Genomic DNA, 57,671 nt, shown 5'->3' with positions numbered 1-57,671 from the left:
TGGCGGTTGATAATTTCTTTGGCTTGTTTATCAACGCTTGTTCTGCCAGCGGGGGTTACCACTGCTTGTTTGGTTTTACAGCTCACCAATAGCAAGACTGTAAGGATTAAGATGATTTTTTTCATAATGTCTTAATAAGATTTTTAACTTTGCCAAAGGTGCGAGCCACACAGGCAAGAACTTTGGCAAAGTTTGAGATGGTGTTTAGCTTCTATCCATTTACTAAGGCTAAGGCGCGCTGTTTCTTTGTTTTTGAAGTACTTCGCTCCCTCACTTTGCGAGCTTGTTCCCTTGCTTCCTCTAAGGTAACGGGTGGCTGCTTGGATAGTATCTCCATAGCTAACTTTGCCCGTTCCGCAAATGATAGTTTGTAACTCATATTTCAATTCGTAATTTGTCATTTATAATCTGCTAATTACCTCCGGTGCTTCCGAAGCCTCCAGCACCTCTTTCAGTTTGTGAAAGCTCGGTTACAGTTTCAAAAGTGGCTTTCTCATACTTGGCAAATACCATTTGGGCAATACGGTCGCTGTGGGCAATGGTAAAGGGTTCATTGGATAGGTTTACGATAGGAACTTTTACCTCGCCACGATAATCACAATCGATAGTACCTGGGCTATTGATTACTGTAATGCCGTGCTTGATTGCCATACCGCTACGCGGACGCACTTGTGCTTCATAACCTTCGGGTATTTCTAAGAATAAGCCGGTAGGCACGAGGGTGCGCTCTAAGGGTTGTAAGGTGATGTTACTGTTAGGCAAATTAGCTCTTAGGTCTACGCCTGCAGCTCCTTCGGTTTGATATGAAGGGAGCTCGTTATTTGATAGGTTTTTTATTTTTACTGTCATTTTTTAGTGGGTTTCAACTTTGGCAAAGTTTGCGGTGTTTATTACTAATTACTTGTTGCGCCACAATTCTTGCGGTGTATTCATTCTTGATGTTTTCTTTTATTATTGGGTGCAAAGATACGACGTAATTAGCAAATTAGCAAGTCGTAGTAGGATAAGGGTTAAAAATTAGGAGCGAGGCCTTAGGCCATAGGCCATAGGCACTAGGAGTTGCGACGTAAAAGCGACAGGCAGAGAAAATGAGTAAATTAGGAAATTAGAAAATGAGAAAATGAGAAAATGGAGTGTGAGGTTGTATTAGAGGAATGAGGCTGTGCCTCAGAAATCAAACAAAATTTAAACAAAATCAAGGCTACGCCTTGTAAACCAGCGGAGGGATTGTTAGTTTATTCAACTTTACCAAAGGTGCGAGCCGCACAGGCGGGGAAAAATTAGGAAATGAGAAAATTAGGAAATGAGAAAAAGCGACGTGTTGAGACTATTAGGTGTGTTCGGAAGGAAACGGAAAAGTTCGGAAGAAAGGAAGTGGGATTTTTGATGAAAAAAGGGTGTGAGAAGGGTGGAGGTAGCTTATAGAGAGCTTATAGGAAGCTTATACGAATCTTGGACGATTGGTATAGAAAGGGTATATAAGTAGTTGATTCATAATATGATACAATGGGTGTAAAAATGGTAAAAACGGGGTTTCGAGGCGAAAGAAAAGGGAATAGGCACTAGGCCTTAGGCCATAGGCAATAGGGGGAGTATGATGGAAAAGGGAAGATAATGACGAATGACGAGAGACGAATGACGAAGGAAATGTGATGAAAATCTCTTGCTGGCTACCTTCAAAGGGGGAATTAGAGACGGGGAAAGTTGTTTGACGGGGCGGATAGGGGAGGGGGATATTTATGGAATGGACTTTTTGTTATCGGGGGAAAGATAGTGCTTAGGGGAGGGTTGCTTGCTGATTATTGAAAAGAATAAGATGTTTAACTTGCAGAAAGACAACAAACCGGCGGAGAAAAGTTACTTTTGTAACTTAATTGTAATAGTAGTTTCTTGTTAGTTCAGAAATAATTATTACTTTTGTCACTTGTAATTTGTTATACAGGATATGCCATTAGCTTTATTCAATTCTATTACTTCGTGGTTTTTAAAACGCCGTATTGACCAAATACAAGAGTTCGTAGAGCACCCACATAAGGTGCAAGAACGTGTGCTTTTGGAGCTTCTCGATGCTGCCAAAGACACTGAACTCGGCAAACTATATAACTTTGCTGAGGTGAAAAACTATGAGCAATTCAGTAGAAATACACCATTAGTTTCTTATGAAGCCTTTGAGCCTTACGTAGAAAGGGCAAGACGAGGGGAGCGGAATGTGTTTTGGCATACGCCGATAAAATGGTTTGCCAAGAGCAGTGGGACTACTAACGCTAAAAGCAAGTTTATTCCGGTAAGTGAGGAGGCACTGCAACTGTGCCATTACAAATCAGGGAAGGATATGCTGTGCTTATACCTAAATAACAACGAGGATTCGAATCTGTTTAAGGGCAAGAGTTTGCGACTGGGAGGGAGCAAGCAACTGTATGAACAAAACGGTACTTATTTTGGGGATTTATCGGCGATTTTGATTGAAAACCTGCCTTTTTGGGCAGAATGGAGTTGTACCCCCAGCAACAAAGTATCGCTGATGAGTGAATGGGAGAGTAAGTTACAAGCGATTGTCAAAGAGGCGAAAACAGAGAATGTGACTAGTATTGCGGGGGTTCCTTCGTGGATGTTAGTGCTTTTAAATCGGATTTTAGAAGAAACCCAAAAGGAACATCTTTTGGAGTTGTGGACAAACTTAGAAGTATACTTTCACGGGGGGGTGAGCTTTATACCGTATCGCGAACAGTATAAGCATATTATTCCTTCGAATAGTTTTCGTTATTACGAAATATACAACGCCTCCGAAGGGTTCTTTGCCATTCAAGACCGAAACAATTCGGACGAGATGTTGCTAATGCTCGACTACGGGATTTTCTATGAGTTTATACCGATGGAGACTTTTGGTACTGCGGAACAAAAGGCAATTCCGCTGAGTGAGGTGGAAATAGGGAAGAACTATGCGATGGTGATTACTACCAATGCCGGTTTGTGGCGCTATATGATAGGAGATACGGTAAGGTTTACTTCGGTAGTGCCTTATCGGATTAAGATTACGGGTCGTACCAAGCACTTTATTAATGTATTTGGGGAAGAGCTCATCGTAGAGAATGCTGAACGCGCCTTAGAAAAGGCTTGTGAGCAGACTAATAGCCACTTGATAGACTACACGGTTGCGCCTATATTTATGCAAGACAAGCTGAAAGGAGGGCACGAATGGGTAATAGAGTTTGATGCACCTCCTGAGAGTTTGGAGAAATTTACCGAGATATTAGACCGCGAACTGCAAAAACTTAACTCGGATTACGAAGCTAAACGCTACAACAATATGACGCTGAATATGCCCAAAGTGCACAAGGCTCGTACGGGGCTTTTTCACGACTGGCTCAAACACAAGGATAAGCTTGGTGGACAGAACAAAGTACCCCGACTCTCGAACAGCAGGGAGTACGTGGAGGAGTTATTAAATTTATAATGAAATTAAAAGTAGAAAGGCTACCCAATTGGGTAGCCTTTCTTATTTGCTATAACTTTAAATTATCTTCTTCTTTTGCGAATAAAGATGATGAGACCGACGAAAGCGAGGAGCACTATTCCGCCTATCCAAAGGGCACTGAGTGATACTTTTTCTTGAGGACTTCCGGCAGTGGTTTCTTCTTTTTTGAGGACTTTTGCATCTTGGGTATTGGCTTGTACCTGACTGCCTTGGTGCGCTTGAGCGAGCTGTTGCTGATACGCTTGGGCATTGGCAGGTGAAGCCTTTTTGCTGATATAATCCTGCAACTTCTTATTTTCGGAAGAGAAATGAGAAGAGCTTACACCGAATTGCCTAGTAAGGTCGGTATGGATATCGGCAAGTTTGCTGATTTGGGCATCGGAGGCTTTCCACATACCTTTGCGGGTAGCTTCGAGCATTACAGCAGTTACCTCTTGCAAGGCTGCTACGTTCTCTTTTTTTATAAAATCGGTGATGCCCAGGTGGTGTTTATCTTCTATATAAGTGTTATATACCTCATTCCACATAGCATCGTCGATGAGTTCGGGGCGAGTAGCTTCCCAACCGTGCATATTAGTAACGATTTCGGCTATTTGCCCGGCACTTGAAGCCTTACCCTTCATCATTTCTTTGATGTATTTAGGATTGAATATTGTACTGCGTGCTTCGACCCCTACGGCTTCTTTGAGTTCTTGCACGTGCATATTCTTATGGTTGCGATAATCAGCGAGGTAGGCATCGGGGTCTTTGCCGTTTACTTCTTTGATAGCAGCATTCATACCCCCCATAAACTCGTAGACGTGGTCGAGGCTAAGTGCTCCCCAAGTGTTGTTTTGGCGAGGCTGAATGAGCACATCGGCGTTCTTGATAGCGGCGCGGAACATACCTTCTTGGAACTTGCTCCAATTGTCTTTACTGCCGTAGAAAGCGCCCATATTATGCATATAAACCTCAGCGATATCCTTTTGAGTTTCCCACTTATCTCCGGAATTAATCAACTCCTTAGTGCCTGTATCATAACGACCTTGCAAGCCACCAAAGATACGTTCGGTAGAAAGTTCGCGGGCTTCTTTGGGCGATACTCCGGCTTCTACCAATTGTTTTTCGATATCTACACTACCTGCGCTCACTTCATTGGCATATGCTTCCTCAGGAAGAGCTGATACCATTTGAATGGCTTTGGTAAGCAAGAACAAACGAGAAGCTGCTAAATCGCGGAACTGACCTGAGGTTTGAATCACTACATCGATACGAGGGCGACCCAACTCTTCAGAAGGAATGACGCGCACATCGCCTACACGACCAAAGCTATCCCATACGGGTTCAACACCTAACATATACAAGGCTTGGGCGATAGATACACCTTCGGTTTCTATAAATTCAGAACTCCAAAAAGTATAGGCTATCTTCTTGGGATATTCGTGGTGTTTGGTTTGGTATTCACTAATTACATTTTGGGCTAAAGCCACGCCTCTATCCCACGCGAGTTTAGATGGTGTACTTTCGGCATTCACCCCATAGAGGTTATGACCGGTAGGTACGCCTTTAGGATTGGCTACTGCATCACCTCCTGAGGAAGGAGGGGTGTAACCACCATTTAGAGCATTGAAGAAAGCCTTTTCTTCTAAACGCGGACTGTTTTGCAAGGCGTCTTTATAGAGCGCTACATTGGTAATGGTTCTTTCGATATCTACCAAGGCACGTGCATAATCTATCTTAGCTTTTTGAGCGTTGAGTGCAGCCAGCTCTTCCTTAGTAAGAGGCTTGCGGTTTTCTTTTTTGGCTGGAGCTTTGATTTTGGTAGGACGACCTACGGCATCAGGTTTCTTAGCAGTAGCCGAAGCTGTGGCTGTTGTGTGAGTAGCAGTAGTGGTTGCTGAAGCCGTAGCTTCTTTTTTCATCTGCTGTTGTAAGAAATAAGGCATACCACTTCCTTCTTCTTTAGCCATCGTAGCTTTGGCTTTTTGCAAATCGTCAGCAGAGATATGAGCATAGTTGCAAATCAGTTCAGTAGTAACTGGTTTGCCTGCGAGTATTTGGTTTACTAAGCTCTTAGCAGGGTTTAGATAATGGGTTGTGAAAAAGGCTTTGTGTTTAAGGTCGGCTTCGGTAACTTTACCGTGGTATTTATCTAAGGTAGCCAAACTGTACGCAATAGGGTCGGCACTCATAGCCAAGACGGTAGAATTAATTTTATCAGGAGTATAAGGGACTCCCATTACGTAGTATTCGCCATTAATCTTTTCGGTGGCAATCTCTTCGGCGAAGTTAGCAAGGCGGTCGATTTCGGCTTCGGTATAGGGTTTGGAGAGGATACTATCCAAACGCAAATCACGATGTAAGCCCATTGTTACGGCTAACTTTTTGATGTGTAACCCAATGGTTTGTTTATCGATAGGGTTCTTTGCTTTCTGATAAGAAAGAATGGTGTTCTCTAAATTATTGAAGGTATTGCGCATATCGCTTTCGGTGAAAGCAGGGGTAAGATAAGACACAATACTGCCGTACGAACGGCGTTTTGCTATCATCGCTTCGCCTATATTTCCGATAGTATAATAGTAGAAATGTGGTACGGTACCCACACAGATATCTGCCCAATCGTAATCGGAGAGGGCTACTTGTTTATTAGGGGTGAACTCCAATGAGCCGTGCGTACCGAAGTGAATGAGCGCATCGGCTTTTAAGCCGTTTTGTATCCAAAGATATGCCCCCATATAGGCATAAGGAGGGATTTCTTTTACGCCGTGCAACACTTTAAAATCATCATCAGTACTAATGGCGGCAGGAGGTTGAGGGAGAATGGTGATATTACCGAAAGTGAGTTGGGCTACTGCCAGATAATTTTTACCGTCCTTAGAAGTATTGAGGTAAGAGCCCGGTACAGCGCCGTTCTTTTCGATTACTTGTTTATAGAGTTTTTCGGGTAAAGTTTTTTTGAGCCAAGCATCTAATTCGTGAGCTTCTACCAAAGCAGGTGCACCTGTACTGATGAACTTTTCGATATCGCCTTTGGCATTGGCTCTATAAGTATTGGCGTGTGTGAGCAGTAGCTGGTTGAATTCGGCTTGTGTAGCGGGGAGCGTTCCTACGTTATAACCTTCTTTTTTAAGTTGATGTAAAAAGCGAAATAGTGAAGGTTCGACCTCCAACCCTTGAGCGGCAGCAGGTGTAAGCCCCACACCTTTGAAGTAAACAATCGCCAACTTCTTGTCGGCATTAGGTTTACGTTTTAAATCGGTGAAGTTATGAATGATTTTGGCGAACTTACGGGCGCGGTTCTCGATAGTGTTGAGGAAGTAATAACCTTGTTTGTTTTGTTCTTGGGCAATCACTACATAAGGATAGAGCGCCCCGTCTAACTCGGGCATTACAATGGTTTGCCCCATAAAGCCGCCCGACATACCCATAGGGTCTTTTTCCCAATCGTCTTTCATTGCTAAGACCGATAATCCCGTGAAGAGGGGTACGTTGTGCTCCTTAGCCCAATTGATAAACAGTTCGGGTTGCCCCATCATCATTTGTCCGTGAGGAAAATAGACAATAGCATCAGGATTGATTTCGGTAAGGAAGTCGATGCGTTTTTCTTGAGCGGTGAAAGGATAGACGTTCATACCCTCGTTCTGCAAGGCGTTTATTACCCCATTGAGGTGTTCTTTATTTCCGCCAAAAGGCTCGTGTAATCCTGCTACTATGGCGATGCGAGGAGCACCTTCTTTATAGAAATTATTCTTCTGAATATACTCTTGATATTCTTTAAGGGAGCTGAAAGAGCGCTCGTCGTCTAAATGAAAATAGACGTTTTCTTTGCGTTCGATAGGTGGTGCGGGTTCGGTAGCAAACCACTTCTTGTCGATATATTTGCGGACATAACGAACGAGGTTTTGGTAGTTTGCTTTATTGCCACTCATCAGATAGTCGCCTACGTGTTTGAGTTCGGTTTCGTTGAGGCTACTGATATCGTTATCGGGATTGGTAACGGCGAAACTGTGAAAAGGCACGCGGTTAGCAGCATCGATGAGCTGATTGCGCTGTTCGTCGCTAATTTTGAGTCCCATTGCCCATACGAGGACGAAGTCGTAGTTTTTGAGTTTATCGAGTTGGTCGAGGGGGACTTCTTCGATTTTGATGAACTTATCGGAATTAGAAAGGGCGATATTGGACGCCTGATAGCTGATGAAGTTCACCAGTGCGATACGGGTGGGGGCGATGTATTTTCGCCATACGAAATAACCTGCTATTACTATAAGGAGCAGGGCAATGATGGATAGAATCTTTTTTTTCATCTTATTTGTTGTAGGTCGTAGCACGACAACAGGTTGTTTTATAAATTAGACAAAAAGGTTTTATGTGAACGGGTGAGGCTGTGCCTCAGAAATTAAGCAAAATCAAGGTAATGCTTTGTAAAATGTTTGTTTTTAACGTGAGTTCGATGTAAGAAAAGTGTAGCTTACGCTACAGAAATCTTACAAATCTTTAAAAAAATCGAGCAAATGAACAGCTTCGCTGTTTTTAAGTCTCGCACAGAATACACGGATAGTCTTTCAATTGACAATTGTGATGTGCACCGATGGGCAACTTAATTAATAGATTTGTGGATTGCCTTTGTATTGGGTTAACATTAATGTAATGAAAACTTGGGTGCAAAGATAAGAAAATTATTTTGAATAATAATAAATAATAAAAAAGGTATTAGGCCATAGGCCTTAGGCACTAGGAATAGCGACGCAAAAGTGATGAGTGGAAAATTAGAGAATTAGGAAATGAGGAAATTAGAAAATGAGAGAATTAGAGAATTAGAGAATGAGAAAATGAGGAAATGGGGTGCGAGGTTGTGTTAGGGGAATGAGCCTGTGCCTCAGAAATCAAACAAAATTTAAACAAAATCAAGGCTGCGCCTTGTAAAGTAGCGGAAGAGATTAACTTTGTCAAAGGTACGAGCTACAAGCTCGCACCAGCGGAGGGAGGTATTGTCAGTTTATTCAACTTTGGCAAAGGTCGTAGCACGACAGGCGATTAACTTTGCCAAAGTGTGCACCTCAAAAACGATAGGTTGGGGTTATTAGGAAGATTCGGAAGATATCGGAGAAGAACGGAAGAGAGGTAAGAGGGATTTTGGTGAAAAAAGACTGTAAGGAGGGTGGGGTTAGCTTATAGAGAGCTTATAGGAAGCTTATACGAATCTTGGACGATTGGTATAGGAAGGGTATATAAACAATTGACGCATAGTATAATACAACGATGCAAAAAACGGTAAAAACAGAGTTTCGAGGCGAAAGAAAAGGGAATAGGTGATAGGCCTTAGGGCATAGGCACTAGGAGGGAGTGTGACGGAAAAGCGGAGGAAACCTCCCCCTAGCTTCTCGGAGAGGGGGAATTGTGACGAGTCTTTTATTCGGTAAGCCCCCGAACCCCCGAAGGGGGACAAGCTGGGAAAGGTGACAAACCTCCCCCTTTACACATACCCAGCTGTCGCTGGCTACCTTCAAAAGGAAAATGTTGGGACGGAAAAAGGGGAATGTGGTGAGTAATAGGGGGTTGTAAAAGGTTTTGGAGGGGTTGGGAGGAACCAAATGGGCACGAGCTACAAGCTCGCGCCAGCGATAGGACAGCGAAAAAAAGGGTGGTGTGTGGTGATGGGAAATATAGTTAAACCGAAGTTGGGGTATAATAAAAAAGCACTTACAAATATTTGTAAGTGCTTTTGTTTTGAGGGTGGTCCCAGTTGGGCTCGAACCAACGACCCTCTGATTATGAGTCAGATGCTCTAACCAGCTGAGCTATGAGACCTGTCTGTTTTTAATTAAGACGGTGCAAAAGTAGTATTTAAAAATGAATTGACCAAATTTATAGGGAATTTTTTCGAGAAAAAGGGTAAAAATAAGTGATGAAGGCTTTGGCTATTTGAAGAGAATGTTTTATTTTTGCGCTGTAAAAACAATTCATTACATTGGTAAAACTGAATTATGAAAAGAGTTATTACTTCGCTATTCGTAGCTTTTATTACGCTTTCGGCGTTAGCTCAAGACCGTAAACTGACGGTTGCCGAAGCGGTTTTTCACGCGGTACAAGACCCTTCTTCTGAAATGGGATACCGCTTGCTCTCTCCTGAAACTTTGGATAATTTGCAGTGGATTGAGGGCACTGACCTGTATCTGTACAGCAAAGGTGATACGTATGAGATTTTCAACCCCAAAGGTGAAAAAGTGGGCGCTATTGGCAGTGAGCTCACAATGGGGTTTGAGTGGTTGCAAAGCTACTTGCGAAACAGCGGTTCGTTACCTCCTATCACCTATATCGGTAAAGAGGAAATGGTTTTAAAAGTGGATAATACTTATTACCGTTACAATTACGAGCGCAAGAATGTGCTCAGTAGTATCACACTACCCAAAGGGGCTGAAAACGCTGAATACAATCCTCTTACAAAATCAGTAGCATATACCTTAGATAATAATTTGTATTTGGCTACTGAAAAGAATGAAAAACAAGCGGTTACTGCTTTTACTGATGCGAATATTGTAGCCGGTAAATCGATTCACCGCAACGAATTTGGCATTAATAAAGGTATATTCTTTTCGCCTAAGGGCAATTATTTAGCTTTCTATCAGAAAGACGAAAGCAAGGTGGCTGATTACCCTTTGGTGGATATTACCACCACTCCTGCTACCTTAAAAGCGATTAAATACCCGATGGCAGGTCAGCCGAGCGAGCAGGCAGCAGTAGGGATTTACGATTTCCAAAGCGGGAAGGTTTCTTATTTAGACATCAACACTACCGATGAGCACTTTCTCACGAATTTGGCTTGGAGCCCTGATGAGCGATATATCCTTTTGGCGGAAGTAAACAGAGCGCAGAACCACTTTGCCTTAAACCGTTACGACGCACGTACGGGTAAAAAGGTAAATACAATTTTTGAAGAGCGCAACGCTAAATGGGTAGAGCCCGAAAAGCCTGCTGTGTTCTTGCCGAACAACGCAAATGAGTTTTTATGGCTAAGCGAGCGCGATGGTTTTACAAATGTATACCATTACAATGTGAATGGCAAACTCATTAAGCAAGTTAGTAATTTCCGTTGGGTAGTGCAAGATATTTTAGGTTTCGACGCACAAGGGAAATACGTATTTATCACCGGTACAGGTGCTGACCCACGTGAGCAACATTGCTTTAAGATAGAGCTTAAAAACCCTAAAAAGGTGAGTGCTCTTACTCCCGAAGCAGGAACTCATAACGTACAGCTGAGCAGTGACGGGAAATATCTTTTGGATAGCTATAGCAGTATCAGCGTTCCACAAAATATAGACCTTGTAAATACAGATAAAGGCAGTAGACAGCGTTTGCTTACGGCTAAGAATCCGCTGGAAGGTATTGCGGTAGGCACCACTGAGTTTGTAACGCTGAAAGCCGAAGACGGTACGCCTCTTTACGGTAAATTGCACAAACCTAAGACTTTTGACCCTAACAAAAAGTACCCTGTGCTGATTTATGTATATGGAGGACCACACGCCCAACAGGTGAAAAACGAATGGTTGGCAGATACTTACTTGTGGTTACACGCTTTTGTAGAAAACGAACAGTATATTGTGTTTACCTTAGACAACCGCGGTAGTGAAAACAGAGGTTTTGCTTTTGAGAGCGTAATCCATCGTCGTTTGGGAGAAATAGAGGTAAAAGACCAGCTTAAAGGGGTGGATTATTTGAAGAGTCTGCCTTATGTAGATAGCAATAGGATAGCAGTACACGGCTGGAGTTTTGGAGGATTTATGGCTTCGAGCTTGCTCACTCGTCACCCTGAAATATTTAGAACTGCTGTGGCAGGAGGTGCTGTAACCGATTGGAAGTATTACGAAGTGATGTATGGCGAGCGCTATATGGATACCCCACAAGAAAACCCAGAGGGTTACGAGAATAGCCGAGTGGGCAAATACCTCACGAATTTGAAGCGCCCACTACTATTTATTCACGGCAGTGTAGACGATGTAGTAGTGCCTCAACACCTGATGAGTATTACACGTGAGTCTATCAAGAAAAACGACTTTATAGAGTTATTTATCTACCCGATGCACGCACACGGTGTACGGGGTACTGACCATATCAATCTTACAGAAAGAATTATTGATTATGTGAAGAAACACAATCAGTAGTTATCAGAGAATAAGCGAAGGGCTGTCGGCAATGCCGACAGCCCTTCGTTGTTTTTTAATGCTCTTTAAGAGTTAGCTATAAGTCTTTCTAAAGCCATTCCTCTTGAACCTTTGATGAGTATTAGGGTGTCTTGAAAAGAAAGCTTCTTAAAGACCTCTTGAAAATCCTCAAAGGTTTCATACTGCGGATAAGGTGCTTTAGTTTGTTTAAAATTCTTTCCGATGAGGTAGACCCCTGCCCATTGGTGCTCTTTGAGTTTATCGACAATGCTTTGATGCTCCTGAGTAGCGTAATCGCCAAGCTCAAACATATCGCCGAGAATAAGCACTTTATTAGAGGAGCTGTTCATAGAAAGAAGATTGTCGATAGCAGCAGTCATACTGCTAGGATTGGCATTATAGGCGTCGAGCAAAACAGTATTACTACCCCATTGCAATAGCTGACTGCGATTGTTTTGAGGAATATAGCTCTCTATGCCCTTCTGAATAGCCTTTGTAGAGAGTTTGAAGTAACGCCCAAAAGCTACCGAAGCAGCAATATTAGTGAAGTTATAGCTTCCTACCAGATGAGAAGTTGCGACAGTGGGAGTATCACTAAAGCCCTCTATATTGGCTGGGAATCCTTCTGTGGTGGTTTGTAGAGACGAGTCAGCAAACTGTATTTTCACGGGTTGAGTGCTGAGACATCGCACAGAGACGTTTACCCCTTCGCCTACTCCAAAACTGTACACATTGTTATAGTTTTCCAAAAGCGCTTCGGTGATAGGATTATCGGCATTGGCAATAATGGTTTTATGGTGTGTTTTGAGGTAATCATAGAGCTCGCCTTTGGTTTTTATCACGCCTTCAAAAGAACCAAAGCCTTCTAAATGCGCTTTACCAATACTGGTAATATAGCCGTAGTCGGGTTCAGCAATAGAACATAGGAAGGCAATTTCACCTGGGTGATTGGCACCCATCTCCACAATAGCAATATCCGTTTCTGGTTTAATTGTAAGCAAAGTGAGAGGTACTCCTATATTGTTGTTTAGGTTGCCTTGTGTAGCTACTATATTCAGTTGTTGTGATAATACCGACTTGATAAGCTCCTTTGTGGTGGTTTTCCCATTGCTACCGGTAATACCAATAACAAGTGTTTTTAGCTTCCTGCGGTGATAAGTAGCGAGCTGTTGGAGTGTAGTGAGGACATCGTCTACCAAAAGTGTTTTATCGGCGATGTAATAAGCAGGGTCATCAATTACTGCATAGCAGGCTCCTTTGGCAAGAGCTTCTTGAGTAAAGGTGTTACCGTTAAACGAAGCTCCTTTCAAGGCAAAGTAAATACTATTAGGTGTTATATTGCGGGTATCAGTACTTACGCCCGCTGAAGTTTTATATCTTTGATAAAGCTCTTCTATCATAAACTATTAGTTCTTTTATAATGCAAAACTACAGCGTTTTTTTGAGTTAAACAAATTGTTTCTCTTACTTTCTGTAAAAAAAGAAAAGAGCCCTCTTGAAAAGTTCAAGAAGACTCTTTGCCTATGAAATATTTTATGGTTTTTATCCTTTAGGAGTTTTATGGTTCTTTTTGGCTTTTGAACCTACACGGCTCATAGCGTTGCGGAATCCTATATAATCAGTAGCGATGTACTGAGGTAAGAAACGACGTTGTGCTGGGTCAAGCCAATAAGCACGGTCTCTCCAAGAACCTCCTTTGTATACGCGTACTTCGTCGTCGATAAGTGAAGTACGGTCGTTAGAAGTATCATAGCCCTTACCGCTGATATCGCTACCTGGTCTTTTAGGACGAGGAGCATTGTACATTGAGTTTGTATACTCTGAACCTTCTGCCATCAAGTCATTTTGGTTGCGATAGTTGCGTGTAGATGATTTATCACCATCGTGATAACTGCGGTTATCAGAGTGTGTAAAGTTATAACGCAAATAGGTTTCGTTTGAGTCGATAGGAACAGTAGCAAGATTTCCTGGCAAATTACGAGCGATAATTTTACCGTTCATCAAAGTATCATACTTCACATTCTCAGGAGTTACTACTATTTGTTTTCCGTCTTCACCAATAGCGTGTTTCATATACACGTTACCGCGGTAATAGTTGAAATCTGTTATTTCATCATCAACAATAGGACGATAAACATCGGCTACCCACTCGGCTACGTTACCTGCCATATCATACAAACCAAAGTCATTAGGTGGGTAAGTTTTAACTGCTACAGTAATATCACCTTTATCATCTGACCAACCTGCCAATCCGCCGTAGTCACCTTTACCTTGTTTAAAGTTAGCTAAGAGGTCTCCACGAGTTCTACGTTTGGTAGAACGAGTGTATTGGCTATCCCAAGGGTATTTCTTTCTACCTTGCAATGAGTTATATTCACGAATACCACCCAAAGATTTGGCAGCATATTCCCACTCTACTTCAGTAGGCAAACGATACTCAGGCAATAAAATACCGCTAGTTTGTTTAGCATAAGTTGCTTCTCCCTCTTTATTAGTTTTCTTACCTCCCATTTCACCAGCTATCTTACCTCCGTAAGTTTGTGATGGGGCGTTTAGGTAAGTATCAGTACTAAATGTGCTAGTAGCATCTACTTGGTAACGAGCATCTTTTGCAAGATAACCATCGCGTTCCAAGATTGCCTCGTTCACACGGTCAGTACGCCAAGAACTAAACTGTACTGCTTGCACCCAGTTTACCCCTACTACAGGATACTCAGCATAAGCAGGGTGACGCAAGTAATTGCTAACCATTGCTTCATTAGCACTTAGAGGGCTTCTCCATACTAAGGTATCAGGAAGGGCACCTATATATATATTTCTATATTGCTCTTCATCTGGTGGGAACACACGTTTTAACCAATCGAGGTATTCCATATACATCTTGTTGGTTACCTCTGTTTCGTCCATATAAAAAGACTGTACGTGTTGTTGGGTAGGTGTGTTATTCCAGTCGTGCATTATGTCGTCTTCCACCTGACCCATAGTGAAGGTACCTCCCTCAATGAGCACAAGACCAGGACCTGTCTCTTGGTCTTTAAAATCTGTATTGTATTGAAAACCACCTTCTTTCGCGTTGATTTTCCAACCTGTCGCACTCGATGTGTTCTTATCAGTCTTCTTGCCACAACCTGCGAGCAACAATCCTGCTAAGGCCATATAAACAGGTACTTTTAATAAATTTCTTTTCATAGTAAAAACACTTGTTAGCATAAAAATTCGGGCGCAAGATACTACTTTTTTTTAATGTAGTATCATCTTTTCTCAATTTTAACTATATATTAATATTCTATTTTTTGTGTATTTTTTATATATGTTTGATTTATAGTTTTATACACTCTATTCTCTCCTTCTCTTGTTTCTCATTTTTCCTCTTCTCCCACCCTATTTTTAACAATTCTTTAAGTATTTTGTTTATAACATTTGGTTCTTATCAGCTAAAAAAACCAATAACAACGACAAAAAGAACGCTATAATAGGCGCTATCATCCACATAGCAAAGAATCGCTTTACTTGAGTCTTGCGAAAAATATTCTTGTGCCCCATCTTCGCTACGCCTATTCCTAAGATAGCTGCTACATTCACTTGTACCAATGAGGTGGGTATTCCTTTTACAACCGAAGCTAGTAACAACAAGCTCCCCGATATAAAGGCGATAATCACCGCTTCAAACTTCCCAAAAAGTATTATTTCCTTCCCTGTATTCTTCAGTATCTTATGTCCAAAAAGCGAAGCTCCAATGCCAAAACACGGTGCTACCACCAAGGTAGCCAACATCAAGATAACAATATGGTCGCTCTCGCGAATGTGTAGCTCGTTAATCGTCATTGTATACAAAGGTCCCGTCGCATTAGCTACGTTGTTAGAGCCTATCGCAAACGATACATACAAAGCCATTATCACCAACGCTACATCCCAAATATGCTTCTTGTTCTCATTCTGCGCCCGCTGTATCGTCAGTCCTCGCCTGCGCATCGGCTGGTAAATGTATTTCCCCGCAAAATAACTCAAAAAATAAGCAATCACAGGCAATATAAACCACGCAGGTATAATCTCCATAAATAGCCTATTCGTGTCTAACTTCTCAAAATACAACGCTGGTGCCGCTAAGGCTAATACTGCTGCCTGACTGGTGGACTGCGGTATCCCGGAAATGTTCGAAATAAGCATCGTTACCGCTATCGAAAATAAGGCTATTGATACCACCGTAAAATCCAAATACTCCGAGGGTAATATGCCACTCCCCATTGTACCTGCCGTTTTCTTCCCTGCCAAAAACGCCCCTACAAACACCATTATCCCAAATAACCCCGGGATAACAGTCTTTCTAATCACATTAGCACCATAGCTTGCCGAGAATGCAGGAGCCGTACCACTACCTCCCATCGTAATGGCTACTGCCATTGCAATGAGAAACGGAATAAGTAATTGGCTGTATATGGGTGTCATTCTCTATATCAGTTTTTCTCCGCAAAAGTATAAAATCTTTTTTAAATAACAATACTTTTTCTGCAAAAAAAAAGCCCGATATTACTATCGGACTTTTCCATTAACCAACCAAAACTTTAAATTATGAAAACTATTATTTGAAGTTTTACAATGAGCTACCACCCTCATTGCGTCGGCAAAGGTACGGCGTTTTTTTTAACTACCAAAATAATTCCAGAGTTTAACAAAACTTTAACGCACCTATAATGTCTTTATTACTGATTATCAGTGTTTAGTATCTTTCTTTTATTTCTTCTCCAATTTATTTATCTCCGCAAGTTCTGCCTCTGTAAGTTTCTTAAATGTATACTCATACGTTCCTTGATTATCGTCATCATCTTTATCTATAAATGAAATAACAAGCCTATTTCCTCTTACAAAAAAGTTCTCAGGAGTATCGTCTTTTTTAGTAATCGTACCATTAGAAGCAGTATAAGGCACCGCTCTGCCTTTTTCAAACTCGCAACGATTAGTATTACTATTGAAGCCAAAGTCATAATTAGTTACTGTATTGGCGGTATAAATATCTACTTGTTTATCTTCACAGGGTTCTTTTTCGATAGGTTGTCCATTAAAGGTAGCTTTTTCTATCTGCCACGCCCCTATGAGTGCTTTGGGGTCGGTAGTTTTTTCAGGAGCTTTATACTCCATCGCTCTAAGGGCTGTCAATTCTTTTTCGCTGATTTTCTTATAGGTATATGAAAAAGAACGCTTTTTCCCTTGTTCATCTAATCCAGTTCCGTTTATCTCAAATTTAGTTTCAGTCACAGTAAAAGTAACTGTCTTACCTTCACGTGTAATAGTTGTCCCCGATATAGTATAGGGTTTTATTTCTTGTTTTTTATAGGTACAATTATATTCGTCATACTTTCTAAAGATAAGCTCTTCTACTGTGCTTTCAGTAAAAATAACAGCATCTTTTAAAGAGCACTCCGAAAGCTCTAACTTCTCACCATCAAGAGTTGCCGATTCCATTTGCCACGCCCCTATCAGTTGTTTTTTGTAATCAGGAGCTTTATACTCCATCGCTCTAAGAGCTGTCAATTCTTTTTCGGTAATTCTTTTATAGGTAGTGGTAGAAGGCTTTTTGTTTCCTTGTACATCTGTATAGACTCCCTCTATCACAAGTTTACCCTCAGTAATGGTAAAAGTGGTAGTACCATCTTTGGTTGTAAAGGTGTTCCCCAAAAGAGTGTAAGTCAAAAGGTCTTGTTTCTCATAGGAGCAATTACCATCTCTTTTCTTAAACGAAAGACGTTCCATTGTCTTTTCAGTAAAAACAATCGTTTCTTTTAGTGTACATTCTGAAACCGCCTTCGGTTTTCCGTCTATGGTAGACGATTCCATTTGCCACGCTCCTATCAGTTCGACAGTTTTCTGTGGAGGCTTAGGTGTTTTATCATCTTTGCTTCCGCAAGACGAAATCATTGTGGCAAGGGCAACAAATGCCCCAAATAAAAATTTCTTCATATGTGTTAGTATTTTTAGTTTGAGGGCGCAAAACTATAAAATTAATTTTTCTTCACCAAAAAATCGTCATAATACCCCACCTCCGAGCCCCTCCCAACCTCTCTAAAACCTTTTACAACCCCCTATTGGTCACCACATTCCCCCTTTGAACAGAAGTCCGCGAAAGCGGAGTATGTGAGAAGGGAGAGGTTTGTCACCTTTCTCAGCTTGTCCCCCTTCGGGGGTTCGGGGGCTTACCAAATAAATGACTCGTCACAATTCCCCCTCTCCGAGGGGCTAGGGGGATGTTATCTCCTATTGCCTATGGCCTAAGGCCTATCACCTCTTCCTCTTTCTTTCGCCTCGAAACCCCGTTTTTACCATTTTTAGCACTGTTATATCGTGTTATAAGTCAACCACTTATATACCCTTCCTATACCAATCGTCCAAGATTCGTATAAGCTTCCTATAAGCTCTCTATAAGCTACCCCCACCCTCCTTACACCCTTTTTTCACCAAAATTCCTCTCACCTCTCTTCCGTTCTTCTCCGATATCTTCCGAATCTTCCTAATAACCCCAACCTATCGTTTTTGAGGTGCACACTTTGGCAAAGTTAATCGCCTGTCGTGCTACGACCTTTGCCAAAGTTGAATAAACTGACAATACCTCCGCTACTTCACAAGGCGTAGCCTTGATTTTGTTTAAATTTTGTTTAATTTCTGAGGCACAGCCTCATTCCCTTAACATAACCTCGCACCCCATTTACCAATTCCCTCATTTTCTAATTCTCTCATTTCCTAATTTTCTAATTTCTCACCCGTCTGTGTAGCTCACACAAAATTCTCTTTAAAGAATTAAATTTATGCATCTTCAGATAAAGAAAAATATTGTTCATAAGCAGCTTTGTGGTAGCAGGCGACTTCATTGGCTAAAGATTGAGGAGCAAGTACCTTCACCGAATTGCTAAACGAACAGAGTTTCATCACCAAATCGTAGGGCGCTTCACCATTAGGGAAAGCAAGAGTGAGCTCTACACGCACTTCTTCTTCGTTGTCTAAAATAACAACTTGCGAGGGGTGTAGTTTGAGTGTTTTTATATATTTGCCTTGCTCATAGTTGAAAGAAAGAAGCACCTTTTGCAGAGATTCATTTTCAGCAATGGCAACCCCATAGAAATGATCAAAAAACGACTCCATATCCACTTTTTTGCGTCTCACCTGAATGTCGGTTACCTCTAAATTACTGATACGGTCGAGAGCAAAAGATTTGAATTTAATAGGTTGTTTGTTGTCGGTTGCGATGAGGTACCAGCGACCTTGGTATTCTTTCACTGCGTAAGGTAAGACTTGATATGCTTTAGTAGTCTCCCAGCCAAAAGAATAATGGGTAAAGGTAATCAACACATTTTGAGGAATAGCTGTAAGGATAGGGTCGAGCATTTCCAATCCTTTTTCAGGTTGCGGTTCTAACAGGAGGCTTCCCGTGCTTTTTGCCTTACGATAGGCATCTACTAACAATAGGTGGTCTAAGATGGTTGGATTATCGGCAATGCTATCGGGTTCGATTGCCCATACTTTTTCCTTTGTATTGAGGGTGATATCAATACCAAAAGCGATGTGTATATCGTCGAAATCCCTGCGGATAGTACGGTTACTAAAAGCGTATTCATCGCCTTCATCAGCCAAACGTTTGGCAATTTCCTGAGCCGAAAGACCTTTCTTATAGGTAGTAAGTAGTCTAATAATGCGCACCAAGCGAGCTATTTGTATAGGTTTTGCCATAAATTAGGTAAGAGATAAGAGTTAATTTGGGTACATATAGTAATTAAATTTGCTTTAAACAGTGCTTAAAACTATTTTTGTTGTTCTTTAAAATTATTCAGCAACCTTTCTATATTCTCCTTACCCACAGGGTTTTGGCTATGCACCGCAAAATCAGGTAAAGGTAGCTGGTGGTCTAAACAGTAGTCCACCAAATATTTAGCACAGTCGTAGCCTGAAAACTCTTCACCTAAATCGTGGTCAAACGAGATAAAATCAGGCAACCCTTTGTGCTCAAGGTAAGCTACAAACTCAGTATAAGAATATACCCGCTCAAAACCCTCGGGAGTAGAACGAAGATCATCTAAGTAAAGCATATAATAACCTTAAAAAATATATGGCAAAGATACAATACTAAATGGACAAACTATGACCAATGACGGTATTTTTTCAAAAAATACTTCACTTTTTTAGGAGAGGGAATGTTTGTTTCTTACTCTTTAGGGTCTGCATTTATTGTTTTAAAAAGTTCTACTACTTTGGGACTATTCGTATATTTGGTAATTACTTCTTTTATCCGTTTTACTAATTGAGCATTGTTATGAAATTGCCAAGGTAAATCAATCTCATCAAATTCAAAACAATCACCTTTTAGAAACATAGCATAATCACTATTAGGTTCTTCTATCCATTGGAAATCTTCATTAAAGATTTCTTCAAATTTAGTTTTATAATTTTCTCTTACTTTATAAAAATTCTTTCCCCAGATAGAAAAACCATAGTTAGAAGGATAAAAGATAAAACATAAGTCATTCCAACCACTATTTTGAACTCCCCAACGAAAATCATAGGGGAATCCCTTACTATATTTTGCTCCCCAAAAGTTATCAGGATTTTCAGCTTTTATTTCTTTCTCAAAGTCTGCTATCCATTGAGATTTTAAATTTTGAACTTGATTTATAACCTCATTGAGGTTTTTCCAGTCTTCAACAGTTTCTAAATGCTTTTTTAAAGTTTCCATATATTGTTTGTCTTTTAATTTTATTTTACTCCAATAAGTTATATAACTATTGATAAAGTGTTTGATAATATTACTCTCGCTTATGCTGTTAGCACATTCTGTTAGCCACTCTTTTATTTCTTTTGTGTATGTCCAAGTAGTGATGATATTTTCATTAAGTTTTTCAGGATACTCATCAGCAGGAAGATATTTAGGACGTTCTTTAGTTTGTTCTGTTGGTTTGCGATCATACCACCATCCATCAGGTAAATATAGTATTCTCGAGAAGTTTTTATCATTAGCTTTTTGAAGGTTTTTATGATGAAATTGGTAAATGGCACTATCCCAATAGCGATACAACTGATTGTTTTGGTTTTCAGCTCCGTTAGATTTATTTTCAATTACAATACTAATAGTTTTACATTGTAAAAGAATATCAATATTATTTCTTTCTACATATACTCTCCACTCTTTTTGATTAAAATTAGTTGTATCAATTTCTAATTTGTCGAGAAAAAGTTTTAAGAACGTTCCCCCTTGTCCGTGAGTTTCTTCTGGATTTAAGAAGAAAGCTAAAATACGACTATGTTTAGTTTCAGTGATTTTCCAAAACTTATCTTCTATAAATTGAAAGAAGTTGAAACTATTACCTTTTGTTTGGTACTGTTTTTGGATTTTGTAGAAATCATTTAACAATTTTTGTATTTCCATATTATTTTAATATTTATTCTCGTCTTTAAAAACACCAAGCACAGACTTCCCTTGTGCTATTGAAAAAATTGGTCGTAAACAGAAAAATCAAAGCAAAATGCTATATCATTATATTTGTTTGTATGCCTATCTCAAATACTGATATTGTTTTTTAACATTTTGCGACAAATGTACAAAACTTTTAGAATATATATTCCTCTTAATTTGTCGAAAAATTTTGGTGGCAAAGATAAAACTCCTACCGGTCAAACTGTGTCCACTTACTAATTTTTCTCATACTCTCTATATATTTTTCTCAGTTAAACCCTACCTGTTCTCTTTCAAGATAGAGTTAGTAAAAACTCACAGCTGAGTAGGTACACTACAATAGCGGAGTAAGTGAATAGGGGGGGAGGCTCATCATTTTTCCTATCATTACATTTCCTTTTTTTGTGTTCAATCTTTTCACAAGGCGCAGCCTCATTCCCCTAACATAACCCCACACCCCATTTACCAATTTTCTCATTCTCTAATTCCCTCATTTACTAATTCCCTCATTTCCTCATTCTCTAATTTTCCGCTCATCGCTTTTGCGTCGCCATTCCTAGTGCCTATGGCCTATGCCCTAAGGCCTATGTCCTAAAGCCTCACATCTAAAAACCTAAAATAATTTTGTCAATTCAATAAAAGTTTGTAATTTTGCTTGTCTAAAAATATATTTTGATAATACAAACGCTTATATGACCATTACCTTAGCCTCACTGAAAATAGGACAAACCGCTGTCATTACCGGATTTATCCCTGAATGCCGACAAGAAGTAAGGCAACGCTTGCTCGACTTAGGTTTCGTACGCGGGTCAAAAATCAAGATAGAAAACGTCAGTCCCCTATCCGACCCCGTTGCGTATAGCATTCACAACACCCAAATCGCCCTCCGCAAAACCGATGCCCTCTGTGTGCTGATTCAGGTGGCAGGAGATAGAGGTTAGGTGTCAGATGTGCTACACTTTGCCAAAGTTTTTGCCTGTGTGGCTCGCACCTTTGGCAAAGTTGATAATCCTTGTAAATAAGAAAAAATAAATATAAACAAATCAAACAAGCGTTCGGCTTGTTATACAACTATGAAAAACACTTGCGATATTTGTGCCCTCAACCCCTCCGCTTCCCTAAAACCCTTAGGTGAAGAGGCAGGCACTTATAACTATACCATTGCCCTCGCAGGGAATCCTAATACCGGCAAAAGCACCGTCTTCAACGCTCTTACCGGCTTGCGCCAACACACCGGCAACTGGCCTGGTAAAACCGTAACACGTGCCGAAGGCAGTTTCTCATTCCATAGGGAACGATACCGCATCATCGACCTACCTGGCACCTACTCTCTGCTTTCTACTTCCGAAGACGAAGAAGTAGCACGCGACTTTATTCTCTTTGGCAAACCCGATGTAACAGTCATCGTAGTAGATGCAAGTCGTTTAGAACGCAACCTCAGTTTGGCACTTCAAATACTCGAAATCACCGATAAAGCAGTGCTTTGTCTCAACCTGATGGACGAGGCGCGCCGGCATCACATCAATATCGATACGCGCACCCTTTCACGCGATTTGGGCATTCCCGTAGTGGCAACATCTGCACGTACCAAAGAAGGTATCGCCGATTTGCTCTTTGCTATCGAAGAAGTGGTAAGTGGTAAATTCCAAACGAAAAAACAAACCTTTATCGACCTTCCTAAGCAAAATGCCGAAGCCATTGCTGAGTTACAGTTGGCACTTTCTGAACTAAATCCCGATTTACCGAATACACGTTGGCTCTCAATGCGACTCATCGAAGGCGATGAGAGCGTGCAAAAAGGTATAGAAGAAGGAGCTTTTTCGGCTGAAAATAATCCCGAAAGGCAGGCGCGTATCTCGCGTATTGCCGAAAAATATCACCATCTCTTAGGCGATACGTACCGCAACGATTTGGTAGAAGCAATCTACGCCCAAGCTACTGCCCTTACCAATGCCTCCGTCAGTACCGATTTTACTGCGCGCTCTTTCCGCATCGACCGCGCGATAGATAAAGTCGTAACACATAAAATTTGGGGTTTCCCTATTATGTTTCTGCTCTTGGCAGGTGTGCTGTGGATTACCATTATCGGGGCTAATTACCCTTCGCAATGGCTCTCCGATTTATTTGTAGGGTGGCTCTATCCGCTCCTGAAAAATGGAGCGAATGTCTTGCATTTCCCTTGGTGGCTTAGCGGTTTCCTTATCGATGGAGTGTACTTGGCTACGGTATGGGTCATTTCAGTGATGTTACCCCCAATGGCTATATTCTTCCCGCTCTTCACCCTCCTCGAAGACTTTGGCTACCTACCTCGTGTGGCTTTTAATCTCGATAAGCTCTTTCGCACAGCAGGCGCTCACGGCAAGCAAGCCCTCACAATGAGTATGGGCTTTGGTTGTAATGCCGCAGGAGTGGTAGCAACGCGTATTATCAACAGTCCGCGTGAAAAACTCATTGCCATTATCACCAATAACTTTTCGCTCTGCAACGGTCGTTGGCCTACTCAAATACTCATTGCTACATTGTTCATCGGGGCTTTAGTGCCTAAGCAGTGGAGCGACACAGTAGCAATGCTTGCTGTCATAGGCATAGCCGTGTTGGGGATTGTCTTTTCATTCTTCACATCGTGGTTATTGAGCAAGACACTTCTCAAAGGCGAATCGTCGTTCTTTGTATTGGAGTTGCCTCCTTATCGTCCACCGCGCTTCTTCCAAACGCTCTACACATCGCTTATCGATAGAACCCTTATTGTACTTTGGCGCGCTGTTGTATTTGCTGCGCCTGCGGGAGCAGTAATATGGCTGATATGCAATCTCCAAATAGCTCACCAGCCCATTGCTCTCTGGCTCATTCAAGGGTTAAACCCCATAGGCGTGTTTATAGGCTTAAATGGCGTAATCCTGCTTGCCTATATCGTTGCCATTCCAGCCAACGAAATCGTCATTCCCACCGTGCTGATGCTCACCACTATGGTCTTAGGGCAAACAGCAGTAGGCGAGGGGGCAGGCGTACTGATGGAAGCCTCAACCTCTCAAGTAGGTACCTTGCTACACGCTGGGGGTTGGACACTCCTCACCGCCATAAACCTAATGCTCTTCAGCTTGTTACATAATCCTTGTAGTACTACTATCTACACGATATACAAAGAAACCCATAGCAAGAAATGGACGCTCATTGCTACACTCTTGCCCGTACTATATGGCATAGTAGTGTGTTTTTTGGTGGCAAAACTGTGGTAATAACCTAAAAACATTTGCTTTTTTAGTTAAAACAGGCTATCTTTGCACAGATATTTTAATAAGCAATGATATGAAACGCTTTCTTTTGCTCTTTACACTCCTAACTGCTACAACTTATGCGCAACTCTCTTCTTACACCTATAAGCAAGAACTGAAAGGTGTAAAGGGGAACGCTTGGCATAAACTCATTTTACCCGACCATACCTTTGCACAATTTCAAAGTTATGGCGCAGACCTCCGTATTTATGGCGTATCGGCTACTGATACCATCGAAGTCCCTTATACAGTAATCGACACTAATAACATCGTAAAACACAAGGTCAATTTCTCAGTAATAAACAGTAAAGAAACCAAATGCAGTTACATAAACTTCAGTCTGCCTCAGGCTCTTCGCATCTGTAAGATACGCGTTGTCCCTCAAGCCTCTTATGATTATTACAGGAAGCTAAATCTCGCTACTTCTGTTACCGAATCGTATGCGCAAAAGCGTTGTGATAGTTATTGTTCTTACGATTTAAGAGAAGCGCCTCTTAGTTCTAAAACCAATAATACCTTCTCCTTTGATGATATTCTTGTGAAATACGGACAAATAATAATAGAAAACGGAGATAACGAGCCTCTTCCTATTAGCGAAGTCGTAGTATATGCAATACGTTATACCTTAGCGGCTCGTTTTTTAGACCCTAATCGCACCTATTATTTAGCTTATGGCAAAGAAGATGATTATACCCCCGAATATGATATAGAGCACTTCATAACCGATATCCCAAAACAACTCACCGAATTACAATATGGCGAAGTGCTCAAACAACCCAAAACAGAAAGCTCTTCTATAAAAGCATCTTCCACTCCTGCCGAAAAATCTCATCAGCAACTCCTTTGGTGGGTAATGGGAGTGATTGTACTACTTATTTTTATATTTTCAGCAAAGATGATGAAGAAATAATCAGAACTCCAAGCAAAAAAAAGAATACAAAATGCGTATAACACTAAGTAATTCGTTTTTGATAACTACTTTAGTAAGTTTAGTTACTTTTGACTGCTATCAAAATAGTACTTTCGCTTCTAAAACAATAGTTTTTACAATTCTCTCTGTAGGATTCATTTTTTACTTCATTTGGCAAATAATCTTGTCAAAAAAGAATTTATTTGTCTCATCAATAGATCTTGTTGTATTTGCACTGCTGGTTCATATCATTTCTAATGCCCTTATAAAAGGTACAATCAACTCATTGCGTTATTACGACCTTATCAGCTGTTATGCTTATTATTTGTTCTTGAGGAATGTCATAAGAGCAGAAAAGACAATATTAGCTATTGTATTAGGTGTCAGTTTAGCTATTTTTGTCAATACATTATACGGGTGTGGACAATATTTTTATGTATTTGAGTCTTTCCATTCCAACTATGCACTTACAGGTAGCTTTTTCAATCCTGCTCCTTTCGCTGGACTTATTGCGGTAGGTAGTATGTTTAGTGTATTTCTAATATTGTACAGAAAGAGTCTTTATAGATATATTACCAATATAAAAGCACGAAAAACAATTGTAAAATTCCTGTATTATCTTACTGTTTTAAACATTTTATTGAGCATAGGTGTACTCATTATCCTGCAGTCAAGAGCTTCGTGGTTAGCTTTTATTATAGGGACGTCTTATATGGTTTACACAAAGGTAACTCAAAAGATAAAATTCTCTATCAAGCGATATGGATATATTGCAACAACATTTGTGCTTATAGCCGTATGTACTTTCTTTTTCTACACTATGCGAAAAGACTCTGCCGATGGACGCGTATTAGTATGGAAAATAAGTACTGAAATGCTCAAAGATTTTTCTTTCACAGGTACAGGTCTTGATGGTTATAAAGCTCATTATATGGATTATCAAGCGCAGTATTTTGCTAAAAACAAAGCTTCTAAACAAGAAATAGCTTTGTCTGACAACGTAGTATATGCCTTTAATGATTTTCTTCAGTTTTTTATAGAAGAAGGCATTCTAGGATTTTTGTTGCTCGTAACACTTATATGGTTCATATTCAAACAGCCTAAAAGTATAGTTCGTAACATAAGTACTTGCCTTATACTTGTTTTATCAGCATTTGCGTGTTTTTCATATCCTTTACAGATTCTCCCCCTTAAACTGATAGCTTTCACCGCAATAGCATTTATTGCTTTTTCAGCAAAAAACAAACAAGAATTCAAACTGCCTTATGCTTTTATGCGTTGGCAAATCCTTTCAATAACCATTGCTTGGATAGGGTTACAACTCTATAATGCTTACAGTTTGCATACGGGTTATAGTATTTGGAAGAAAGCATTCGATGCTTATCAAGAAATGAATTTTAAAGAAAGTATTTCATTATATAAAAATTCTTACAAATATTTAAAAACAAATGGTGAGTTTTTAATGCACTACGGGAAGGCTTTAAGCTTAGCAGAACGACCTCAATGCTCCAATCTTGTGCTTCACCAAGCAGAGCAATATTTAAACAATACGGTTGTTCAAACCTCTTTAGGCGATAATTACACGGCTTTGGAAGGCTATCCACAAGCTATACAACACTATCAAAAAGCCTGTGATATGATACCTAACCGTCTCTATCCTCACTACTTATTAGCAAAGATGTATGAGAAACAAGAAAACTTTACCAAAGCAAAGCAAGAAGCTACTATCATATTGCAAATGCCTGTAAAAATACCTTCTATCGCCACTTATCAAATACGAGAAGAGATGAAAGAACTATTAAGGATGAATGATAAACCAGATACAAAATGACCATTTGTTGTTAATTTAATAACATAATAAATAATTAATATTTGAAAGGAATAAGAATTATACTTAAAAATATTTTATAATTTATTTGGAAGTTATTATTTTTTGTAGTATGTTTGTGCCGTAAAAACCAATAAATATTATACCGCAAACATTCACATTAGCTAAACAAGGATTTATATTTGTCTTTTAAGAAGAGAAATAAATAACTAAGCTACGAGTTATTTCCTTATACGAAAAACAGTGCAGAAATAAAACTAAGTAATTAATCAAATAAACTAAAGATGAAAAAAAATGTTTTTAAAATTGTAATTGCCTCATTAATTATTATAGGAGGTTTAGTATTCTATTCTTGTCAAAAAACAGAGGAAGACACTTCTCTTATTGAACAAGACTATTCAAAAGAAATCGCTGTAGCAGGAGAAAACTTCGCTAAACAACTACGAAAAATTATTACTGAAAAACAATTTCGTCGTGAATCTTTAGATTTTAATAGGAAGATATCAAAATCATTGGAGATTAAAAACAGTTCTATCGAAAAATTTAGCACAAAGCAACTTACAATACTATCAAAAATTGCATTGGCTAAACAGGAAAGCAAATCATATATTACTTTTTCCAATGAGTTATCAGAAATTAATAAGGAAATATTGAATCTACCCAAGACAGAGCAGACAGATTTACTATATATCACTTCTATTCTTTATTACGGATTAAGAGAAATTAATGAAATGGCAAAAGAAGGTCTAATCACAGGAGCACCAGAAGGAAAGAACAACTCTCTTACTTTAGCTCGTTTGAAAAGAGGATTAATAGCAGCTAATTTTGAAAATCCAGAGAATGGAGATAATAATAGTTGGTGGGATAATAATAGTTGGCTTGGTGCTGTATGGGGTGTTGCATTAATTGAACCGACTCCTATTGGAGAAGCAGTAGCAGGAGCTATAACAGGAGTAGTTGCTAGCTATTATGTATTGACTCGTGCAGAATGTATTGCTAAATATGTAGATTGTAGGAATTATGACAGTTATAAAAAACCTTGTAGTGATTGCCTTCATTATTGTATTGTACAAGGAAATTGGAATTGCCAATGATAGGATTTGAAGTTATCATTAATAAAAAATCTCTTGTAGGAGGAATTCAAGAAGGGATCACTTCTGTCATTGTAGACAGATTACTTTTAGACGCTCGTAATGAATTAACCATAAGCTTTGGAGGATATGATACTAAAACTAATAACTCTATTCATTGGTTAAAAAAGGAACTATTTATAGGAGATAGAATAACCATAAAAGTTATAGAAGTTATGGACAATATTTCTATTCCTTTTGAAATTGAGAGTTATAGAGAAACAAATTCTAAGCTTACTTCAAATATAAGTCTTTGGTTATTTGTCAAAGGAGAGGTTATACATGCTAATATAGCCAAAGGGAGTATCCACTTGATTGCAACAGTTCTAAATGAAAAAAATAAATCTGAAATAGAATTAGATTTTATAATAGTTGAGTACATAGATAATGAGGATACACCTAAAAAACATTGCTATAAAAATACTTTAGTATTAGGTGATGCACTTACCATTGAAGTAAAAGAATAATAAAAGATTATATTTAATTTATTATATTATGGAACCATTTTTAACTACAACTTTTTTAATTCTGCTTTTCCTTTTAATACTTTGGGGACTGTTAGATATTTTCTATCGTCATTATAAGAAAGACCCGAGCGTAGAAATGTATTGGATATTTATTATCTTATTATTTCCTTTTTTAGGTGCGCTCTTATATTTTCATAGAAAACACAGCCAGAGACGGAAAAACTGTCTTTTCTCACAGCGTATTTAATAAACCTTTAAAACAAGCCCTTGCCTTAAAGTAGGGGCTTTTGTACCTTTTTATGAAATATCTTATATTCGTTACTCTGTTTTTTCTTTTATTTTCTTGCTCCACCAAAAACGAGGCTTTAGAACTTGCTTTACAACAGGCGGGGACTAACCGCCCCGAGTTAGAAAAGGTATTAGCTCACTACCAAAACGACAGCTTAAAATATCAAGCAGCTGTGTTCCTTATAAAAAATATGCCTTATTATGAGTATCAGGTGAGCCCTGAGATAGATAGTATAAAAACGCTCTTAACACATATCTTAAAAAAAGGAGACTTAACTGAAGCGGAACGCCAAAAAGGAATAAACTGGCAAGAGGAGACCTCTAATGTTACTTATAAACAAGATATCAAAGAAGTAAAAGCCTCTATGCTTATTGAAAATATTGACTATGCGTTTAAAGTTTGGAAGGAAAAACCTTGGAATAAAAATCTCTCTTTTGAAGATTTTTGTGAACTCATATTGCCTTACCGTATTGCTCAAGAACCATTAACCAATTGGCGAAAACAATATTATCAAAAATATAACTATATCTTAGACTCTCTCTATCAAGGTACAGATGTAGTAGAAGCTTGCAATATATTGTGCCGTTATTTGAGAGAAGAAAAATATTTTTACTACTTTGATGATTTAAAAACTCCTAGGCAAGATGCTATTTTTCAATTAAATAATAGAATAGGCACTTGCCGTGAATCTTGTGATGTTGCTACTTATGTAATGCGTGCAGTAGGAATCCCCGTTACTACTGATATCTATCTTTATTCTCCTGAATTTCAACATAATCATCAATGGAATGTAGTTCGTGATACCACAGGTAAATATCTGTCTTTTTGGTATGAAAATTTTGATGCCACACGCGATTCCTCTTTTACTGATGAACGTAAAAAAGCAAAGGTTTTTAGAATGACCTATGGAATCCAACGCCCCTTTGAAGAGTTATCTCAACTACCTCCCTCATTGCAAAATCCTTTCTTAAAAGATGTTTCCCAAGAATACTTTGGTAAAAACAGAGCTATTATTTCGCTACAAAGCGAAGCTAAAAATGCTTTTATTGGGGTCTTTACCGCTCGTATGGGGTGGTTAGTCGTAGGACAAGGTAAAGTAACAAATAATACAGCCACGTTTGAAAATATAGAACCTTTTGTGATTTACCAGCCTCTGAGCTATGAAAACGGCGAACTCACGCCTATAGCCTACCCTTTTATGCTTCAAAAAGATAAGGTACACAGTCTTATTCCTCAAGAAAAGCAAGAAATAGTGTTAACCCGTAAATATCCTCTTAGAAAAGGGCATTCAGCTAATTACAAACAATGGTTACTCCTTTCTCGACTCAAAGCAAGTAATAATGTTAGTTTTTCTCCTTTTGAAACCTTGCATATAATGAAGTCTTTGCCTGCTCAAAATGTAATAGAAGTACCTATTCACTCTCAAAAAGCCTATCGTTATTTTCAATATGAAGTGCCCAAAGATTCCGTTCTTTCTATTGCTGAAATTCATTTCTTCGGGAAAGATAACAAAGAAGTTATCTTCGATACTATCTATAGCAATGGCAAACCTTGGAAAAATATTGCACTTTTTCAACTTAAAAATTGTTATGATAACGACCCAATTTCATTTTTTTGCGCAAAAGAAAAAGGCACAAGTCTATTCTTTAAATCCAGTACACCACAAAGCATTACAAAAGTAATACTCATTCCCCGTAATGATGATAATTTCATCAGAGAAGGTGATGTATATGAACTCTTCTATAACAAGGGTATTAAAGGGTGGGTGTCATTAGGCGAACAAAAAGGGACTAAAACAGAAAAACTATACTATCAAGCACCTAAAAATGCGGTACTATGGCTTAAAAATAAAACCAGAGGCAAGGAAGAACAAATCTTCTTATATCAAAACAACCGACAGATATTCCCTATTTTTGAAGAAGAAAAAAACGTATCTCAAAATCTAAATTAAATAACTTTCTCACTATTCCTCATTCGTCATTCGTAATTATTTATTACCTTTGCCCCCTAAACAAATAATAGGTAACACGTAATTAGGTAACAAATGCCGTTACCTCTTACCTCTTACCTCTTACCTAAATCAAATGGATCAAAGAAAAAAAGAAGAGGCACTACATTATCACGAGTTTCCACAACCTGGTAAAATCGCTATTGTGCCTACCAAGAAACATTCTACACAACACGACCTCGCGTTGGCTTACTCTCCTGGAGTAGCCGAACCTTGCTTGGCAATTGCCGAAGATAAAAGCAACGCCTATAAGTATACTGCCAAGAGCAATCTCGTAGCCGTAATTTCCAACGGTACTGCCGTGCTCGGTTTAGGCGATATAGGTGCTGATGCCTCTAAACCTGTAATGGAAGGAAAGGGTTTGCTCTTCAAAATATTTGCAGGTATCGATGTGTTCGACATCGAAGTAGATGCCACCGATGTCGATAAGTTCGTAGAAACCGTAAAAGCTATTGCTCCTACCTTCGGGGGTATCAACCTCGAAGACATCAAAGCGCCTGAGGCTTTCGAGATTGAACGTCGCCTAAAAGAGGAATTGGATATCCCTGTAATGCACGACGACCAGCACGGTACAGCTATCATCTCGGCAGCAGCCCTTGTCAATGCTTTAGAAATTGTAGGTAAGGACATTGCCAAAGCGCAGATAGTAGTAAACGGCGCAGGAGCCGCCGCTATCTCTTGTACACGCTTGTACGTGGCTTTGGGTGCCAACCCTAAGAACATCGTAATGTGCGATAGTAAGGGTGTGATTCGTAAAGACGCTCCCAACCTCACCGAACAAAAAGCCGAATTTGCTACCGACCGCAATCTCCGTACTCTCGAAGAAGCAGTAAAAGGTTCTGATGTGTTCATCGGTCTTTCTAAGGGAGATGTACTCACCCCCGAGATGTTGCTCTCTATGAATAAGGACGCTATTGTATTTGCAATGGCAAACCCTATTCCTGAAATCGATTACGATTTGGCGGTGAAAACCCGCAAAGATATCATTATGGCTACAGGTCGTTCCGACTTCCCTAACCAAGTGAACAACGTGCTCGGTTTTCCTTATATCTTCCGCGGAGCGTTGGACGTTCGCGCTACTAAAATCAACGAAGAAATGAAACTCGCTGCGGTACGTGCTATCGCCGATCTTGCCAAGAAAACTGTACCTCAGCAAGTAAGTTTGGTATACGGAGGTGAAAATCTCACCTTTGGTCGCAACTATATTATTCCTAAGCCGTTCGACCCTCGCTTGATATACGAAGTACCGCCCGCTATTGCCAAAGCCGCTATGGAATCAGGGGTAGCACAAAAGCCTATTACCAACTGGGAAGCCTACAAAGGCGAACTAATGGACAGAATTGGTGTAGGTAGCAAAGAAATACGCCTATTGCAAGACCGTGCCAAACGAAATCCTAAACGCGTAGTATTTGCTGAAGCCGACCAATTGGAAGTGCTTAAAGCTGCTCAACGCATTTATGAAGATGGTATCGGTATTCCTGTGCTTTTGGGTAATAAAGAAGTGATAAAAGCGCTCAAATACGAAATAGGTTTCACCGGTCGTGTAGATGTAATCGACCCTAAAAGTGATGCCGAAAAAACACGTCGTGAGAAGTTTGTAAAGCATTATTGGAAACTGCGCGAACGTCGTGGTATCACCTACGAAGTAGCCGAACGCCTAATGCGCGAGCGCAATTATTTTGGTACGATGCTCGTAGAAACCGGTCAAGCCGATGCAATGATTACTGGTTACTCCCACGCTTATCCTAATGCTATTCGCCCTGTATTGGAGATTATTAAAAAAGACGAGGGCGTAGAGCGTATTGCTGCCACCAGCATTATGCTCACCAAGCAGGGTCCTTTATTCCTTTCAGATGCTACTATCAATATCGACCCTACTGCCGAAGAGTTGGCTAACATCGCCTTGCTTACAGCACGTGCCGTGAAGTTCTTCGGCTTAAAACCTTCGGTAGCGATGTTGTCGTATTCTAACTTTGGTTCGGCAGTATCCGAAAGTAGCCTGAAAGTACGTGAGGCAGTAGCTTACCTCCACAAGCACCACCCCGATTTAGTAGTCGATGGTGAAATCCAAGCCGATTTTGCTCTCAATCCTGAGAAGATTGCCAAGAACTATCCGTTCTCTAAGCTCAACAAGGGCAAAGGGGCTAATGTACTCATCTTCCCTAACCTCGAAGCGGCAAATATCAGTTACAAGCTCCTCAAGGAAACCCAACACTTAGACACCATAGGCCCTGTGATTTTAGGTCTTTCTAAACCTATTCACATCACCACTATCGGTTCTACTGTCGACGAAATGGTAAATCTCGCTACCCTTGCAGTAATTGATGCTCAACAAAAATAGTACGAGTCGCACAAACAATTAGTGCAAAGTTATATAAACAATAAAAAAATGTTGTTTTCATATTATAAAAAAGGCTGTTCAATATGTATTGAACAGCCTTTTTTTATTACTTAGTAATCATATTGCTACCTTTAATATTTTACTTACTTGGGGCAATAAACCACCTTTCCTTCACTATCTCTCACATATCCCACCCCAAGCATTTTTCCTCCAGCTTACGTTACTTATTTTATGGTTCGACAATTCTAACCTATAAAACGACTGATATGAGCAGATAGCAACACCATAAGCTCAATTAATGTTCGATTATAATTTTATTAACCATCGTTGTAGACCCACTGTAGACCCACTGTAGACCCACTGTAGACCCACTGTAGAGCCACTGTAGAGCCACTGTAGACCCACTGAAAACCCACTGTAGTTCCGTTTAAAGTTTATTTAAAGTCCGTCAGAGGTCTCACAGAGCAACTGCGCAAAATTATCAACTATATCTCAGTTCGATATGTACAAAGCGAATTAAGAGTTGAAGAAAAATAGTATATTGTTTTATTAAGAGTTATGTTCTTCGTGTATGATAAGCATCGCTACTTCCCCCTTTGAAGGGCGGTAGGGAGAAATGTTTATAATCGGCTAACATAGATGTAACCGCACACAAGGTGTATTTCGCAAAACGTAAACAACCACCGTTGATTTTCAGCCTTTAATGTTCTCTCTTTAATTATTTTTAGATTTATGTAAAAATAATTTTTAATTTATTTTCGTAGTATCTAAAAATATACTACCTTTGCCCCAAAATAATGATATTAGTAATATATGAAAACTTTTTTATTAGCTATCTCTTTAGCTTTTAGTATTTTGAGTTTCTCTCAGGAAGGTACTATCAAAGGTATTATCACGGCAGAAGGTCAGCCCTTAGAAGCCGTAACTGTCCAACTCGAAGGTAAAACCTTCAAAAAATGGACAACCTCCGACCGCAATGGTCAGTATTCTCTTTCCTTACCCGCTGGCGAATACAGGCTAAAAGTGCGTTCGTTGGGGTATATTCCTTATAACGATAAAGTGGTTATCACAGGAGAAGAGACTCTCTCTCAAGATGTCTCTCTCAAAGAAGATGTGGTCGGAATGGAAGAAGTGGTCGTAACAGCTACCAAAACCAAAGAAAACCGCAGGGACGCACCTGTACTGGTGAGTGTTACTACCAATCGCGAACTGGCAAACGTCAAAGCCCATACCTTGATGGAAGGTCTGGTATTCCAACCGGGTTTGCGCACCGAAGTAAACTGTCAGAACTGTGGTACTTCCCAAGTGCGCATCAACGGTTTGGAGGGTGCTTATTCTCAAATCCTCATCGATAGCCGTCCTATCTTTGGTTCGCTCAATGGCGTGTATGGATTAGACCAAATCCCTGCCAATATGATTGAGCGCATAGAGGTAATCCGTGGAGGTGGTTCTGCCCTCTTTGGCTCTAATGCCATTGCCGGTACGATCAATGTGATTACTAAAAATCCTACTAAAAACGAGGCACAAGCAGGTATTGTGGGTAACCTCATAGGCGGTAAATCAGCCGATGTGGTAAGCTCTTTCAATGGTTCACTCGTGAGTGAAAACTATATGCGCGGTATCTCTTTCCACGCTATGCAACGCTCACGTCAGTCTTACGACGATAATGGCGATGATTTTACCGAAATCACTCGTTTGCGCAACCTCAATGCAGGAGCAAAACTCTTTAACGATTTCACCGACCGTCATAAACTCACTGCCGAACTGAACGTGAGCAACGAAAACCGTCGTGGAGGTAATAAACTCGACGAACCCGAACACCTTGCTGACCTTGCCGAGAGCATTCGCACGCAAATGCTTGGAGGGAATGCAAGTTTCGACTACTTTTCCCCTGCTTATAACCATAAGTTCACCGCCTATACCAGTGCCGAACGCACTCGTGCTGATAATTATTACGGTAGTTTCGATGGTATTGATATAGAAGCGTCTTCTGGCAACTATGGGGTTACCAAAGAGAATATTTGGTTACTTGGCGGACAGCATACGGCTTATGTACCTACGGGCAACGGCAATTTGCAATGGACGTCGGGCGCCGAATATCAATACGACAAGATAGCCGAAAAGCGTCAGAATCCTAATGTGCTTGCCGTAAACCAAAAAGCGAATACATTTGGTCTCTTTACTCAAGCCGATTGGCGTATCTCTCCCAAAATCAAAGTGCTTGGGGGTGTCCGATTCGATAATGTAAATTCCGATATAATGAAGAAAAGCGTTACAGCGCTCAACCCTCGTGCGAGCGTGCTCTACAATATCGATGAGAATTTCATTGCTCGGGGTTCGTATTCACGTGGTTTTAGAGCGCCTTTCTTCTATTCAGAAGATGTACACAGCGAATTGCAAGGGGGTGAAGCACGACGCGTAAAACTCGCCGATAATCTTAAAAAAGAGACTTCTGATAGTTTTACCGCTTCTTTTGAGTATAACCACGCTCACGATAATCACCAATTTGTAGCGATGATTGAAGGGTTTTACACCGCTTTGCACGACCGCTTTACTTATGAAGATGCAGGTTTAGAAAACGGATTGCCTATCCGTGAGAAACGCAATTCCGATGGTGCCGTAGTGAAGGGAGTAAATATAGAAGTGAAGTACAGCCCCAATCCCAAATTTATGGTACAACTTGCCACTACTATCCAAAGTTCTAAATACAACAGCGTGCAAAACCCCGAAGAAAACGTCTATACCGATGAAATTCTCCGCACGCCAAGTGTGTATGGCAACCTGATGGCAACTTATAAACCACGCCCTAATTGGGATATCAACTTCGTAACTGTATATACAGGCAGTATGAAAACTACCCACTTAAAAGGCTATATTCCTGACACACGCTTAGAAACTACTCCCGCAATGTGGGATGTAGGCGTGAATACCGCTTATGAATTTAAATTCCAAACTTTCTTCCCCTTAGAAGTGAGTTGCGGTATCAAAAACCTTTTCAACCAATATCAAAAAGATTTCGACAAAGGTGCTGAACGCGACGCCGATTACATCTATGGTCCTTCGCTACCTCGCACTGTGTTTGTAGGTTTAAAAGTGAAGATTTAGTATTCATATTAACTTTGCAAAGTTTACAACAAAAAAAGCAACTCGTTTTCGAGTCGCTTTTTTATTATTTGTCTATTAGAAATATTAGTAATTCAACTGATAAGTAGTAGTCATATCACTGTTATAGCTAATTTCAACACGAATATCATCTACTATTTGTGCTCCATTTTCAGTTTTAAGTTTGAAAGTGTGGCGAGCTACTTTATTCACTGTTAAGTCGATAGTTTTACCATTCTTATCTTTCACCACTTTTATAGGGATAATAATATCAAACACTTTTTCATCACTTTTATCACTTACCAATTGGTACTTTTTGCTTTTCTCAGTACCATTTTGAATGTTAGTAATAAGTGTGTTCAATTTCGTTAAATAATTGGCATCAGTAAAATAACCAAGACCTGTATTTCTACCAGCTCTTGCATTTCGGGTTTCGTTGATAGTCTTTACAAAACCATCAGTATCAAAAGAATAAGTATAGTTATAAGTATAATTTAAAGCCGTGCCATCTTTTGTTAAAACCCTTTGTTGTAACAAGTTCTTAGGAGCCACTCCTTGTATCCAACCTATTTGAAAATCGAAATATTGAGCATAACTAGTCACAGCATCCCCTTCAAAGTTGTACAACAAAAACTTATTTTTGTTCAAGTTATTGTTATAAGAAAGCTGATTTGCAAAGGTAGTAATTTTACCGTCCCAATTTCTCTTTATGCTAATCTTAGTCAAATTGTCATTTGTCCACTCAAAATCCCCTATTTTTGGAGTGTTAGTCAATCGTTGATTGCTATCATAAGTACCAGCTAACATATTACCAGCAGCATTGAGTCCTACTTCAAAATTTTCTACACCCCCTGTATCTTCATTGGGAAAAGTTATTTTCACAGAGGTAGCCCCATAAATAAACGTTTTTACATTATCACTTTTGCCCTCTTCCTTTCTAGTAATCTTTTTGATTCTTCCTTTTTCATCGTATTCATAAGAAAAGTTCAAAGTCTTTACTACAAATTTTTGACCGTTGAGAGTGGGTTCTAAGGTACTTTCAAGAGAAGGAGCAGGACCTATACCACCACCTTTGTAATCTTCCACTATAATGAAGTTACAAGTAATTGTTTTTACTTTTTTAGTAGGCAAGTAGTCACTTTGGGTAGTAGGAGTAGTAGTACCATTACCGCCATTAGGGGTATCATCGTCTTTACTGCCACAGCCTACAAGCATTGCTATTGCTGCGATACTGAATAAAATTTTTTTCATTGAATGTAATATTTTATGAATTTAGATGCAAAAGTAAAAATAAATTGTTAATCAGCAAATTTTATTCATTAGTAGTTAGTTGTTAGAAATGAGAACAGCTGAGGGTAGCGAGGAAGTCAATGAGAGCTCATAGCCGAGAATCAAAAAAGCGACTCAAAAATGAGTCGCTTTTTTTATAAAAATGGTATAGCTATACTTCTCTACTTTCAAAGCACTCTATAATACCTCATCTCCTTTATAAGGAGCGATTTCTTTCGCCTCGAAACCTCGTTTTTGGCATTTTTAGCCTTGTTGTATTGTGGTATGAATCAATTACTTATATACCCTTTCTATACCAATCGTCCAAGATTCGTATAAGCTTCCTATAAGCTTTCTATAAGCTAACCCCACCCTTCTTACACCCTTTTTTCACCAAAATTCCTCTCAGCTACCTTTTGAATTTCTCCGTTTCATTCCGCTTCCTCAGATGTGTCACTTTTAGGGGTGCACCCTCCGCTGGTGCGAGCTTGTAGCTCGTACCCCATTTTCTAATTCTCTCATTTTCTCATTTTCTAATTTTCTCCGCCTGTGTGGCTCACACCGCCTGTATGACTCACACTTAGTATTGTTCCAAAAGATATTTAATAAGGTCAGTGGTTGTAACCAATCCCACTAACCTGCCGTTATCTACCACCGGTATAGAGTGAAAACTTTGGTCGGCTAATATTTCAGCCACTTCTTTAATCGAGGTATCAGCGCTCACCGTAAGAGGTGTTTTAGCCATAATCTGCGGAATAGTATACATATCATACACCACCGAAGTAACCTCCTCTTCGCCATCAGTCATATCAGCAAAACTAATGCGCAAAAGGTCAGAATAGCTTACGATACCTATAAGCTTATCTCCTTCTACCACAGGAATATGGCGAATATTATGCTTCTTAAACAGTCGCTCAGCCTCATAAAGCGATTGAGTAGGAGTAAGAGTTACTAACTCCTTACTCATAATTTGTGATACAGGTACTCTTTGTTTCATAATATATACGTTTTTAAAATGAATAATTCCGTTTTGTAAACAAATTACCCTACAAAGGTAGTTATAAAAGAGATATAAAGCAAAGTGTTTAACAAATATTTAACGTTCTAATATACCTCAACTCCCGAGCTTTCACAGCTTACTTTAACTCAAACTGATGTTGCGTCGGTCTAATCTTTCTTCGTCTTACCTTCGGAAGTATATAAAATAGAAAAAGCCGTTCAGACATCTCTGAACGGCTTTTTCGTTTCTAGTTAGTGAAAGAAATAATAATAATTTTACTTGTCTATAGACCCTACTACACGCTTCATAAAGCTGTTAAGGGCGTCTTTCTGTGGAGTACCTTGTTTAATCATATTGTCTACCTCGATAGCTCCGTAGAAGTTCGAGAGCAATTCGCCTATTACGTCCAGCTCCTCATCTTTGAGTTGCTCACATTCTATGAGATTTTCGAGCGTTTCTACCGTCTCATTCACGTAATCTTGGTCGTTTGTCTCAATAAATTTAACGATGTGTTTAATTACCGGTAATCTCATCTATAAATTGCTTTAAGAGTTCGGCTTTATTCGTTTGTATTTGGTTCACCAAAGTACCGTTTTTAAAAGCAGCGAAGGTAGGCAAATTATCTACTTTGGCTAATTTGCGCGACTCTGCGAAAGCTTCAGCATCTACATAAATAAAAGTAGCATTAGGAGTTTCGCTGGCATACTTTTTAAACTTTGGTTTCATTATCTTGCAATTACCACACCATCCTGCGCCGTATTGTACAAATACAAGAGGGTTAGAGGCTATTATTTCTTGCAAGTTATCTTGGGTAAGTTCTGTCATTATAAAAATAAAATAGTGATGAGTTTTTTAGTGTGTAATTTTCTCATTCTCATCCCCTCTCTCACAAAAAGAAGAGGGGGAGAATGAGTTCCTTACAATGATCAAGTTATCTATAAGAGTGTTGTTTACTTTTTAGTGAGAAGCCAAGTAGCTGGCTACTCCTTTGCGGTCGGCGTGCATAGCCTCTTTACCTTCTTCCCAGTTAGCAGGGCATACTTCACCGTGTTGTTGTACGTGAGTATAAGCATCTACCAAACGCAAATATTCTTTTACATTGCGCCCTAATGGCATATCGTTAATACTTTCGTGAAATACTTTTCCCGTTTCATCGATAAGATAAGTAGCACGGAAAGTTACATCATCACCTTCAAGAAGATAAGCATCAGCTGTTTCGTCGTAAATTTCACGAGAGTCGAGAATACCTAAAATACGAGCGAGGTTGCGGTTGCTATCAGCAAGGATAGGGTAAGTTATGCCTTCTATACCTCCATTGTTTTTAGGAGTATTGAGCCAAGCAAAATGTACTTCGGGAGTATCGCAAGAAGCGCCTATTACTTTCACATTGCGTTTCTCAAACTCAGCCAAAGCTTCTTGGAAAGCGTGAAGCTCAGTAGGGCATACAAAGGTAAAATCTTTAGGATACCAGAAAAGGAGAACTTTCTTTTTGTTGTTCACTGCTTCTGAAAGCACGTTTATTTTGAATGTATCCCCAAGGTCGCTCATAGCATTCACTTCGATATTGGGGAATTGTTTTCCTACAAATGACATATAATATTGTGTTTTGTTTTACGGGTGCAAAAGTAGGGTGTTTTTGTATAGGAAGAAACGTTTTTTTATTGAAAGATTTTATATGAAGATAAATAATAATTATGCAAGAAAGTTCTTTTATTTCTTCTTGCGCAATTCTCGCCAAATATATACTATTTGTACTATTATTAAAAAGCTGTTAGGCAGTATCACTGGAATACTATTGATTAAGAAACCGTAAACAACAAAGAGAGCACACCCCACCAAATTAGTAAGGCGTATATACACAAGATTATCTTTAATCAAAAAGCTGAGCACCACAAATAGTGAAGCAGCATAACCAATAAATTCAATCATTATTTTTTATGTTTAAGTCGGGTTTGACGTCTGAACCAAAACATTGCCAAAGCTCCCAAAGCAAAGGCGATGTATAAATACCACTGAGTGCGGTCAGCAGTGCCCCACAAGTTATAAACCTCATAGGCACAGTAAAGAGCGATTGCCAAATAGGCATATTCAAAAAATATACGTGCGTTCATATTATTTTATATTGTTATTCTTCTTCTTCGTTATCTTCAATAGCTAAGATACCTGTGGTTTTATGCGCTTTTACAGTCGAAAATTTCTTGTCGAAATCCATACCTATACCATTAGTAACAGTACCTTTAGTTTCATCGGTAAAACTAAATTCTCTATCGGTAAAAATCCAATCTTCTTTTTGGTCCCAAAAAAGCTGAGATGTTTTTAGTTTCTTACCGTCATAAGTAGTGAGTACTACATTGTCGCGCAGTTCTACCATATCGGAGCTCGGATAGATAATGCCGTAGTTAGCTTCTACGATATTTTTATGCCGTGCTTGGTCGTAAAACTCTACTTTCACCCCTTCGGGGAATTCAGAGTACGGCATACGCTGATTGGTAAAATCTTTATTTAATTTACTGGTAACAACAGCAACCACCTTAGTAGAATCGGTGTATACCAGTTTAAAATCAAAGGCTTCTCCTTGCGGGAATTTCTTTTGAATGCTCAGCTGTTGAAGATTGCGCATATCGTTATTACACGAAAAAAGCATTGCCATACATAATAGTAAGGCAATACTTCTTATTATTTTTTCAAGAGTAATTCTTCTCATCTTTTATTTATAGGCTTCTTTTCTATGGCTTACCTTAACAATTTCAACTGTTACAACCTCTTCAAAAATTTTATAAAGAATCCTATAGTCTCCCACTCGTACCCTGTACTTATCATCGTTTGTTAGTTTCTTATAACCAAAAGGTCTTGGATTTTCTTCAAGCGAAACCAAAGCGCTTACAATAGCAGAATAATGAGGCTCTGAAAGGGATTCGATAAATTTACTTATCTTTTTGACAACTACTACAGTGTATTTTTTAGTAGATTCCATTTTTTTTTCTGTTTTCCTCTACTCTTTTTAAAAAAACATCTAAGGGTTCTGTTTCCTCTCCCTCAGCATCTTTAAAGGCTTGGATGTCTTCTAAATCTTCATACATTTCGGCTATAGCTAATAATTCTTTATACTCTTCGGCGGGAATTAAAGCTATAGATTTACCATTATTATCAGTTAAAAACTGTGGTGTTTGTAGATTTTGTAAATTGATAGTATGCATAAGTTAAGGATATTTTTTAGCATTATCCATAGAGATGATTTTATATCATTTCTACGGATAATGCTATATTTTTTATCACTATATTACTTACAAACGTGGCACTGTGATAGATTGTCCTATCCAGCATTTAAAAGTAATGTTTTTACCTGCTAAACCAGATTCAAATACATCTACTTTTGAAGGAGCTAAAGCATCGTAACGAGCAGCTAAACTTTCCAAACCTCCTTTACGAGCAGTTTTAGCAGCTAACCAATATACGGCTCTTTTTTCAAAAGGAGTACTACCACATTCATTAGCTGAGCTTGCGTAGGCGTGTGCCATAATACGATAAGCATCGGAGTTTGAAGGGTTGTAAGAAAGTGCTTTTTGAGCATAGGCAACCGCTTGTGCTTTGCTGTGTTTAGAGGCGATACGAATGAGCAATTTTGATTTCTTAAAGTTATCTGTCTCTAAGTTCACTGACTCATTGTAATACTGAATAGCTTTGGCAGAATTTCCTGCTTTATCATTCATTACCCCTAAATAGTAAGCTGAGTTTGCTGACGGTTTTACGTTGTGCAATGAGGTTACGATTTTCACGAATAAAGGGTCTTTAGTACAATCTTTATCTGACATTTTACCTGCTGCACGGCGTAACCATTCTTCATTGTTCTTATTTGCCTCAAAGTTCTTGGTGTAAAGAGGAATAAGGTTTTTACAATCAGCAAGCTGACCGAGTTTAGCATCTACACTCTCTGCAATAGTTTCGTAGTTATCTACGCGTTTACGACAACCGTCCAAGAGTCTTTTGTCTTTTTCGCTAAGAGTACCTGCTTCTTCTTGAGCTAAATACTTGTTGATAGTTTCAGAAAGCTCATTCTTTTCGTCTTGAATTTTATCGGATACGTTGTCATAAGCATCGAATACTTCTTGCAATTCTTTTTGTCCTTTTTCGTGTAAAGAAACTAATTCAGAGAAGTACAAGTACAGAGCCTTTTCATTTTTAAAGTTAGCTTTATCTTCGGTAAAGGCTTTGTGCAAAAGGTCGTAAATCTCTTTATCTGTTCCTATTTTTTCATCGAACATCAAGAGGGCTTGACGAATACGCATTTCAGTAGCTGAAAGACGTGTAGGGAATGTTTTGTTATAATCGGTATAGAGTTGTAACAATTCTTTGGCATTTTGAGTCTTTTCAGCACCTGTGGTTGTATTCATTTTGTCTTGCAAGATGCGTTCGCCATAGGCAAAGGTAGCATAGTGTAAAGAAGGACATTGGGTATATACTTCCTTCCATACAGGATAAGCCTCTTTGTAATTTTTGGCTTTGGCATACTCACTAAATATAGAGAGTTTTTGCTTTAATTCTTCGTTGTTTTTGCAATCTTGTGCTTGTGCATAGGCAGCATAAAAGAAACTTGCAACTACTGTGGCTAATAAAATTCTTCTTCTCATTCTTTGTTTGTTTTTTATTGATATTTTGTTCGTTGGAACCACTTATCGTTTAAAGTGAAACCTATTTTTAAGTTGAAATAATTTTCCTTTACTAAATTGGCTGAGGTAGTACCTCTTATGCCGTATTCTCCCACAAGGGTAAGATTTGAAAATCCTTTTACGGGTAAACTAAGTCCAAAAGACGTGCCAAAGTCGTTTATGTTTTGATTATTGAGCACAATTCCTGTATTTTCATAGCGCAAACCTATACGGTAGGTTACTCTTTTCCAGTAACTTGAATAGGAATTGTAGTTAGGAATCCAAAAACCTCCTAAGGCTATTTTGTATCCGTCGATATAACTGACATTTGTGGTAGTAAGGAACGGATTTGAAAAAGCTTTTGTATTGGCATAGGTATACTCAATCCCTGTAAACCATTTTTGGTGTTCTCCTAAACCTAATCCAAATTCTATTTGAGTGGGCAAGGTAAGAGAAGTATTTTTGAGCCCTAAGGCTTCTAAATCTAAAGCACGTGTTTCGCGTATTGCCAATTGTGGTGCGGAACGCCTGTTATTTCCTGTTACATAGCCTAAGGTAGAGATATTGCGTTGGTTTTCAGAAGACAGTTTGCTTTGTGGTGTATATACCAATGAAGTATACAAACGCAAGCGGTGTTTCAAAGTCTCTTCGTAATACAAACCTAAGTTAAAAGCACCTCCTTTTAGGCGTGATTTGCTAAACTCTTGGGTATAGAATTGCACATCTTTTTGTTGCAAGAGGTCCGTCATATCAATGGTTCCAAAGTTATAACGGAAAGAAGCTCCTAAACTGAATCCGCCGAATATCTTTATCCCAGAGGAAAGAAAAAACTGATTCACATTTCCTTTTCCTTCAAACTGATTTACTGTTTCACTTGTGGTGTGCTTCAGTTTATAACCTACCGATGAGTAAGGCACCAACCCAAACGATACCCCAAAGTTTTCGAGAATAGGGAACCCGAGTGTAAAATAATCGAAGGCGGAGGATTTAGTACCTATTTTTGTTTCATTTGTAACAATATTTTTGCTTTGCATTGTAAATCCGGCTGAAAAAGCGGTGAATTTTAAGTGCGAAAGTGAGGCAGGATTCTGCATATTGATACGAGTAGAATCGGCATAAACACCAATTCCGCCCATAGCACTTTCCTCGGCTATACCGTTAAAATTGCGTTCACCGACTCCGTAAAAAGAGTAAGGCGACTCAGTAGTTTGTTGCGCAAAACTCACGTAAACGGTTGTAAATAAAGCACTAATAAGTGTGATTAGTTTCTTGTTCATAAATATTTATCCAATATTAGTAACGTGTGCCTCTCCTTCTTTTGTTTGATAATCTAAGATGGCATTGAGCCCCTCGAGCAACACGTATGAGCCTGCAAATATCTGATTTTTTATTCTTTCTTGCAAATAATTTTGATTACCCCCTGTTAAAATAGTGATAAGCGAAGGGAATTTTGCTTCGTATTTTTTAATCACTCCCTCAATTTCGCACACCACATTGTGATAGACACCTGAGAGCATACAGCTTTCGGTAGTATTTCCTATAAACTGTTCAGTATCAAAAAACTGTTCGGATACTAATGGCAGTTTGGAAGTGAAATGGTGCATCGCTTTTAGGCGCATTGCTATGCCTGGGGCGATAGCTCCCCCGAGGTACTCTTTTCTATCGGTAACTATATCGAAAGTAATGCAAGTACCCGCATCGATGATGAGTACGTTGCGGTTGGGAAAACGTGTCACCGCACCTGCTACCAGAGCCAAACGGTCGATACCTAACGAGTGAGGGGTTGCATACTTATTGACGAAAGGCACAGGGGTTTCAGCAGTGAGGTATAACACATCTGGCAGGAGTTGTTCTAAGAAAGAGAAACGCTCTTTAACCCCAGTTACCACCGAAGCGATGATGCAATGAGTTACCTCGTTTAAAGGTACTTTGCTTAAAAAAGATTCTTGAAAACCCTCTTTGGCAAAGGGAAGAAAGAATGTTTGTATTCCTTTTTTGAACAGCGCTACTTTTATGGACGTATTACCTTCGTCTATTATTAAATTCATTTTCAAAAATCAGTGGGTGCGTGATTGTCCTGCAATAATTGCGCCAAAAAAAGAAGGTCTCCTGTTCTCTTTTATTTTACTCGTACTCGTGAGGAAGCTACTAATGAGGCTAAAACGCCCAAAACTACAATCGTAGCCAATACAATGAGTACATTTAAAGGAGTAATAGCAACAGGGTAGGCTAAGGTAGGGCTTATCATTACAAACTCGAAATGTTGTTGTAAGAGGACTACCGCAACGCCTAAGGCAATACCTATTATAGCGCCGATTACCGATGCCATAGTGCCTTGCCAGAAGAATATCTGTCGCATTTGTTTTTCGTTCATACCGAGCGCATAGAGCGTTTGCAGGTCGTCTTTCTTGTCGAGTATCATCATAATGATAGCGCCTACGAGGTTGAAAAGTGCAATGATGAGCACCAAAATGAAAATCAGATACACCGCTATATTTTCGGTATTGAGCATACGGTAAAGCGCATCGTTTAGCTGTGCGCGGTTTTTCACTACTACGGGCTCTTGAAAGAGTTGTGAGAGCTGTTCGACGACTTGCTTTTCATCAGCATTTGGAGCTAATTTCACTTCTATCGCTGAGACCTGACTTTTACTTAGCCCCAATAAGAATTGGGCTTCGTCTAAGGATGAAAATACGTATTTCTTATCTAATTCTTCGGTGAGTTGGTAGATGCCTTGTACTACTGAAAAGGCTTGACGGTAGGGCATTGGGTCGTTTAAGATACTGCCTTTGCCTGCCTTGGGAACTACTATTTGTAGAGGGGAAGAACCATCGAGGAGATTTAAACCGAGATTATTGAAAATAGTAGCACCTACTATCACACTGGGAGGTGAGAGCTCCCAATTGCCCAGCACGAGGATACTATCGACATCGTTTACTTTGGGGTACTCAGCATCTACACCCTTGATATAGGCGATGTGGTTTTTTTGGTTGTGAGTGAGAAACACCTGTTCTTCTAACACTTTGGTAAAGTGTGCTACCGATGAGAGTTGGCTTAATTTGAGCGTATCTTGATTGGTGAGTGATAGGTATTTGCCTGTTTTTGGGAACACTTTTAGGTCGGGGTCGAAAGTAGAGGAGAAGGAAAGCGTAAAGTTTTTGAGACCTGCGAAGCCGGCGAGTACAATAAAGAGGGCAGCACCACCCAACACCACCACAAAAGCCGTAACCCTATTGATGATGTTGATAACGTTCTGCGAACTTTTGGCGAACATATAACGCCTTGCTATGTAGAAAATAGAAGTCATTGTTAATGATTAGTGATTAATGATTAATGGTTAGTGGTTAATGACAGGTGCAAAGATATGGAGTAATTAGCAAATAGGAAAATTTGGGAATTAACAAATTCTAAAATACGCCATAACTGCCTTGTACTCATCTTGCGCTGTTAAACAAGTGTCGAGCAAAAAGCCTTCTGTTTGTTGCCAATTTTGTAGCCCGCGATAGTAGAACCAACGGAGTTGTTCGGTAATGATAAAAGGCACTATGTTGTTAGCTAAACATTCTTTAAAGAGCAACAAACGCCCTATGCGTCCGTTGCCGTCTTGAAAGGGGTGAATGGTTTCAAAACGCCAATGAAAATCGACCAAATCACGAAAGGTTTTGGTTTGTTTTTGGTGGTAATCGACTAACAAAGCGGTCATTTCCTGTTCTACATTTTCAGGTAGAGTGGTGGCATTGCCTCCTACTTCGTTAGGTAGTTTCTTATAGTCGCCTATGGCAAACCAATCTTTATTGCTATCGGAAGTATCTGCTTTGAGAATGCTGTGAAAGGTTTTAATCATCTCTTGGGTAAGAGGTTCAGTAGCGCATTCCAACATTGCATCAAAAGCTTTAAAATGATTAATAGCTTCGAGAATATCATCAATTTTTACCGCTTGTTCTGTAATGCCAATGGTATTGGTTTCGAAAATATAGCGCGTTTGTTCGTGTGTGAGCTGGCTACCTTCTATATGATTGGAATTATAGCAAAAATCTATTTGAGTGCGGTGATAAATACCGCCCTTTAGCTTTGTTTCTTTCTCTTGTAATAATTGTTTTAAAAGCATTTTATTTCTTTAATAATTTAGCTGTGTTCTTTTCTAATACTTTTAAACTCTCTAAAATCACCACCTCCATTGCCTTTGAGGGTCTTCTAACATCTCGGGTACCTTCCTTTTGAACTGTCAAGAATTTCTTGACAGTTGAATCGGGTATAAGTTCTCCTTCTTCAAATATATTCTGAATGTGTAAACTTATATTCTGTTTGGAAGTGTTAAAAAGCTCAGCAATTAATTGTTGTGTAAGCCATACGGTATCCTCTTCGAGTCTTACATCTATTTGGGCTGAACCATCTTCTCGCTGATAGAATAAGATTTCTCCTTTTTGGTTTTCCATTTTTTGCAGGTTAAATTAGCAAACTTTTATTTTTATATTTTTACGTCATTTTTCTTTTGTAGAGCAAGTCTCGGTTTTCGATGGGGTTTTCTTCCTCTTTGAGGGATTGCTCAATACCTTCGATGTATTGCAAAGAATCGTCGATATAAAAATACAACTCGGGCATACGACGGAATTGGTGTTTGGTGATTTGCGACAGTTCGTGCTTGATGAGGGGCGCATTGGAGGTTACGCCTTTGAGCACCTCAGCTGCCTTTGCTTCTGGAAATACACTGAGGTACACCTTGGCTACTGATAAATCGACGGTTACATTTACTTTGGTTACCGAGATGAGTAGGTTTTGTTGCCCTGCATCGCGTATGGATTGCTGCAACACTTTGGCTAATTCTTCTTGAATAATGCCTGCTATTTTCTTTTGTCTGTTGTTTTCCATTAGTTTGTTTATTTATGGTGCAAAGATAGGGAATAATACTGATAATACCAAAAATACCAAAAGAGCGGTAAAAATTAGGAAATTAGGAAATGAGAGAATTAGGAAATGGGGTGCGAGGTTGTGTTAGAGGAATGAGGCTGTGCCTCAGAAATTAAACAAATTTTAAACAAAATCAAAGCTACGCCTTGTGAACCAGCGGAGGTATTGTCAGTTTATTCAACTTTGGCAAAGGTGCGAGCCGCACAGGCAAGGAAAATTAGAGAATTTGGAAATGAGGGAATTAGCAAAAGGGTAGTGATAAAAATGGTTTTTTGACAGGTCTGACTTGTTGGACAAATTGGACTGGTTAGGAGCATTCGGAAGGAAACGGAGAAGAACGGAAGAAGGGAGGAAGGGTTTTTGATGAAAAAAGGGTGTAAGGAGGGTGGGGGTAGCTTATAGAGAGCTTATAGGAAGCTTATACGAATCTTGGACGATTGGTATAGAAAGGGTATATAAATGGTTGACTCATAGTATAATACAGCGACACAAAAAACAGTAAAAACAGGGTTTCGAGACGAAAGAAAGAGGAAGAGGTACTAGGTCTTAGGCCATAGGCACTAGGGGGTATATGACGGAAAAGGGAAGGGATAATTAGAGAATTAGCTATATTGGGTGCTTAAATCTTCATATTTAAAAAGTTGGGAATTACAGTGTCGGCGACTTTAAGGACTTCGGGATTGCCGACTCCTATTACTTTCATTCCGGCACTTTTGGCGGCTTGTACGCCTGCGGGAGCGTCTTCGAATACGCAACAATCAGCAGGGGGAAGCCCTAAACCTTCGGCGGCTTTGAGGAATACTTCGGGGTTGGGTTTGGCTTTGCTTACCATTGTGCCATCGACAATAGCATCGAATAGGGGGAGAATGCCGGTGCGCTCCAACACTAAACGGGCATTACGGCTTGCAGAGCCCAAGGCTATCTTTTTGTGATGGGCTTTGAGGAGCTGTAAGAAGTTTAACACACCAGGGAGTAACTCGGAGCTATTGATACTACTGATTTGCTCTAAGTACAATTTGTTTTTGCGCAAGGCGGTATCGGTAAAGTCGGTTTCGGAGAGTGTTTTGCCTGCCCATTGTAGGATTTGGTGCAAGGAGACTTCGCGCCCGATGCCTTTCAGCTGTTCGTTATGCTGAGGAGTGAGCTCAAAATTGAATTCTTTGGCGATAGTTTTCCACGCGATATAGTGGTATTTTGCGGTGTCGACAAGCACACCATCTAAGTCGAAAATATATCCTTTCATTTTTTTAGTTACTTGTTACGTCGGTCTTCACCCCAGAGTAGTTTATAGCGCAGGGTGTTTATAAAGCTGTCTCCGTCGAGGCGTATCATTTTCACGACAAAGGGAGCTTTACGGACTATAATGGAGTGTTTGTTAGCAATGGGCTTGATATGTGAGTCGAGCGACATTAAAAACTTCTTTTCTCTGCCTGATACAGTGAGTTTTACTTCGGTATCTTCGGGGATTACCAGTGGGCGCGCATTGAGGTTGTGAGGGGCGATGGGGGTAATCACAAAGTTTTTGGCAGTAGGGAGTATTACAGGTCCGCCACAGCTAAGAGAGTAGCCTGTGGAGCCTGTGGGGGTGGAGATGATGAGCCCGTCAGCCCAATAGGAGGAGAGGAAATCGCCGTTGAGTTCAGTATCGATAGTAATCATAGAGGCGGTATCCTTACGAGTAAAGGTTATTTCGTTCAGAGCGAAGTTCACAGGGGCTACGGGTTCGCCTGTATCGGCATAAACGGCTTCGATAACGGAGCGTTCTACTACTTTGTAATTTCGTTCGCGGAGTTGTGTTAGTACGTTTTTCAGGTCGTCTTTATGGGCATTTGCTAAGAAGCCCAAGCGTCCTGCATTGATACCGAGAATGGGGATTTGCAGGTTTCGTACATAAGTAACCCCTTTGAGCAATGTGCCGTCGCCACCAATAGTGAGCATTACATCGTAAGAGGAGTTGAGGTCTTCGAAGGAAGCAAAAGATTTTGCTTTGAGGAATTGCTCGGAGCGATCGTTGAGGTCGCTGAGGATTTCGCGTTCTATAAACACCTTATCGGAGGGCAATAGAAGAGTAAAAAGCTCATTGAGAATGGCTTCGTTTTCCTCGGAGTACTGACGTATGTAAATAGCAATCTTCATTTTAAGCAGAAAACTAAGAATTTTTGGCAAAGATAGGGATAATTAGTGAATTAGCAAATACGAGAATTAGCGAATGGGGAGGAGCGGACTGTATAGGTAGGTAGAAGTTGTATAAAGAAATAATGGATGATGGTGAGGTAAAAGAAAAGAGCAAGATAGCGGAGCTTGTGATATGCGAATGCTATACTTTATCGGATGTCAATAAAAGAATGATAAATCTTTTACCACTTCTTTATTATTATTCTAAATAATATTTGTATCTTTGTCCCCAAAATTTTAAATCAATTCGTTTTAACAAACACATTTAATACATTTTATCGTATGAGAAATTATATCCAACATTCAGTAAAAGTGATGATAGCTGTAGCGCTCATCGCTTTAGGCAGTGCTTGTAAGAAAAGCGATAGCCCAGAACCTCCAAAACCAGAAAATGGCAAAATAACTATTGAAAACGCTACTTTGGTAACTGCCTTAAAGGAACAAGGCTTCACTTTTGAAGGCAATACTCTTGTAGTAAACGACAAGGTGCGCACCACTACTTCACTTAACCTCAGTGGCAAACAGCTCACCGATGTAAAAGGTTTGGAGGCGTTCCCTGCCCTTAGTGAGGTAAACCTCAGCAACAACAAGTTTGCACAAACATTCGATTTTGGTACATTGCCTGCAACGGTAAAGAGCGTAAACCTCAGTGGTAATGAGCTGTACGACTTTAAGAACCTCGCCACTACCGACTATAGCGACAATGCCCAAGAGCCTTATAAGCTGATTCGCAGTTTTGATAAGCTGGTATTGCCTGCAACCGCTAAATACAATATGGACGTATTGCCTGCCTACGTAAAACTTGCTCCTAAGAGTGATGTACAGATGCTCAACGCACAGGGTACAGCTGAGAAATATACTACCTTGCGCGAGGTGCCTGATGCTGTGTTGTTGCAATATTTGAAAGCTAATTTTGCAAGTGTGTTTGAAGGGAATAAGATTGATATTAGCAAGAACTTAAAAGTAAATGAAAGAGCCAATGCTGTAAAAATATTAAAAGGTGAAGAAGGTTATAATGAGCCTGAATTTGCTAACCTTAAAAACTTAGAAGGCATTATTTTTATTACAAATAATCCTTTATTTCGCGGAGATGTAGAAATACGAACCTTACCTGATGAAAATTTTGTAGTGGATAATTTAAAGATATCACCCAAAACAGGAAGTGTTGTCCTTTATGGGGTTAGCACACCTAACCTAAACTTAACCAGAGCAGAAGATCTTTTTGCTTTTTGGGCTGTTCATAATAAAGGTATTACTAATGTCAATTTATCAGCCTCTAAAAAAATTATGCAACGAGGAGAAACAAGTCATTTGGGTTTTGTAGGTGATTTTATTATAATTGCAGATTGCTCTAATTTAAAAACTTTTACCTTGCCTGATGTTTCTAAAAGTACCGTTTCTCCTATTTCAATATTTGCAATCTCTCTTTTAGAATTACCTAAGCTTACTTCTACTATTGATTTAAGTAAAATACAAGTTTTTTCTTCTCTTCAATTAGCTAAAATACCAGTTGCTACTAAAATTATATACCCTACTGAAATAAAATATTTTACAATAGGAGGAAATAAAGAAAAAGAAGGTCAGTTTGGAAAATTAAATTTAACTATTACAAAAGATATATACGACAAAGAGGAAACAAAAGCTTTTATCCAAAAATATCTTCCTAATAATAGAATTACAACTTCATACAATTTTGTAGATAATTTATTAGAGGATTCAGAAATTTATGACTATACTGACACCAATAATGAAAGTGGCCGACCTTCCATCCACAGCAGAAGCTCTTTAAATAGAGCCAACAATAAAGAACTTACTCTTAACGAAATCGTAAAACTTAGATTCGGAAACTCTAAACATAAAAAGTAATTATCTAAATTTAATAACTATGTCAAATTTATTTAAATCGATAGCTTTTGTAGCTATCATAGGAATGGCATTAGTAGGATGCCAAAAAGAAGAGTTGAACATTGCTGATAATTCAGCCGATGGAGGGAACTCACAAAAAGCTAATACAGTGGCAGTGGTTAGCGAACGTGCCTCTGTTACATCTAACTTTACAGTAGATGGTGTAGTGGGAAATTACAAAGGTGAAATTAACCAAGTAAAAATGAACGGAGAAAACAAAGCCTCTGTTTCTGATAGAACGGTAAAAATCACCAAAAACAGTAATAATAAGTTTAACCTAAGAGTTGATGGTTTTAAAGTAGGAAGAATGCCTGCTAAACTAACTATCAATGTTAGGGGTATCACTTTAAATAGTGACGGTACTTTTTCAGGAAGTTTTTCTAATGGAGTAAACTTACTGTTCACTGATTACCCTGCCAATATTAGAGGTAAGTTTTTTAAGAAAGATAATGCAACAAAAGTAGAATTTACTTTGGAAAGTAGCGGAACCTATCTTTTATTTGTAAATTTTGATGCTTCTGTACACTTTGACACTTACTAAAAAGTAGTAACTTTAAGCCTAAGGAGAAGCGCTAACTTTCTCCTTAGGCATTTATTATCGAATTGATAGGATAAATCAGATTGATAGGATTGGGGATAAATCAAAAAAAATCTTACCTTTGCAGGAGCTAAACAATTATTAATAACGTTATGGAAACTTCCTTTCTAAAAACCAAAGGAGGATATAGGCACTTGCGTTGCTACCAAGTAACGGAAGTTATTTACGATATTACTTTCTTCTTTACCAAGCATTTTCTAGAAAAAGGAGACCGTACTATTGACCAAATGGTGCAAGCTGCACGCTCTGGAAAACAAAATATTGCCGAAGGGAGTGAAGCAGCAAGTACTTCTTATGAAACACAAATTAAACTCACGAATGTTGCAAAAGCCAGTTTGGAGGAGCTCCTAATAGACTATGAAGATTAGTTGCGCGTGCGCAATATTCCACAGTGGAATGCAGGACACCCTCGCTTTAACAAGATGCGAGCTTTTGCTCGTAGTGAACAAATATTCTCGCAATACTGTTCACTACTTGATAAGTGTAGTGATGAAGAAATAGCAAACTTGTGTATTACTCTTATTCATCAGGCTACTTATATGCTCCGCCGATTGCTCGAAAAACAACAAGAAATATTCTTGAAAAAAGGAGGCATTAGGGAGCAAATGAGGAATGCAAGGCTAAGCTATAGAGCGGGAAGTTAAATCATAAATTATCGGATTAATCTGATAAGTCAGACAAATCGGATTGATCAGAAAAAATAACCTTACTATGAAAAAAATACTTTTATTATTTATAGGGCTTTCCTTCTTCGCTTGCAAAAAGGAAGAACAAAACAAGCCTATTGAAAATACCGACCCTAAACTGCAAACGGCTATCAATATCCTGAAAGGCGATATGGTATTAGGGCAGCACGTAAAAATAAATAATGATGATAAATCGTTATTACCTTCGGGCGTACCTACCAAATTTACTTTTACTTGGGACGAGCCCAGCAAACGCCTCAAAATGCACCTCGAAAAAATACAACCGGGCACTATGCCTTTTCCGGTGAGTATGCAAGCCTCCTTGGAAGTAATGGAACTCAGCTATTGGGACAAACAGGAATACGTAGGCAATTGGATAAAATTCTACGATAAAGCGGCAGTAACTACCCCTTATATACCTGACAATTACCAAGGTCCCACTATCACTAAAGAAGGGAGTACCATTGTTACGGGCTTTTTCAATGTAGATACACACGAGGTGTATTTCTTAATCCAATACAATATGATGAACGTAGTGGGCACGATATTTAAACAAAAAATTGACCGCTCTCGATTAGCTCACTTTCAAGAAGAACTCGATGCCTACGAAGAGGCATTGGCTGAAAGAAAATTAGACACAGGATTTAAAAAATTTTATAGTGATAACAACCAGCAAGCTATTACACTTTTGGGCACTACCCAAACTATTACGGCTAAGCTCACCTACGAGGGTAAAACTACAGAAGTAGCCCTGCCTCTTGCCTTTGCGTGGGACGGTAAAGAACCTAAGAATGTAACAGGGCGTATGCAACTATCGCTTGCCAAAACGGCAGTGAGTGGGGTGAACTTGCAATTGGCATTCAGTGGCAAAGCACGTTTTATAGATGTGCTTACCCAAAATGAGAAGACTATTTACGGGCAAGGCAATACCGATAAAACCAAACTCAAAGCAGCGGAAGTAACCACTATCCTTTGGGACGCTACGGGTACACAAACGCTTAAAACTTCTGCTAAAGGCGAAGTGCGAATGATTGTGAATGTAGAGAAAAAAATAACCTCGTTCTCTTACCTTAACAAAGAATTGGGGCTTACCATTTATGCCAAAGAAGTAGCTATAAGACCTTAAGTTAATGAGAATCACCATATCCATTTTACTATTTCTATTAGGAGGAATCCTCTCAGCCCAACAGGTGCGTATGCGGGTGCTCGACAAGGGTACCCGCTTGCCTATAGCTGTTGCTGTGGTGAGTTATACCGAGCCTGCTTATAGTGACAAACTACAACACAGCATTGCCGATGACAATGGCATTGCCCTCCTGAAAAGGCGCAAGGGGGTGTGCTGCATTACACGGTGCAGTCGCTGGGCTACACACTGCTAAAAGGTACGCTAAACGCAGAAAACGAGTTCACGGTATACCTCAGTGAGGAAACTACCCAATTGGCGGGCACTACGCTCACAGGTAGAACGACGGGTGCTACCGTGCGCCCCACCAAAGAAACACCTACGGTGGTGCAGGTCATCACGGGGCAGGAGTTAGTGAAAGCGGGTTATAGCAATATCCAGCAGGCGCTGATGCAGGAAACCCCTGGGATGAATATCCAAAAGGTGGGTTTCGGCAACGAGATAAGTATGCAGGGCTTGGATGCGCGCCATATCCTCTTCTTGATGGACGGCGAGCGTATGACGGGTGAAATGGCGGGTAACCTCGATTACGAGCGCTTCAACCTACACGCTGTGGAACGTATTGAGGTGATGAAAGGGGCGTCGTCTACCCTCTACGGTTCGAGGGCAGCAGGAGCTGTCATCAACATTATCACCAAGAAAACGGATAAGCCTTTTGCTATTACGGTAGGTTCGCGACACGCCGAGATGAATGAGCGCAATTACCACAACCCTGAGCGGCGCGATTTTCTCTATATGTTTGAAAAGAATGCCGATAAGCCCAACCTGCAATCCTGGGTATCGGCAGGTGCAAAGATAGGGAAGTTCACTACTCAAACGGATGTGTGGTTCAGCAGTCAGGATGCGTATTACCTTTACCAAAAAGAACCCGATCGCAAGGTGTATACTAAAGAAGCCAATCCGTTTCTCAGTAAAGATACCGTAGTGCAAGCCACCTTTTTGCGTCCGCCAATGGGTATTGAGGGGGTTGAGCATCTCTCGGCTTCACAAAAACTGTATTACGACAGCAAAAACTTAAGCGTACAGCTATACGGCACAGGCTTTTTGATGAACTCGTATGATATGGTGCAAGACCTCTATTTTTCGCAAACCAAAGACTTCACCGGAGGGCTAAAACTCTCCTACCGCCTCAAAAACTATTTCGCACTACACGGCACTTTCCATACCGACTTTTACGAGCGCTACAAACGTCACGAACGCCGTGATGTAGATAAAAAGGTGTATGACTCTAAGATTATGCAACCGCGCCTCACGCTCACCTCGCAATACTTCAAAAAGCACGACCTCATTTTGGGGATTGACTATTTTCAGGACGACCTCACCAGCGACCGCTTTGCAGCCAATCGTATGCTCACACGAGGGTTGAAGGAATGGGAGTTCTTCTTTCAGGACACCTATACCATAAGTCCTAAGTGGCAAGTGGAAGCCGGATTGCGCACCAATTACAGTCTGCAATTTGGTACGATGGCACTGCCGAAAGTAGCCATAAAATTCTCGCCTACCGAAGCCCTTTCGTACCGCTTGAACTACGCCAAAGGCTATCGTTCGCCTTCTATTAAAGAGTTGTTTTTTAATTGGGATCACTTAGGAATGTTTCAAATTATAGGTAATGAGATGTTACAACCCGAGAAAAACCATTACTTTTCGGTAGGAGCTGAATATGCGGTGCCTAAATTCTTTATTTCGGGGAATGCCTTTATCAATCAGTTTCAGGATAAGATAGAGGGGGTGTGGAAAATCTATGAGTTTCAGTATAACTTCGAGTATATGAACCTCAGCCAGCAACGGCTCTTAGGCTTTGACCTGCTCACCCGCTGGAAGATAGTGCCCGCCCTTACGCTCAACGCTTCCTATTCGTATGTAGATGTAAGTAAAACTGAAGGCTTGCGCATCAACACTACCTCGCCTCACGCCGCTACCGCAGGGCTTGAATACAAATGGTATCGCGACAACTACGACCTATCGGCAAACCTGACGATGAGTATGATGGGTAAGAAAACCTTTGATGTGCAAGATCGCATCACGGTGCAGGAAGAAGTACCTTTATATGGTGGTGGTACGCAACGGCGCCCTGTGAGCAAAGAGGCGTATTTTCGTTGTGAATTGCCTGCTTACGCACTCTTCAACTTAAATGTACAACAGCGCTTTTTGAAACATTACAAGCTGAACGTCGGGGCAAATAATATTTTCGATTATAAACCTTCAACCTTGGGCTCTGGCGTAACGATGTTCAACATTCCAGCTACTGCAGGGCGTAGGTTTTTTGTGCAGGTAGAAATCGATTTTTAAATTAGCAAATATGAAAAGAATCTTATATAGTATACTGATAGCTTTGTTGAGTACGGCTTGTGTGAAATATGAGGCTCTGCCTTTTACAGGCAAAGTGCTACCGCGTCGTTCGGGGTACATCAATAATGTCACCAACGATTGGATATACTATAACCTCCGTACAGGTGAGATATTCAATGCCTACCAAGTGAATGCCGATATTATAGAAGGCAATCAGAAAAATAGATTAGATTGGGATTTAGCATTCTGCGGTAATAAACTTCGCACCAATAGCGGCACCAGTGGCAACGGACACGGAGGAGCTGCCGATATGGGCTTTCAGGGGTATGACCGCTGGACGACTGTTTCGCAATTGCCTCACGACCTGCAATGGGTAGTAGATACCGACAACGTGTCTATCACTATGTCACAACGCGAGTGGATAAGTTATACCGTAGCTCATAATATCACAGGTATCCCTTGGTTTGACCCCAATAAAGGACCTCAACAGACAAAGACTAATGCGAGTCCGCTTTTGAATAAGGCATTGGTATTCTCGGGACCTCCACCGTCTTATACCCCCTCATTTCACACTTATATCATCCGCACTGCCGATGGGTTGCGCTATTTTAAGTTACAA

At 39.8% G+C, this 57,671-nt stretch carries 48 protein-coding genes, 1 tRNA gene and 2 pseudogenes (2 of these 51 running past the window's edge); 20 read left to right on the top strand and 31 right to left on the bottom strand.

What is annotated here, in order from left to right; genetic code table 11:
- The 3 genes in view from HW278_RS04940 to dut are tightly spaced (at most 18 nt apart) and all read right to left on the bottom strand, a layout consistent with a single transcriptional unit that may run on beyond the window.
- On the bottom strand, positions 1-125 hold the 5' portion of the coding sequence (locus HW278_RS04940; protein ID WP_009419492.1) for a DUF4292 domain-containing protein. Its footprint begins 652 nt before the window's first position; the window shows 125 of its 777 coding nt (coding positions 1-125); its start codon is at positions 123-125; its stop codon lies beyond the left edge, outside the window.
- Positions 126-143: 18 nt separating this feature from the next.
- Positions 144-401 carry a hypothetical protein gene (locus HW278_RS04935; protein ID WP_178977115.1) on the bottom strand — a complete coding sequence of 86 codons (258 nt, stop codon included), beginning with the start codon at positions 399-401 and terminating at the stop codon, positions 144-146.
- Positions 402-411: 10 nt separating this feature from the next.
- Positions 412-849 carry a dUTP diphosphatase gene (gene dut, locus HW278_RS04930; protein ID WP_002674355.1) on the bottom strand — a complete coding sequence of 146 codons (438 nt, stop codon included), beginning with the start codon at positions 847-849 and terminating at the stop codon, positions 412-414.
- A 1,096-nt stretch (positions 850-1,945) separates the two neighbouring features.
- Between dut and HW278_RS04925 the strand changes: the two genes are divergently transcribed.
- Entirely contained in the window at positions 1,946-3,454 is a 1,509-nt protein-coding gene (locus tag HW278_RS04925) for a GH3 auxin-responsive promoter family protein (protein WP_178977114.1), read from the top strand.
- A 62-nt stretch (positions 3,455-3,516) separates the two neighbouring features.
- Here the strand turns inward: HW278_RS04925 and HW278_RS04920 are convergent, their stop codons facing one another.
- Positions 3,517-7,758, bottom strand: coding sequence for a cobaltochelatase subunit CobN (locus tag HW278_RS04920; RefSeq protein WP_178977113.1), 4,242 nt, complete (start codon positions 7,756-7,758; stop codon positions 3,517-3,519).
- A gap of 1,097 nt (positions 7,759-8,855) precedes the next feature.
- Between HW278_RS04920 and HW278_RS12875 the strand changes: the two are divergent.
- Positions 8,856-8,936 (top strand): annotated as a pseudogene (locus HW278_RS12875) (phosphinothricin acetyltransferase); the annotation flags it as partial.
- A gap of 252 nt (positions 8,937-9,188) precedes the next feature.
- Here HW278_RS12875 and HW278_RS04915 read toward each other — a convergent pair.
- Positions 9,189-9,262: transfer RNA gene (locus tag HW278_RS04915), tRNA-Ile, on the bottom strand.
- 176 nt (positions 9,263-9,438) lie between these two features.
- Between HW278_RS04915 and HW278_RS04910 the strand changes: the two genes are divergently transcribed.
- Entirely contained in the window at positions 9,439-11,613 is a 2,175-nt protein-coding gene (locus HW278_RS04910) for a S9 family peptidase (RefSeq protein WP_178977112.1), read from the top strand.
- Positions 11,614-11,678: 65 nt separating this feature from the next.
- On the opposite strand, the gene HW278_RS04905 is transcribed toward HW278_RS04910, so the two are convergent.
- The 7 genes from HW278_RS04905 to HW278_RS04875 all read right to left on the bottom strand — a co-directional run bounded on the left by HW278_RS04905 (position 11,679) and on the right by HW278_RS04875 (position 21,019).
- On the bottom strand, positions 11,679-13,013 hold the full coding sequence (locus HW278_RS04905) for a UDP-N-acetylmuramoyl-tripeptide--D-alanyl-D-alanine ligase (protein ID WP_178977111.1): 1,335 nt from the start codon (positions 13,011-13,013) through the stop codon (positions 11,679-11,681).
- 142 nt (positions 13,014-13,155) lie between these two features.
- Positions 13,156-14,823, bottom strand: a complete 1,668-nt coding sequence (gene gldJ, locus HW278_RS04900) for a gliding motility lipoprotein GldJ (RefSeq protein ID WP_048747955.1) — start codon at positions 14,821-14,823, stop codon at positions 13,156-13,158.
- A 201-nt stretch (positions 14,824-15,024) separates the two neighbouring features.
- Positions 15,025-16,059: an inorganic phosphate transporter gene (locus tag HW278_RS04895; RefSeq protein WP_002674226.1), complete on the bottom strand. Its 1,035-nt coding sequence runs from the start codon at positions 16,057-16,059 to the stop codon at positions 15,025-15,027.
- A 285-nt stretch (positions 16,060-16,344) separates the two neighbouring features.
- Positions 16,345-17,568, bottom strand: coding sequence for a lipocalin family protein (locus HW278_RS04890; protein ID WP_178977110.1), 1,224 nt, complete (start codon positions 17,566-17,568; stop codon positions 16,345-16,347).
- Between the two features lie 840 nt (positions 17,569-18,408).
- Positions 18,409-19,329, bottom strand: a complete 921-nt coding sequence (locus HW278_RS04885) for a helix-turn-helix transcriptional regulator (protein WP_111972177.1) — start codon at positions 19,327-19,329, stop codon at positions 18,409-18,411.
- A 71-nt stretch (positions 19,330-19,400) separates the two neighbouring features.
- Positions 19,401-19,685 carry a cyclic-phosphate processing receiver domain-containing protein gene (locus HW278_RS04880; RefSeq protein ID WP_009419995.1) on the bottom strand — a complete coding sequence of 95 codons (285 nt, stop codon included), beginning with the start codon at positions 19,683-19,685 and terminating at the stop codon, positions 19,401-19,403.
- A gap of 116 nt (positions 19,686-19,801) precedes the next feature.
- Complete coding sequence (locus HW278_RS04875) at positions 19,802-21,019, bottom strand: PD-(D/E)XK nuclease family protein (protein ID WP_111972178.1); 1,218 nt, start codon at positions 21,017-21,019, stop codon at positions 19,802-19,804.
- A gap of 719 nt (positions 21,020-21,738) precedes the next feature.
- On the opposite strand from HW278_RS04875, the gene HW278_RS04870 reads away from it, so the two are divergent.
- The 10 genes from HW278_RS04870 (at position 21,739) to HW278_RS04825 (ending at position 36,396) form a co-directional block, all read left to right on the top strand.
- Positions 21,739-21,987, top strand: coding sequence for a ferrous iron transport protein A (locus tag HW278_RS04870; RefSeq protein ID WP_009417090.1), 249 nt, complete (start codon positions 21,739-21,741; stop codon positions 21,985-21,987).
- A 132-nt stretch (positions 21,988-22,119) separates the two neighbouring features.
- Positions 22,120-24,282, top strand: coding sequence for a ferrous iron transport protein B (gene feoB, locus HW278_RS04865; protein ID WP_178977109.1), 2,163 nt, complete (start codon positions 22,120-22,122; stop codon positions 24,280-24,282).
- Between the two features lie 70 nt (positions 24,283-24,352).
- On the top strand, positions 24,353-25,228 hold the full coding sequence (locus HW278_RS04860; RefSeq protein WP_178977108.1) for a hypothetical protein: 876 nt from the start codon (positions 24,353-24,355) through the stop codon (positions 25,226-25,228).
- Between the two features lie 31 nt (positions 25,229-25,259).
- Entirely contained in the window at positions 25,260-27,059 is a 1,800-nt protein-coding gene (locus tag HW278_RS04855) for an O-antigen ligase family protein (protein WP_255493791.1), read from the top strand.
- Positions 27,060-27,340: 281 nt separating this feature from the next.
- Positions 27,341-28,150 (top strand): hypothetical protein, encoded by an 810-nt coding sequence (locus HW278_RS04850; protein WP_009422233.1) that lies wholly within the window; start codon positions 27,341-27,343, stop codon positions 28,148-28,150.
- The gene (locus tag HW278_RS04845) at positions 28,147-28,653 is read left to right on the top strand and encodes a hypothetical protein (protein WP_034575949.1); all 507 of its coding nucleotides are present in this window, start codon (positions 28,147-28,149) and stop codon (positions 28,651-28,653) included. The genes HW278_RS04850 and HW278_RS04845 overlap by 4 nt, the downstream gene beginning before the upstream one ends.
- A 28-nt stretch (positions 28,654-28,681) precedes the next feature.
- Positions 28,682-28,900: a PLDc N-terminal domain-containing protein gene (locus HW278_RS12870; protein ID WP_083832745.1), complete on the top strand. Its 219-nt coding sequence runs from the start codon at positions 28,682-28,684 to the stop codon at positions 28,898-28,900.
- A gap of 52 nt (positions 28,901-28,952) precedes the next feature.
- Positions 28,953-30,893 (top strand): hypothetical protein, encoded by a 1,941-nt coding sequence (locus tag HW278_RS04835; protein WP_255493790.1) that lies wholly within the window; start codon positions 28,953-28,955, stop codon positions 30,891-30,893.
- 133 nt (positions 30,894-31,026) lie between these two features.
- Complete coding sequence (locus tag HW278_RS04830; RefSeq protein ID WP_048747961.1) at positions 31,027-33,291, top strand: NADP-dependent malic enzyme; 2,265 nt, start codon at positions 31,027-31,029, stop codon at positions 33,289-33,291.
- Between the two features lie 813 nt (positions 33,292-34,104).
- Complete coding sequence (locus tag HW278_RS04825; RefSeq protein WP_178977106.1) at positions 34,105-36,396, top strand: TonB-dependent receptor; 2,292 nt, start codon at positions 34,105-34,107, stop codon at positions 36,394-36,396.
- An 84-nt stretch (positions 36,397-36,480) separates the two neighbouring features.
- On the opposite strand, the gene HW278_RS04820 is transcribed toward HW278_RS04825, so the two are convergent.
- The 19 genes from HW278_RS04820 to HW278_RS04730 all read right to left on the bottom strand — a co-directional run bounded on the left by HW278_RS04820 (position 36,481) and on the right by HW278_RS04730 (position 50,352).
- Positions 36,481-37,644 carry a DUF4595 domain-containing protein gene (locus tag HW278_RS04820; RefSeq protein WP_178977105.1) on the bottom strand — a complete coding sequence of 388 codons (1,164 nt, stop codon included), beginning with the start codon at positions 37,642-37,644 and terminating at the stop codon, positions 36,481-36,483.
- A gap of 598 nt (positions 37,645-38,242) precedes the next feature.
- Entirely contained in the window at positions 38,243-38,659 is a 417-nt protein-coding gene (locus HW278_RS04815) for a CBS domain-containing protein (RefSeq protein WP_002674193.1), read from the bottom strand.
- A 278-nt stretch (positions 38,660-38,937) separates the two neighbouring features.
- Entirely contained in the window at positions 38,938-39,195 is a 258-nt protein-coding gene (locus HW278_RS04810) for a DUF6952 family protein (protein ID WP_048747710.1), read from the bottom strand.
- Entirely contained in the window at positions 39,176-39,487 is a 312-nt protein-coding gene (locus tag HW278_RS04805; RefSeq protein ID WP_009419978.1) for a thioredoxin family protein, read from the bottom strand. The genes HW278_RS04810 and HW278_RS04805 overlap by 20 nt, the downstream gene beginning before the upstream one ends.
- Before the next feature lie 132 nt (positions 39,488-39,619).
- The gene (locus tag HW278_RS04800) at positions 39,620-40,255 is read right to left on the bottom strand and encodes a peroxiredoxin (protein WP_009409977.1); all 636 of its coding nucleotides are present in this window, start codon (positions 40,253-40,255) and stop codon (positions 39,620-39,622) included.
- Between the two features lie 117 nt (positions 40,256-40,372).
- A complete protein-coding gene (locus HW278_RS04795; RefSeq protein WP_178977104.1) occupies positions 40,373-40,591 on the bottom strand; it encodes a SemiSWEET family transporter in 219 nt (72 codons plus the stop codon).
- Positions 40,591-40,773 carry a hypothetical protein gene (locus HW278_RS04790; protein ID WP_002674183.1) on the bottom strand — a complete coding sequence of 61 codons (183 nt, stop codon included), beginning with the start codon at positions 40,771-40,773 and terminating at the stop codon, positions 40,591-40,593. The genes HW278_RS04795 and HW278_RS04790 overlap by 1 nt, the downstream gene beginning before the upstream one ends.
- Positions 40,774-40,787: 14 nt before the next feature.
- Positions 40,788-41,366: an LPS export ABC transporter periplasmic protein LptC gene (lptC, locus tag HW278_RS04785; RefSeq protein ID WP_178977103.1), complete on the bottom strand. Its 579-nt coding sequence runs from the start codon at positions 41,364-41,366 to the stop codon at positions 40,788-40,790.
- Between the two features lie 3 nt (positions 41,367-41,369).
- Positions 41,370-41,636, bottom strand: coding sequence for a type II toxin-antitoxin system RelE family toxin (locus HW278_RS04780; protein ID WP_178977102.1), 267 nt, complete (start codon positions 41,634-41,636; stop codon positions 41,370-41,372).
- A complete protein-coding gene (locus HW278_RS04775; protein ID WP_002674180.1) occupies positions 41,623-41,859 on the bottom strand; it encodes a hypothetical protein in 237 nt (78 codons plus the stop codon). The genes HW278_RS04780 and HW278_RS04775 overlap by 14 nt, the downstream gene beginning before the upstream one ends.
- Before the next feature lie 87 nt (positions 41,860-41,946).
- Entirely contained in the window at positions 41,947-43,290 is a 1,344-nt protein-coding gene (locus HW278_RS04770; RefSeq protein ID WP_016478252.1) for a hypothetical protein, read from the bottom strand.
- A gap of 14 nt (positions 43,291-43,304) precedes the next feature.
- Positions 43,305-44,585 (bottom strand): hypothetical protein, encoded by a 1,281-nt coding sequence (locus HW278_RS04765; protein WP_178977101.1) that lies wholly within the window; start codon positions 44,583-44,585, stop codon positions 43,305-43,307.
- 6 nt (positions 44,586-44,591) lie between these two features.
- Positions 44,592-45,356 carry a type III pantothenate kinase gene (locus HW278_RS04760; protein WP_178977100.1) on the bottom strand — a complete coding sequence of 255 codons (765 nt, stop codon included), beginning with the start codon at positions 45,354-45,356 and terminating at the stop codon, positions 44,592-44,594.
- A gap of 71 nt (positions 45,357-45,427) precedes the next feature.
- The gene (locus HW278_RS04755) at positions 45,428-46,582 is read right to left on the bottom strand and encodes an ABC transporter permease (protein WP_178977986.1); all 1,155 of its coding nucleotides are present in this window, start codon (positions 46,580-46,582) and stop codon (positions 45,428-45,430) included.
- 123 nt (positions 46,583-46,705) lie between these two features.
- Positions 46,706-47,416 carry a Fic family protein gene (locus HW278_RS04750; protein WP_178977099.1) on the bottom strand — a complete coding sequence of 237 codons (711 nt, stop codon included), beginning with the start codon at positions 47,414-47,416 and terminating at the stop codon, positions 46,706-46,708.
- Position 47,417: 1 nt separating this feature from the next.
- A complete protein-coding gene (locus tag HW278_RS04745; RefSeq protein ID WP_178977098.1) occupies positions 47,418-47,744 on the bottom strand; it encodes a virulence protein in 327 nt (108 codons plus the stop codon).
- 40 nt (positions 47,745-47,784) lie between these two features.
- Positions 47,785-48,177 (bottom strand): 30S ribosome-binding factor RbfA, encoded by a 393-nt coding sequence (gene rbfA, locus HW278_RS04740; protein WP_002674172.1) that lies wholly within the window; start codon positions 48,175-48,177, stop codon positions 47,785-47,787.
- Positions 48,178-48,835: 658 nt separating this feature from the next.
- Positions 48,836-49,459 carry a beta-phosphoglucomutase gene (gene pgmB, locus HW278_RS04735; protein WP_178977097.1) on the bottom strand — a complete coding sequence of 208 codons (624 nt, stop codon included), beginning with the start codon at positions 49,457-49,459 and terminating at the stop codon, positions 48,836-48,838.
- 8 nt (positions 49,460-49,467) lie between these two features.
- Positions 49,468-50,352 (bottom strand): NAD kinase, encoded by an 885-nt coding sequence (locus HW278_RS04730; RefSeq protein ID WP_002674060.1) that lies wholly within the window; start codon positions 50,350-50,352, stop codon positions 49,468-49,470.
- Between the two features lie 321 nt (positions 50,353-50,673).
- Here HW278_RS04730 and HW278_RS04725 point away from each other — a divergent pair, with 321 nt between their 5' ends.
- The 7 genes and pseudogenes from HW278_RS04725 to HW278_RS04700 form a co-directional block, all read left to right on the top strand.
- A complete protein-coding gene (locus HW278_RS04725) occupies positions 50,674-52,257 on the top strand; it encodes a hypothetical protein (protein WP_178977096.1) in 1,584 nt (527 codons plus the stop codon).
- A gap of 19 nt (positions 52,258-52,276) precedes the next feature.
- Complete coding sequence (locus tag HW278_RS04720; RefSeq protein ID WP_002674062.1) at positions 52,277-52,837, top strand: calycin-like domain-containing protein; 561 nt, start codon at positions 52,277-52,279, stop codon at positions 52,835-52,837.
- 149 nt (positions 52,838-52,986) lie between these two features.
- Positions 52,987-53,538 (top strand): annotated as a pseudogene (locus HW278_RS12795) (four helix bundle suffix domain-containing protein).
- 67 nt (positions 53,539-53,605) lie between these two features.
- Positions 53,606-54,706 carry a DUF4903 family protein gene (locus HW278_RS04710; RefSeq protein ID WP_178977095.1) on the top strand — a complete coding sequence of 367 codons (1,101 nt, stop codon included), beginning with the start codon at positions 53,606-53,608 and terminating at the stop codon, positions 54,704-54,706.
- A gap of 4 nt (positions 54,707-54,710) precedes the next feature.
- Entirely contained in the window at positions 54,711-54,959 is a 249-nt protein-coding gene (locus HW278_RS12450; protein ID WP_255493786.1) for a hypothetical protein, read from the top strand.
- Positions 54,917-57,052: a TonB-dependent receptor plug domain-containing protein gene (locus tag HW278_RS04705; protein ID WP_255493784.1), complete on the top strand. Its 2,136-nt coding sequence runs from the start codon at positions 54,917-54,919 to the stop codon at positions 57,050-57,052. Before HW278_RS12450 ends, HW278_RS04705 begins: the two co-directional genes overlap by 43 nt.
- 10 nt (positions 57,053-57,062) lie before the next feature.
- Positions 57,063-57,671, top strand: the 5' portion of a protein-coding gene (locus HW278_RS04700) for an HmuY family protein (protein ID WP_178977094.1). The gene runs 81 nt beyond the window's last position; the window shows 609 of its 690 coding nt (coding positions 1-609); the start codon lies at positions 57,063-57,065; the stop codon falls past the right edge of the window.

Origin of the sequence: Capnocytophaga sp. oral taxon 902 (assembly GCF_013394735.1) — a bacterium.
GTDB classification, from domain to species: Bacteria; Bacteroidota; Bacteroidia; order Flavobacteriales; family Flavobacteriaceae; genus Capnocytophaga; species Capnocytophaga ochracea.
Note: the sequence above shows the minus strand (reverse complement) of the source record. Positions and strands in the feature narration are given on the sequence as shown.

Bases quoted from the DNA above. Each gene is read 5' to 3' on its own strand.
- HW278_RS04845 (WP_034575949.1), top strand. From the start codon at position 28,147: ATGATAGGATTTGAAGTTATCATTAATAAAAAATCTCTTGTAGGAGGA.
- HW278_RS04875 (WP_111972178.1), bottom strand. From the start codon at position 21,019: ATGGAAATACAAAAATTGTTAAATGATTTCTACAAAATCCAAAAACAG.
- HW278_RS04835 (WP_255493790.1), top strand. From the start codon at position 28,953: ATGAAATATCTTATATTCGTTACTCTGTTTTTTCTTTTATTTTCTTGC.
- HW278_RS04850 (WP_009422233.1), top strand. From the start codon at position 27,341: ATGAAAAAAAATGTTTTTAAAATTGTAATTGCCTCATTAATTATTATA.
- HW278_RS04750 (WP_178977099.1), bottom strand. From the start codon at position 47,416: ATGCTTTTAAAACAATTATTACAAGAGAAAGAAACAAAGCTAAAGGGC.
- HW278_RS04795 (WP_178977104.1), bottom strand. From the start codon at position 40,591: ATGATTGAATTTATTGGTTATGCTGCTTCACTATTTGTGGTGCTCAGC.
- HW278_RS04830 (WP_048747961.1), top strand. From the start codon at position 31,027: ATGGATCAAAGAAAAAAAGAAGAGGCACTACATTATCACGAGTTTCCA.
- HW278_RS04825 (WP_178977106.1), top strand. From the start codon at position 34,105: ATGAAAACTTTTTTATTAGCTATCTCTTTAGCTTTTAGTATTTTGAGT.
- HW278_RS04780 (WP_178977102.1), bottom strand. From the start codon at position 41,636: ATGGAATCTACTAAAAAATACACTGTAGTAGTTGTCAAAAAGATAAGT.
- HW278_RS04935 (WP_178977115.1), bottom strand. From the start codon at position 401: ATGACAAATTACGAATTGAAATATGAGTTACAAACTATCATTTGCGGA.
- HW278_RS04775 (WP_002674180.1), bottom strand. From the start codon at position 41,859: ATGCATACTATCAATTTACAAAATCTACAAACACCACAGTTTTTAACT.
- HW278_RS04800 (WP_009409977.1), bottom strand. From the start codon at position 40,255: ATGTCATTTGTAGGAAAACAATTCCCCAATATCGAAGTGAATGCTATG.
- HW278_RS04755 (WP_178977986.1), bottom strand. From the start codon at position 46,582: ATGTTCGCCAAAAGTTCGCAGAACGTTATCAACATCATCAATAGGGTT.
- HW278_RS04885 (WP_111972177.1), bottom strand. From the start codon at position 19,329: ATGGCAAAACCTATACAAATAGCTCGCTTGGTGCGCATTATTAGACTA.
- HW278_RS04820 (WP_178977105.1), bottom strand. From the start codon at position 37,644: ATGAAAAAAATTTTATTCAGTATCGCAGCAATAGCAATGCTTGTAGGC.
- HW278_RS04895 (WP_002674226.1), bottom strand. From the start codon at position 16,059: ATGACACCCATATACAGCCAATTACTTATTCCGTTTCTCATTGCAATG.
- HW278_RS04905 (WP_178977111.1), bottom strand. From the start codon at position 13,013: ATGATAGAAGAGCTTTATCAAAGATATAAAACTTCAGCGGGCGTAAGT.
- HW278_RS04765 (WP_178977101.1), bottom strand. From the start codon at position 44,585: ATGAACAAGAAACTAATCACACTTATTAGTGCTTTATTTACAACCGTT.
- HW278_RS04860 (WP_178977108.1), top strand. From the start codon at position 24,353: ATGAAACGCTTTCTTTTGCTCTTTACACTCCTAACTGCTACAACTTAT.
- gldJ (WP_048747955.1), bottom strand. From the start codon at position 14,823: ATGCTAACAAGTGTTTTTACTATGAAAAGAAATTTATTAAAAGTACCT.
- HW278_RS04925 (WP_178977114.1), top strand. From the start codon at position 1,946: ATGCCATTAGCTTTATTCAATTCTATTACTTCGTGGTTTTTAAAACGC.
- HW278_RS12870 (WP_083832745.1), top strand. From the start codon at position 28,682: ATGGAACCATTTTTAACTACAACTTTTTTAATTCTGCTTTTCCTTTTA.
- feoB (WP_178977109.1), top strand. From the start codon at position 22,120: ATGAAAAACACTTGCGATATTTGTGCCCTCAACCCCTCCGCTTCCCTA.
- HW278_RS04790 (WP_002674183.1), bottom strand. From the start codon at position 40,773: ATGAACGCACGTATATTTTTTGAATATGCCTATTTGGCAATCGCTCTT.
- HW278_RS04730 (WP_002674060.1), bottom strand. From the start codon at position 50,352: ATGAAGATTGCTATTTACATACGTCAGTACTCCGAGGAAAACGAAGCC.
- HW278_RS04770 (WP_016478252.1), bottom strand. From the start codon at position 43,290: ATGAGAAGAAGAATTTTATTAGCCACAGTAGTTGCAAGTTTCTTTTAT.
- dut (WP_002674355.1), bottom strand. From the start codon at position 849: ATGACAGTAAAAATAAAAAACCTATCAAATAACGAGCTCCCTTCATAT.
- lptC (WP_178977103.1), bottom strand. From the start codon at position 41,366: ATGAGAAGAATTACTCTTGAAAAAATAATAAGAAGTATTGCCTTACTA.
- HW278_RS04710 (WP_178977095.1), top strand. From the start codon at position 53,606: ATGAAAAAAATACTTTTATTATTTATAGGGCTTTCCTTCTTCGCTTGC.
- rbfA (WP_002674172.1), bottom strand. From the start codon at position 48,177: ATGGAAAACAACAGACAAAAGAAAATAGCAGGCATTATTCAAGAAGAA.
- HW278_RS04725 (WP_178977096.1), top strand. From the start codon at position 50,674: ATGAGAAATTATATCCAACATTCAGTAAAAGTGATGATAGCTGTAGCG.
- HW278_RS12450 (WP_255493786.1), top strand. From the start codon at position 54,711: ATGAGAATCACCATATCCATTTTACTATTTCTATTAGGAGGAATCCTC.
- HW278_RS04880 (WP_009419995.1), bottom strand. From the start codon at position 19,685: ATGCTTTACTTAGATGATCTTCGTTCTACTCCCGAGGGTTTTGAGCGG.
- HW278_RS04815 (WP_002674193.1), bottom strand. From the start codon at position 38,659: ATGAAACAAAGAGTACCTGTATCACAAATTATGAGTAAGGAGTTAGTA.
- HW278_RS04855 (WP_255493791.1), top strand. From the start codon at position 25,260: ATGCGTATAACACTAAGTAATTCGTTTTTGATAACTACTTTAGTAAGT.
- HW278_RS04805 (WP_009419978.1), bottom strand. From the start codon at position 39,487: ATGACAGAACTTACCCAAGATAACTTGCAAGAAATAATAGCCTCTAAC.
- pgmB (WP_178977097.1), bottom strand. From the start codon at position 49,459: ATGAAAGGATATATTTTCGACTTAGATGGTGTGCTTGTCGACACCGCA.
- HW278_RS04760 (WP_178977100.1), bottom strand. From the start codon at position 45,356: ATGAATTTAATAATAGACGAAGGTAATACGTCCATAAAAGTAGCGCTG.
- HW278_RS04870 (WP_009417090.1), top strand. From the start codon at position 21,739: ATGACCATTACCTTAGCCTCACTGAAAATAGGACAAACCGCTGTCATT.
- HW278_RS04890 (WP_178977110.1), bottom strand. From the start codon at position 17,568: ATGAAGAAATTTTTATTTGGGGCATTTGTTGCCCTTGCCACAATGATT.
- HW278_RS04910 (WP_178977112.1), top strand. From the start codon at position 9,439: ATGAAAAGAGTTATTACTTCGCTATTCGTAGCTTTTATTACGCTTTCG.
- HW278_RS04720 (WP_002674062.1), top strand. From the start codon at position 52,277: ATGTCAAATTTATTTAAATCGATAGCTTTTGTAGCTATCATAGGAATG.
- HW278_RS04810 (WP_048747710.1), bottom strand. From the start codon at position 39,195: ATGAGATTACCGGTAATTAAACACATCGTTAAATTTATTGAGACAAAC.
- HW278_RS04745 (WP_178977098.1), bottom strand. From the start codon at position 47,744: ATGGAAAACCAAAAAGGAGAAATCTTATTCTATCAGCGAGAAGATGGT.
- HW278_RS04920 (WP_178977113.1), bottom strand. From the start codon at position 7,758: ATGAAAAAAAAGATTCTATCCATCATTGCCCTGCTCCTTATAGTAATA.